Origin of the sequence: Nocardia sp. NPDC050697 (assembly GCF_040654395.1) — a bacterium.
Taxonomy (GTDB): domain Bacteria; phylum Actinomycetota; class Actinomycetes; order Mycobacteriales; family Mycobacteriaceae; genus Nocardia.
Genome location: NZ_JBFAHY010000002.1, coordinates 510,304 through 564,094, shown reverse-complemented (window position 1 = coordinate 564,094; position 53,791 = coordinate 510,304). Strand labels below are relative to the sequence as shown.

The 53,791-nt window shown below is 70.5% G+C and carries 64 protein-coding genes and 1 tRNA gene (2 of these 65 running past the window's edge); 16 read left to right on the top strand and 49 right to left on the bottom strand.

Annotated features, from left to right (window positions below; genetic code table 11):
- On the bottom strand, positions 1-504 hold the start of the coding sequence (locus tag AB0H71_RS10225) for a pyridoxal phosphate-dependent aminotransferase (protein WP_357017543.1). It extends 744 nt beyond the left edge of the window; only the first 504 of its 1,248 coding nucleotides appear in the window; it begins with the start codon at positions 502-504; the stop codon falls past the left edge of the window.
- A gap of 87 nt (positions 505-591) precedes the next feature.
- Positions 592-1,599: an XRE family transcriptional regulator gene (locus AB0H71_RS10220; protein ID WP_357017541.1), complete on the bottom strand. Its 1,008-nt coding sequence runs from the start codon at positions 1,597-1,599 to the stop codon at positions 592-594.
- Here AB0H71_RS10220 and AB0H71_RS10215 point away from each other — a divergent pair.
- The gene (locus AB0H71_RS10215; protein WP_357017538.1) at positions 1,585-1,989 is read left to right on the top strand and encodes a hypothetical protein; all 405 of its coding nucleotides are present in this window, start codon (positions 1,585-1,587) and stop codon (positions 1,987-1,989) included. The genes AB0H71_RS10220 and AB0H71_RS10215 overlap by 15 nt on opposite strands.
- A 189-nt stretch (positions 1,990-2,178) precedes the next feature.
- The gene (locus AB0H71_RS10210; RefSeq protein ID WP_357017536.1) at positions 2,179-2,637 is read left to right on the top strand and encodes a hypothetical protein; all 459 of its coding nucleotides are present in this window, start codon (positions 2,179-2,181) and stop codon (positions 2,635-2,637) included.
- Here AB0H71_RS10210 and dcd read toward each other — a convergent pair.
- Positions 2,634-3,209 carry a dCTP deaminase gene (dcd, locus tag AB0H71_RS10205; RefSeq protein WP_357017533.1) on the bottom strand — a complete coding sequence of 192 codons (576 nt, stop codon included), beginning with the start codon at positions 3,207-3,209 and terminating at the stop codon, positions 2,634-2,636. The two genes, AB0H71_RS10210 and dcd, sit on opposite strands and share 4 nt — an antisense overlap.
- Before the next feature lie 128 nt (positions 3,210-3,337).
- Between dcd and AB0H71_RS10200 the strand changes: the two genes are divergently transcribed.
- Together AB0H71_RS10200 and AB0H71_RS10195 are read left to right on the top strand one after the other, a co-directional pair.
- Positions 3,338-4,111, top strand: a complete 774-nt coding sequence (locus AB0H71_RS10200) for an SDR family oxidoreductase (protein WP_357017530.1) — start codon at positions 3,338-3,340, stop codon at positions 4,109-4,111.
- Positions 4,111-4,950 (top strand): deoxyribonuclease IV, encoded by an 840-nt coding sequence (locus AB0H71_RS10195; protein WP_357017527.1) that lies wholly within the window; start codon positions 4,111-4,113, stop codon positions 4,948-4,950. The genes AB0H71_RS10200 and AB0H71_RS10195 overlap by 1 nt, the downstream gene beginning before the upstream one ends.
- Here AB0H71_RS10195 and ribH read toward each other — a convergent pair.
- Genes ribH through AB0H71_RS10165 form a run of 6 tightly spaced genes read right to left on the bottom strand, consistent with a single transcriptional unit; the run spans position 4,913 to position 8,310 of the window.
- The gene (gene ribH, locus AB0H71_RS10190) at positions 4,913-5,392 is read right to left on the bottom strand and encodes a 6,7-dimethyl-8-ribityllumazine synthase (RefSeq protein ID WP_357017524.1); all 480 of its coding nucleotides are present in this window, start codon (positions 5,390-5,392) and stop codon (positions 4,913-4,915) included. The two genes, AB0H71_RS10195 and ribH, sit on opposite strands and share 38 nt — an antisense overlap.
- A 9-nt stretch (positions 5,393-5,401) precedes the next feature.
- Positions 5,402-6,178: a hypothetical protein gene (locus tag AB0H71_RS10185; RefSeq protein ID WP_357017521.1), complete on the bottom strand. Its 777-nt coding sequence runs from the start codon at positions 6,176-6,178 to the stop codon at positions 5,402-5,404.
- Positions 6,179-6,198: 20 nt separating this feature from the next.
- Positions 6,199-6,795 carry a hypothetical protein gene (locus tag AB0H71_RS10180; RefSeq protein WP_357017518.1) on the bottom strand — a complete coding sequence of 199 codons (597 nt, stop codon included), beginning with the start codon at positions 6,793-6,795 and terminating at the stop codon, positions 6,199-6,201.
- On the bottom strand, positions 6,792-7,256 hold the full coding sequence (locus AB0H71_RS10175) for a hypothetical protein (RefSeq protein WP_357017515.1): 465 nt from the start codon (positions 7,254-7,256) through the stop codon (positions 6,792-6,794). Before AB0H71_RS10175 ends, AB0H71_RS10180 begins: the two co-directional genes overlap by 4 nt.
- Positions 7,256-7,981, bottom strand: a complete 726-nt coding sequence (locus AB0H71_RS10170) for a hypothetical protein (protein WP_357017512.1) — start codon at positions 7,979-7,981, stop codon at positions 7,256-7,258. Before AB0H71_RS10170 ends, AB0H71_RS10175 begins: the two co-directional genes overlap by 1 nt.
- On the bottom strand, positions 7,981-8,310 hold the full coding sequence (locus tag AB0H71_RS10165) for a type VII secretion target (RefSeq protein WP_357017510.1): 330 nt from the start codon (positions 8,308-8,310) through the stop codon (positions 7,981-7,983). The genes AB0H71_RS10170 and AB0H71_RS10165 overlap by 1 nt, the downstream gene beginning before the upstream one ends.
- 125 nt (positions 8,311-8,435) lie before the next feature.
- On the opposite strand from AB0H71_RS10165, the gene AB0H71_RS10160 reads away from it, so the two are divergent.
- Positions 8,436-8,509: transfer RNA gene (locus AB0H71_RS10160), tRNA-Gly, on the top strand.
- 42 nt (positions 8,510-8,551) lie between these two features.
- On the opposite strand, the gene AB0H71_RS10155 is transcribed toward AB0H71_RS10160, so the two are convergent.
- The 3 genes from AB0H71_RS10155 to AB0H71_RS10145 all read right to left on the bottom strand — a co-directional run bounded on the left by AB0H71_RS10155 (position 8,552) and on the right by AB0H71_RS10145 (position 10,288).
- The gene (locus AB0H71_RS10155) at positions 8,552-9,238 is read right to left on the bottom strand and encodes a hypothetical protein (protein ID WP_357017507.1); all 687 of its coding nucleotides are present in this window, start codon (positions 9,236-9,238) and stop codon (positions 8,552-8,554) included.
- A 223-nt stretch (positions 9,239-9,461) separates the two neighbouring features.
- Entirely contained in the window at positions 9,462-9,881 is a 420-nt protein-coding gene (locus AB0H71_RS10150) for a nitroreductase family deazaflavin-dependent oxidoreductase (RefSeq protein WP_357017505.1), read from the bottom strand.
- A gap of 2 nt (positions 9,882-9,883) precedes the next feature.
- A complete protein-coding gene (locus tag AB0H71_RS10145) occupies positions 9,884-10,288 on the bottom strand; it encodes a VOC family protein (protein ID WP_357017502.1) in 405 nt (134 codons plus the stop codon).
- 108 nt (positions 10,289-10,396) lie between these two features.
- Between AB0H71_RS10145 and AB0H71_RS10140 the strand changes: the two genes are divergently transcribed.
- Positions 10,397-10,705: a hypothetical protein gene (locus AB0H71_RS10140; protein WP_357017499.1), complete on the top strand. Its 309-nt coding sequence runs from the start codon at positions 10,397-10,399 to the stop codon at positions 10,703-10,705.
- On the opposite strand, the gene AB0H71_RS10135 is transcribed toward AB0H71_RS10140, so the two are convergent.
- From AB0H71_RS10135 to AB0H71_RS10110, 6 genes are all read right to left on the bottom strand, one after another.
- Entirely contained in the window at positions 10,702-11,199 is a 498-nt protein-coding gene (locus tag AB0H71_RS10135; protein ID WP_357017496.1) for a flavin reductase family protein, read from the bottom strand. The genes AB0H71_RS10140 and AB0H71_RS10135 overlap by 4 nt on opposite strands.
- A complete protein-coding gene (locus tag AB0H71_RS10130) occupies positions 11,192-11,707 on the bottom strand; it encodes an NAD(P)H-dependent oxidoreductase (RefSeq protein WP_357017493.1) in 516 nt (171 codons plus the stop codon). The genes AB0H71_RS10135 and AB0H71_RS10130 overlap by 8 nt, the downstream gene beginning before the upstream one ends.
- Before the next feature lie 19 nt (positions 11,708-11,726).
- Positions 11,727-12,959 (bottom strand): SfnB family sulfur acquisition oxidoreductase, encoded by a 1,233-nt coding sequence (locus AB0H71_RS10125; protein ID WP_357017490.1) that lies wholly within the window; start codon positions 12,957-12,959, stop codon positions 11,727-11,729.
- Positions 12,959-14,071, bottom strand: coding sequence for a dimethylsulfone monooxygenase SfnG (sfnG, locus tag AB0H71_RS10120; protein WP_357017488.1), 1,113 nt, complete (start codon positions 14,069-14,071; stop codon positions 12,959-12,961). Before sfnG ends, AB0H71_RS10125 begins: the two co-directional genes overlap by 1 nt.
- 116 nt (positions 14,072-14,187) lie before the next feature.
- Entirely contained in the window at positions 14,188-15,570 is a 1,383-nt protein-coding gene (locus tag AB0H71_RS10115) for a styrene monooxygenase/indole monooxygenase family protein (protein ID WP_357017486.1), read from the bottom strand.
- Between the two features lie 64 nt (positions 15,571-15,634).
- Positions 15,635-15,805: a hypothetical protein gene (locus tag AB0H71_RS10110; RefSeq protein ID WP_357018539.1), complete on the bottom strand. Its 171-nt coding sequence runs from the start codon at positions 15,803-15,805 to the stop codon at positions 15,635-15,637.
- Here AB0H71_RS10110 and AB0H71_RS10105 point away from each other — a divergent pair.
- Positions 15,767-16,156, top strand: a complete 390-nt coding sequence (locus tag AB0H71_RS10105) for a GAF domain-containing protein (RefSeq protein ID WP_357018479.1) — start codon at positions 15,767-15,769, stop codon at positions 16,154-16,156. The genes AB0H71_RS10110 and AB0H71_RS10105 overlap by 39 nt on opposite strands.
- Here AB0H71_RS10105 and AB0H71_RS10100 read toward each other — a convergent pair.
- The 5 genes from AB0H71_RS10100 to AB0H71_RS10080 form a co-directional block, all read right to left on the bottom strand.
- Positions 16,146-17,570, bottom strand: coding sequence for an LLM class flavin-dependent oxidoreductase (locus AB0H71_RS10100; protein ID WP_357017483.1), 1,425 nt, complete (start codon positions 17,568-17,570; stop codon positions 16,146-16,148). The two genes, AB0H71_RS10105 and AB0H71_RS10100, sit on opposite strands and share 11 nt — an antisense overlap.
- Positions 17,567-18,775: an acyl-CoA dehydrogenase family protein gene (locus AB0H71_RS10095; protein WP_357017481.1), complete on the bottom strand. Its 1,209-nt coding sequence runs from the start codon at positions 18,773-18,775 to the stop codon at positions 17,567-17,569. The genes AB0H71_RS10100 and AB0H71_RS10095 overlap by 4 nt, the downstream gene beginning before the upstream one ends.
- A gap of 68 nt (positions 18,776-18,843) precedes the next feature.
- On the bottom strand, positions 18,844-19,170 hold the full coding sequence (locus tag AB0H71_RS10090) for a hypothetical protein (RefSeq protein ID WP_357017478.1): 327 nt from the start codon (positions 19,168-19,170) through the stop codon (positions 18,844-18,846).
- 75 nt (positions 19,171-19,245) lie between these two features.
- Positions 19,246-19,833, bottom strand: coding sequence for a TetR family transcriptional regulator (locus AB0H71_RS10085; RefSeq protein ID WP_357017476.1), 588 nt, complete (start codon positions 19,831-19,833; stop codon positions 19,246-19,248).
- Positions 19,830-20,672, bottom strand: coding sequence for an oxygenase MpaB family protein (locus AB0H71_RS10080; protein ID WP_357017473.1), 843 nt, complete (start codon positions 20,670-20,672; stop codon positions 19,830-19,832). The genes AB0H71_RS10085 and AB0H71_RS10080 overlap by 4 nt, the downstream gene beginning before the upstream one ends.
- Positions 20,673-20,725: 53 nt before the next feature.
- Here AB0H71_RS10080 and AB0H71_RS10075 point away from each other — a divergent pair, with 53 nt between their 5' ends.
- Positions 20,726-21,502 carry an alpha/beta hydrolase gene (locus AB0H71_RS10075; RefSeq protein ID WP_357017471.1) on the top strand — a complete coding sequence of 259 codons (777 nt, stop codon included), beginning with the start codon at positions 20,726-20,728 and terminating at the stop codon, positions 21,500-21,502.
- Here the strand turns inward: AB0H71_RS10075 and AB0H71_RS10070 are convergent, their stop codons facing one another.
- From AB0H71_RS10070 to AB0H71_RS10060, 3 genes are read right to left on the bottom strand one after another with little or no spacing between them, the layout of a single operon-like run.
- The gene (locus AB0H71_RS10070; RefSeq protein WP_357017468.1) at positions 21,503-22,141 is read right to left on the bottom strand and encodes a TetR/AcrR family transcriptional regulator; all 639 of its coding nucleotides are present in this window, start codon (positions 22,139-22,141) and stop codon (positions 21,503-21,505) included.
- Between the two features lie 3 nt (positions 22,142-22,144).
- The gene (locus tag AB0H71_RS10065) at positions 22,145-22,909 is read right to left on the bottom strand and encodes a crotonase/enoyl-CoA hydratase family protein (RefSeq protein WP_357017465.1); all 765 of its coding nucleotides are present in this window, start codon (positions 22,907-22,909) and stop codon (positions 22,145-22,147) included.
- The gene (locus AB0H71_RS10060; protein WP_357017462.1) at positions 22,906-24,432 is read right to left on the bottom strand and encodes an acetyl-CoA acetyltransferase; all 1,527 of its coding nucleotides are present in this window, start codon (positions 24,430-24,432) and stop codon (positions 22,906-22,908) included. The genes AB0H71_RS10065 and AB0H71_RS10060 overlap by 4 nt, the downstream gene beginning before the upstream one ends.
- A gap of 210 nt (positions 24,433-24,642) precedes the next feature.
- On the opposite strand from AB0H71_RS10060, the gene AB0H71_RS10055 reads away from it, so the two are divergent.
- Positions 24,643-25,749 (top strand): DUF4185 domain-containing protein, encoded by a 1,107-nt coding sequence (locus AB0H71_RS10055; protein WP_357017460.1) that lies wholly within the window; start codon positions 24,643-24,645, stop codon positions 25,747-25,749.
- A 22-nt stretch (positions 25,750-25,771) separates the two neighbouring features.
- The gene (locus AB0H71_RS10050; protein ID WP_357017458.1) at positions 25,772-26,443 is read left to right on the top strand and encodes a class I SAM-dependent methyltransferase; all 672 of its coding nucleotides are present in this window, start codon (positions 25,772-25,774) and stop codon (positions 26,441-26,443) included.
- A gap of 12 nt (positions 26,444-26,455) precedes the next feature.
- On the opposite strand, the gene AB0H71_RS10045 is transcribed toward AB0H71_RS10050, so the two are convergent.
- Entirely contained in the window at positions 26,456-27,055 is a 600-nt protein-coding gene (locus tag AB0H71_RS10045) for an alpha/beta family hydrolase (protein ID WP_357018476.1), read from the bottom strand.
- Positions 27,056-27,222: 167 nt separating this feature from the next.
- Here AB0H71_RS10045 and AB0H71_RS10040 point away from each other — a divergent pair, with 167 nt between their 5' ends.
- Both AB0H71_RS10040 and AB0H71_RS10035 read left to right on the top strand, forming a co-directional pair.
- Positions 27,223-29,055: an acyl-CoA dehydrogenase gene (locus AB0H71_RS10040; protein ID WP_357017455.1), complete on the top strand. Its 1,833-nt coding sequence runs from the start codon at positions 27,223-27,225 to the stop codon at positions 29,053-29,055.
- Positions 29,056-29,188: 133 nt separating this feature from the next.
- Entirely contained in the window at positions 29,189-30,286 is a 1,098-nt protein-coding gene (locus AB0H71_RS10035; protein WP_357017452.1) for a DUF4185 domain-containing protein, read from the top strand.
- Between the two features lie 57 nt (positions 30,287-30,343).
- On the opposite strand, the gene AB0H71_RS10030 is transcribed toward AB0H71_RS10035, so the two are convergent.
- Positions 30,344-30,538, bottom strand: coding sequence for a hypothetical protein (locus tag AB0H71_RS10030; RefSeq protein WP_357017450.1), 195 nt, complete (start codon positions 30,536-30,538; stop codon positions 30,344-30,346).
- 199 nt (positions 30,539-30,737) lie between these two features.
- Here AB0H71_RS10030 and AB0H71_RS10025 point away from each other — a divergent pair, with 199 nt between their 5' ends.
- From AB0H71_RS10025 to AB0H71_RS10015, 3 genes are read left to right on the top strand one after another with little or no spacing between them, the layout of a single operon-like run.
- Positions 30,738-31,400, top strand: coding sequence for a response regulator transcription factor (locus tag AB0H71_RS10025; RefSeq protein WP_357017447.1), 663 nt, complete (start codon positions 30,738-30,740; stop codon positions 31,398-31,400).
- A complete protein-coding gene (locus AB0H71_RS10020; RefSeq protein ID WP_357017444.1) occupies positions 31,367-32,542 on the top strand; it encodes an ATP-binding protein in 1,176 nt (391 codons plus the stop codon). The genes AB0H71_RS10025 and AB0H71_RS10020 overlap by 34 nt, the downstream gene beginning before the upstream one ends.
- Positions 32,539-33,576, top strand: coding sequence for a hypothetical protein (locus tag AB0H71_RS10015; RefSeq protein ID WP_357017441.1), 1,038 nt, complete (start codon positions 32,539-32,541; stop codon positions 33,574-33,576). Before AB0H71_RS10020 ends, AB0H71_RS10015 begins: the two co-directional genes overlap by 4 nt.
- A gap of 203 nt (positions 33,577-33,779) precedes the next feature.
- Here AB0H71_RS10015 and AB0H71_RS10010 read toward each other — a convergent pair whose 3' ends face one another.
- Positions 33,780-34,427 (bottom strand): GAD-like domain-containing protein, encoded by a 648-nt coding sequence (locus AB0H71_RS10010; RefSeq protein ID WP_357017438.1) that lies wholly within the window; start codon positions 34,425-34,427, stop codon positions 33,780-33,782.
- Between the two features lie 251 nt (positions 34,428-34,678).
- Entirely contained in the window at positions 34,679-35,215 is a 537-nt protein-coding gene (locus AB0H71_RS10005) for a hypothetical protein (protein WP_357017436.1), read from the bottom strand.
- Between the two features lie 775 nt (positions 35,216-35,990).
- Here AB0H71_RS10005 and AB0H71_RS10000 point away from each other — a divergent pair.
- Entirely contained in the window at positions 35,991-36,557 is a 567-nt protein-coding gene (locus AB0H71_RS10000) for a hypothetical protein (RefSeq protein ID WP_357017433.1), read from the top strand.
- A 147-nt stretch (positions 36,558-36,704) separates the two neighbouring features.
- Here the strand turns inward: AB0H71_RS10000 and AB0H71_RS09995 are convergent, their stop codons facing one another.
- The 19 genes from AB0H71_RS09995 to AB0H71_RS09905 form a co-directional block, all read right to left on the bottom strand.
- Positions 36,705-37,262, bottom strand: a complete 558-nt coding sequence (locus AB0H71_RS09995) for an SMI1/KNR4 family protein (RefSeq protein WP_357017431.1) — start codon at positions 37,260-37,262, stop codon at positions 36,705-36,707.
- On the bottom strand, positions 37,259-39,448 hold the full coding sequence (locus tag AB0H71_RS09990) for a hypothetical protein (protein ID WP_357017428.1): 2,190 nt from the start codon (positions 39,446-39,448) through the stop codon (positions 37,259-37,261). The genes AB0H71_RS09995 and AB0H71_RS09990 overlap by 4 nt, the downstream gene beginning before the upstream one ends.
- Before the next feature lie 656 nt (positions 39,449-40,104).
- Positions 40,105-40,404: a hypothetical protein gene (locus tag AB0H71_RS09985; RefSeq protein ID WP_357017426.1), complete on the bottom strand. Its 300-nt coding sequence runs from the start codon at positions 40,402-40,404 to the stop codon at positions 40,105-40,107.
- The gene (locus AB0H71_RS09980) at positions 40,401-40,613 is read right to left on the bottom strand and encodes a hypothetical protein (protein WP_357017423.1); all 213 of its coding nucleotides are present in this window, start codon (positions 40,611-40,613) and stop codon (positions 40,401-40,403) included. The genes AB0H71_RS09985 and AB0H71_RS09980 overlap by 4 nt, the downstream gene beginning before the upstream one ends.
- Positions 40,613-41,386 (bottom strand): N-acetylmuramoyl-L-alanine amidase, encoded by a 774-nt coding sequence (locus tag AB0H71_RS09975; protein ID WP_357017420.1) that lies wholly within the window; start codon positions 41,384-41,386, stop codon positions 40,613-40,615. The genes AB0H71_RS09980 and AB0H71_RS09975 overlap by 1 nt, the downstream gene beginning before the upstream one ends.
- Before the next feature lie 70 nt (positions 41,387-41,456).
- Entirely contained in the window at positions 41,457-41,885 is a 429-nt protein-coding gene (locus tag AB0H71_RS09970) for a hypothetical protein (protein WP_357017418.1), read from the bottom strand.
- Complete coding sequence (locus AB0H71_RS09965; RefSeq protein WP_357017415.1) at positions 41,885-42,175, bottom strand: hypothetical protein; 291 nt, start codon at positions 42,173-42,175, stop codon at positions 41,885-41,887. The genes AB0H71_RS09970 and AB0H71_RS09965 overlap by 1 nt, the downstream gene beginning before the upstream one ends.
- Positions 42,175-43,458: a hypothetical protein gene (locus AB0H71_RS09960; RefSeq protein ID WP_357017414.1), complete on the bottom strand. Its 1,284-nt coding sequence runs from the start codon at positions 43,456-43,458 to the stop codon at positions 42,175-42,177. The genes AB0H71_RS09965 and AB0H71_RS09960 overlap by 1 nt, the downstream gene beginning before the upstream one ends.
- A gap of 90 nt (positions 43,459-43,548) precedes the next feature.
- Positions 43,549-44,601, bottom strand: a complete 1,053-nt coding sequence (locus AB0H71_RS09955; protein ID WP_357017411.1) for a hypothetical protein — start codon at positions 44,599-44,601, stop codon at positions 43,549-43,551.
- Entirely contained in the window at positions 44,598-45,590 is a 993-nt protein-coding gene (locus tag AB0H71_RS09950; protein ID WP_357017409.1) for a hypothetical protein, read from the bottom strand. The genes AB0H71_RS09955 and AB0H71_RS09950 overlap by 4 nt, the downstream gene beginning before the upstream one ends.
- Positions 45,591-45,680: 90 nt before the next feature.
- The gene (locus AB0H71_RS09945) at positions 45,681-46,721 is read right to left on the bottom strand and encodes a hypothetical protein (RefSeq protein WP_357017406.1); all 1,041 of its coding nucleotides are present in this window, start codon (positions 46,719-46,721) and stop codon (positions 45,681-45,683) included.
- A 36-nt stretch (positions 46,722-46,757) separates the two neighbouring features.
- A complete protein-coding gene (locus tag AB0H71_RS09940) occupies positions 46,758-48,380 on the bottom strand; it encodes a phage tail protein (protein WP_357017403.1) in 1,623 nt (540 codons plus the stop codon).
- A complete protein-coding gene (locus tag AB0H71_RS09935) occupies positions 48,380-49,267 on the bottom strand; it encodes a phage tail protein (protein ID WP_357017400.1) in 888 nt (295 codons plus the stop codon). Before AB0H71_RS09935 ends, AB0H71_RS09940 begins: the two co-directional genes overlap by 1 nt.
- Positions 49,264-51,618 carry a hypothetical protein gene (locus AB0H71_RS09930; protein WP_357017398.1) on the bottom strand — a complete coding sequence of 785 codons (2,355 nt, stop codon included), beginning with the start codon at positions 51,616-51,618 and terminating at the stop codon, positions 49,264-49,266. The genes AB0H71_RS09935 and AB0H71_RS09930 overlap by 4 nt, the downstream gene beginning before the upstream one ends.
- Before the next feature lie 54 nt (positions 51,619-51,672).
- Positions 51,673-52,002, bottom strand: coding sequence for a DUF5361 domain-containing protein (locus tag AB0H71_RS09925; protein ID WP_357017396.1), 330 nt, complete (start codon positions 52,000-52,002; stop codon positions 51,673-51,675).
- 47 nt (positions 52,003-52,049) lie between these two features.
- Complete coding sequence (locus tag AB0H71_RS09920; RefSeq protein ID WP_357017393.1) at positions 52,050-52,340, bottom strand: hypothetical protein; 291 nt, start codon at positions 52,338-52,340, stop codon at positions 52,050-52,052.
- Between the two features lie 120 nt (positions 52,341-52,460).
- Entirely contained in the window at positions 52,461-53,048 is a 588-nt protein-coding gene (locus AB0H71_RS09915; RefSeq protein ID WP_357017390.1) for a hypothetical protein, read from the bottom strand.
- A gap of 126 nt (positions 53,049-53,174) precedes the next feature.
- Positions 53,175-53,612 (bottom strand): hypothetical protein, encoded by a 438-nt coding sequence (locus tag AB0H71_RS09910; protein ID WP_357017387.1) that lies wholly within the window; start codon positions 53,610-53,612, stop codon positions 53,175-53,177.
- Positions 53,605-53,791, bottom strand: partial view of a hypothetical protein gene (locus tag AB0H71_RS09905; protein ID WP_357017384.1) — the 3' portion only. Its footprint extends 422 nt past the window's final position; the window shows 187 of its 609 coding nt (coding positions 423-609); the start codon falls outside the window, past its right edge; it ends in the stop codon at positions 53,605-53,607. The genes AB0H71_RS09910 and AB0H71_RS09905 overlap by 8 nt, the downstream gene beginning before the upstream one ends.

Genomic DNA, 53,791 nt, shown 5'->3' with positions numbered 1-53,791 from the left:
ATCGGGCTGCCAGCCGTTCGCCTCGTCGCAGAGGTAGTGCACCGGGGTGCCGCCGGCCAGGCTGGTCATGGCGGTCCAGAGCGGGTAGTCCGGCGCGGGGATGAGCACCTCGTCGCCGTTGTCGAGCAGCGCCTGCATGGTGATGGTGATCAGCTCGGAGACGCCGTTGCCCAGGTAGACGTGGTCCACGTCGAGCTCGGGGAAGCCGGGGACCAGCTCGTACCTGGTGACGATGGCGCGGCGGGCGGGCAGTATCCCCTTCGACTCCGAGTACCCCTGCGCGTTCGGCAGCGCGGCGATGATGTCGCGCATGATCACGTCGGGGGCCTCGAAGCCGAACGGCGCCGGGTTGCCGATATTGAGCTTGAGGATGCGGTGCCCCTCGGCCTCCAGCCGTGCCGCCTGCGCGTTCACCGGTCCACGGATCTCGTAGACGACGTTCTGCAGCTTCGTGCTCTGCTCGAGCACACGGGGGGCGGGATGACTGGGGCTCACCCGCTCCATGGTGCCACCAACCGCAACCGGATATCCGGCCCGGCTACCCTCCGGTAGCGAAAGGGTCCAGTTTTCCCGGACCGGACTCCTCGCAGGTCAGCCCTGGCCCCCCGCGATGCCGCGGACCGCCGTGCTCGCGCAGAACTCCTCGATCCGCTCGTCCAGCTCACGGGCCCCGGCGGCATCCCGGAAGTGCGGCGCGGCGATCCGCCTGCGCACCCCGCCGAGCCGCTCCTGCAGCTGCTTGATCCGCTTGTCCTCGTCCAGCGCGAGGACCGGCACCAGCGCCTCGGCGGCGCCGTCCAGGCTGCCGTTCACCAGGTGCGCGGTGGCATTGTCGACCCGGGCCAGCGACTCGGCACCGTAGGAACGCTGGTGCGACGGCCCGCTGGCGTAGAGCTCGATGGCCTGCTCGGTGGCGGCCAGCGCCGGGTCGGCGCGGCCCAGGTCGATCAGGGTGGCGCCGGCGTAGTACTGCGCCTTGGCGGCGCCGAAGCCGAAGACCCCGCCGATCTCGTCGTGCAGCAGGTCGGCGGTGCCCGCCCCCGCCCTGGCGTCCTCGGCGGCGCGGATGCAGCGCTCGACATCGTCCGCGCTGCCGAGGCGGGACCAGATCCGCGCCTCGATATTCAGCAGCCGCACCCGCGCGGTCGGCGAGTCGGCGTACTCCAGGCCGCTGCGGGCCAGCTCGACGCCGCGCCGCGGCCGGTCCGACCAGTACTCGACGAGCGCGTGCATGCCGCGGGTCCAGGCCCGTAAGCCGTTGTGCTTGCTCAGCTCCCCGTAGGCGAAGGCGGCGCGTACCTGGTCGCCGGCGGCGTCGTAGTGCCCGAGGTCGGTGCTGGCATTGGCGAGCAGCCCGGAGAGGATGCCGGCCAGGAGATAGAGGTGGCTGGTGTCGGCGGGCTGCTGACGCCCCTCGAGTAGTCGGAAGACGCGGCGGCGCACCCGCATCATCTCCACCGCCATCGGCACCGGTGGCACGTGCACGTAGTCGTTCGCGATCCGCGACACATCCGCGTCCAGCTGTTCCAGCGTGGTCGCGCCCACATTCGTGCTCTCGGCCCGGCCCGCGTGTTCGCTGGCCTCATGGGCAGCAGCCATGATCAGATCCCTCTCCGAAACAGCAGTCAGCGCATCGCCTCTCAGTGCGCCCGCGTCTATCAGGGCGAGCAGATCGGCGTCGCTGGAGTACCCGATGCGCGCTCCGGCGCGAGCGCGCTGCTGGTTGTCGGGCTGCTGGGGATCGGGCTGCGGATCGGACGGACGGTCCTCCTGCGCATGCTCGATCAGCGCCGCGAAACGTGCCCGCACGACATCGTCGGACCTGGCGAGGGATGTATCCAGAGCGGCTTGATTGATCGGTCGTGGGCGGACCCGGGCGCCGCCCGCCTCCCACTTCGATACCAGGCGTTCGTGGACGCCGAGATGGGCGGCGAACTCCCGGATACTCATGCGCTTGGCATCGCGAAGGGCCCGGGCCTCTCTTCCTGACCAGTGCCGGACCACGATGTCATCCCTTCCCGCACGAACTCTCCCTCCCAGGGTACGGGCGGTTTGTGGGTGCGGCCACAAGGAATTCGCAATCGCTATCAGTGGCAGTGCGGGTGGGGCAGCGCAGGGGCAGCGATCCGCTGGCGCGGGTGCGCTGCCGGGGCCGGGCGAACCGCCCATCCTGGGTCCATGGCAGGCGAGGAGGCGGCCATGGGCATCGACCGACCGATCACCGTGGCCGAGTGGGTGACCCACTACCGCGAAGAGTACGGCCTACCGGTCGCCGAGCGCGGCGGGTACCTCATGCTGCCGATCACCGGGCGGATCGGGGTGGTGCACGTGCCCGCCATCCGCGCGCACCGGGTGCGCGCGGCGCTGGATCGGCACGGGTCGAGGGGTCCCGTGCTGGCCAGGCAGATTCGCTGGAGCTTCCTGGCCGAGCCGGATATCGCGCCGGGGCCGCGGGTGCTGGAGTCGCTCGGGCGCAACGATATCGGGCTGCCCGGGATCGGCAGCGCGGTCATGCTCCCCACCGGGCTCGGACGCTGGACCAGGGAGGGGTGTCACTGGGTGATCCCGCCGGAGCGCGACACCACGCTGCCCGCGCTCTCCACCGTGCTGCGCACCGCGCTGGCGGCGACGGCCTAGCCGGGCGGGAGCGAGAAGTTCAGGTAGGAGCGTGAGGGCGTCGGGCCGCGCTGGCCCTGGTACTTGGAGCCCGTGGTCGCGCTGCCGTACGGGTGCTCGGCCGGGCTGCTCAGCCGGAACAGGCAGAGCTGGCCGATCTTCATCCCCGGCCAGAGCGTGATCGGCAGGTTCGCCACATTGGAGAGCTCCAGCGTGATGTGCCCGCTGAACCCGGGGTCGATGAAGCCCGCCGTCGAGTGCGTGAGCAGCCCGAGCCTGCCCAGGCTGGACTTGCCCTCCAGCCGCCCGGCCAGGTCGTCCGGGAGCGAGCACACCTCCAGCGTGGAGCCGAGCACGAACTCCCCCGGGTGCAGCACGAAGGGCTCGCCCTCCGGCGGCTCGACCAGGCTGGTCAGCTCGTCCTGGCGCTTGGCCGGGTCGATGTGGGTGTAGCGGGAGTTGTCGAACACCCGGAACATCCCGTCCAGGCGGATGTCGATGCTCGACGGCTGGACGGCGTTCTCCAGCAGCGGCTCGACGCCGAGCCGCCCGGCGGCGATCTCGGCGCGCAGGTCACGATCGGAGAGCAGCACGGGGTGAGCGTATCGTCCGGCCGATCCGGCCGGCTCGCCCCGGGTGCGATGACGAGGCAGATATCCTCGCATCTATTCACCGGCGCGCCCGTCCTGCCGGTATCCGTCCGCGACCGGAGGTTGTGCCGATGACCGACTCGAACCCGTTCGACCTGAGCGGCCACGTCGCCGTGATCACCGGCGGCAACTCCGGGATCGGGCTCGGTTTCGGCCGTGGCCTGGCCCGCGCGGGCGCGACGGTCTGCGTGATCGGCCGCAATGTCGAGCGCAACGAGGCCGCCGCGGCCGAGCTGCGCGGCTTCGGCGGCGAGGTGCTCGCGCTGGCCTGCGATGTCGGCGAGGAGCAGCAGATCGTCGACGCCATCGGCCGGGCCGCCGCCGAGCTCGGCCGCATCGACTCCTGCTTCGTGAACGCGGGCGTTCCCCAGACCACCACCCCGTTCCTGGAGACCGGCCTCGCCGACTTCCGCGCGGTGACCTCGATCAACCTGGACGCCGCCTTCGTCACGCTGCGCGAGGCCGCCAAGGTGATCGTCGCCCAGGGCGACGGCGGCAGCCTGGTCGGCACCGCCAGCCTCGCCGCGCGGCAGGGGCCCGCGCGCGGGCAGTCGTACGCCGCTTCGAAGGCGGGGCTGATCGCCATGATGAACTCGATCGCCGTCGAGCTCTCCCGGCACGGCGTGCGGGCCAACTCGGTGCTCCCCGGGTGGGTGGAGACGCCGATGACCGAGGGGATCTTCGCCTGGGACCGGTTCCGCGAGCGGGTGCAGCCGCGGGTCCCCGTCGGCCGCTGGGGCACGACCCGGGACTTCGAGTCGGTGGCGGTGTACCTGGCCAGCCCCGCGAGTGCCTTCCACACCGCCGACACGCTGCTCATCGACGGCGGATACAGCGTCTTCTGATGGCTCCGATCGGCGCGGCCATCCGGGTGTCGGGTGGGCTGATGAAGACCGGGGTGCGGGAGACGCGGGAGATCGGGGCGGAGGTGGTGCAGTTCTTCTCCGGGAATCCGCGGGGGTGGAAGGCGCCTGCGCTCGATGTCGCGGACGCGACCGCCTTCCGCGACTACTGCGGGGCGGCCGGGGTCGCGGTGTACATCCACGCGCCGTACCTGTTGAACGTCGGCTCGCCGGATCCGGCCGTGCTGGCCAATTCCGTTGCCGCGCTGGCCGAGTGTTTGCGGCGGGCGGCTCTGGTCGGGGCGCTCGGGGTGATTCTGCACGCCGGATCGTCCATCACCCCCGACTTCCGGGACGAGGCGCTGCGGCGGCTGCCCGGCGTGCTCGGGCCGCTGCTCGATGCCGCGCCGCCGGGGCCGTCGCTGCTCATCGAGCCGACCGCGGGTGGTGGGGCCGCGCTCGCCTCCGACAGCGCCAGCACCGTCGAGTACTTCGCGGCTTTGAACGACTCCCGGGTCGGCTTGTGCCTCGACACCTGCCATCTGCACGCCGCCGGTGAGGATCTCTCCACGCCGTTCCGGCTCGGGAAGGTGCTGCGCGGGTTGGCCACCGCGGTCGGGCGGCTGGATCTGGTGCACGTCAACGACAGTCAGGATCCGCGCGGGTCGAAGCGGGATCGGCACGCGTCGCTCGGGACCGGGTTCCTCGGGACGGCGCCGCTGCCCGGGTTGTTCGGGTCGCCGGTGCTGCGGAAGGTTCCGATGCTGGTGGAGACGCCGGAGGCGGGGGCAGGGGTGGCGTTGCTCAAGGAGTTGCGGGCAGGGCGCGGCGCCACGCGATGAACTCGGCCGCCGCGGTGGCCGCCTCGATTCCCATGTTGAACTCGTCCGGTTGGGAGCGTTTTTCCAGGTCGGCCAGGTCGGTGATCGGGAGCACCTCGTTGATCACCGGTGTCAGGTGGTCGCGCGACACCTCCGCGAGGCCGCGGCCGCAGGCGTCGACGACCATATCGAAGTGGTGGGTGTCGCCCTTCAGCACCGCGCCGAGACAGATCACCGCATCCAGCGTCGGGTCGCTGCGGAGGAGCAGCGTGACCGCCAGCGGCATCTCCAGTGCGCCCGGGACGATGTGCGTCGCCGGTTCCGCGCAGCCCGCCGCACGCAAGGTCGCGCGACACGCGTCGGCCATGCGATGCACCTGCTCGCGGTACCACTTGGACTGCACCACGGCCACTCTCGCGCCGGTCACCGTGGGCAGCTCGGAGGTGTCGATGGCGATTCGCACGGCGTTACGTTATCCGCGCCAGACCTCGACACGCAGGTCACCGGGGTCGGAAGGGGCATCGGGGCGGGCAAGCACCCGAGCGCGAGCGCGACGGGCGGTGCTCACCATCGGGTGGAACCGCCGGAACACCTGAACCTCACCATCGTGGCTGCCGCGCCACGGACCGAGGTAGACGTGGTCGGAGCCGAACGCGTTACCGGTATCCAACCGGGCCACCCGCACCGCCCACGAGCGCGCTTCCGCGGGCGACGCGGGCGTCAGCACCACGGTCCCCGAGCCGCCGCGTACGACCCCTTCGTCCGGCACATAGGGGCTCGTCTCGGATGCCGGTGCCCGATCGAGTCCGTGGGTGTGCCAGCGCACGGTTCCGGCCGAATAGGTGAGCGGTAGCACCCTTTTGAGCTGCCGGTTCGCCCTGACGTCGAACGGTGTGCACCAGCCGGGTACCAGCAGAATGCGTTCGGCCGGATCGGCGTCGAAGGGGGTCGGAGTGAGGAACGGGCGATCGATCAGCACCACCGTGCCGGGTCTGGCCTGGTACGCCAGCCCCCACAGCAACCGGGCCAGCAGCCGGGCCCCGTGCTGATCGGACAGCACGTGCCACGTCTCGTGGAACCGGTTCGTACTGAACCGCGCCCTGGCACCGGGTCGCGGCGTGATCACCGTTAGCGCGGCACCGCCCACCCGCACCGCGTGGCGGTGCAGTTTCAGGCCGTCGCCGACGGCTCGGGCCGTGCCCGGACGCTGCTGCTTCATCGCGATCAGGAAGCCATACGGCGTGCTCACCCGACAACCGATTTTCGCGATCAGCGGCGGCGGGCGCGCTCGACCGCATCCGCGAAATCCGGATGCGCCGAGACGATCAGCTGATCGGCCTTCTCGTTCATCCACACATCCGCGAAGTACCCGGATCGGCCCCACCACAGCACCGCCGCCATCAGGGCGAGCGGCATGCAGCCGGGGATCACCGCGAACCCGAGTGGCACAAAGAACTGGTCGAGCTCGAAATGCACCGCTACCACGATTGCCGCGACCGTCAGCGGCACCAGTACCAGTGCCAGCAGCGCGCCCCAGCGGAACTTCCTGATCTCGGCCAGGCAGAACGCACATGCCGGGCACTCGAACCGCACCCGCGCCTCAGTCGGCGTTCCCGCCGGTCGCCGACCGAACGGCGACGCGTCCACCATGGTCTGCAGCATCCTCCGCACGGTCGGCAGCTCGGAGAGCGGACCGCTGGAATCCACGTGAAAAGCGCGTCTCTCGACCGCGGGCAGGCCGTGCTCGCTGCACAGCTCCGGCAGTGGTTCGGTCAGGATCAGTTCCATCGGCGCCGCCGACAGGATCGGAACCCAGTCGGGATTCACCTCGGTGTCGAAGACGACCCGCCTGCGCGAGGTGGTCACTCCAGCCAGCCCCGCTGCTGTCGGGCGCGAAAGTAGGCGTCGTCCTCGTCGTCCTCGTCCGGGGTGACCACACGCTCCCGATCGGGTTTGCGCGTACCGGGTACAACGAAGCCGGTGCCGGATGATGCCGCGCGTTCGGGCAGTGCCGGTGGCTGCGGCGCGCGCGGCTCCGACCGCAGCCGCGCCGCCTCGGCCGCACCCTGCTCGGCCAGCCGCTGCCGCTCCGCCGCCGGCATCTCCGCGAAACGCTGCATCGCGGCGGGTAGCGTCCGATCGAGGACCTGCTCGAACGCCGCGTTCCGCAGCAGGGCGCGAGCGCTCGCCTTTCCGTCGAGAACCTCCCGCAGCTGGTTCTTCAGCCGCGCGTCGGGCGTGTTCTCCATGAGCACCCGCAGCGCCCTGGACAGCTGCCTCGACGACCCCTTATCACCGCGCGCGAGGTCATGGATGGGCTCGTTCATCACGCGCCGGGGTGGTCGTAGCCGGAGCCGGGCATGGTCGGCAGGTCGGCGGACTCGACGACGGCGTACACCCCGAATCCGGTACCGGCGATGGCCTCGAGCGCGGCATAGCCACCGTTGAAGGTCTGTACCAGCTTGTTCCACTCGTTGATGACCTTCACCGTGGTCGCGGTAGCCGCGGCGACCAAGGCCGCTGTCGCGACGAGCCCGACGCCGGTGAGCCCGGCCGCCTGGGCAGCGGCCCACTCGATCACGGCGATAGCGGCCCAATCGAAGACGGCCTGCAGTGCATTCGCCATGGCCGTCGACAGGTGGTACGCCGACGAGGCGAAATGATCGATCTCGGCTGCCATCTCGCGCAGCGGATCGACCTGGGCGGCGATGGCGGCCGCGAAGCCCGAGAAATAGGTCTCGGCGCTCGCCGCCGCGTTCCCGTCCCACGTCGCGTCGACGTTCTTCGCGGCCCCCTCGACCGATTCGGCAAACCTCGCGCTGTCGGCGGCCAGGTTCTCTACCGCCTTGCCCGCCTTCTGCAGCGCCTCCCAATCGCCGGAGACCTTGGTGACGAACCACTTCAGCGGATCGGTCCCGATGACGTTCTCGCACCACTTTCCCACCCAGTAACCCGGGGAGATGGCATTCGAGGTGATGAGGAACTCGAAGCTGTCGCCGAGTGGATCGGTGGGCGACGGCTCGGTCAGGAACTCCGACGGTGTCCCGGTCATCAGTTGCCTCCGACCGGGTAGGCGCGATCCAGCTCGGCAGCCTGCGTGAGTTCGGTGGTGCGGTACATCTGCGCCACCTTCGCCAGCTCGGTGGCCGCGGCTTCGGTCCGCGCGCCCAACGTTGCGTAGCTCTCCCGCAGCTTGTCGTGAGCCTCGGCGACAGCGCTCAGCCCGGTGCGGATGAGCCCGCCGTCGCCCCAGACCGTGTTGTCCAGCACCAGCCAGTTCTCGAGGTACCGGGCCACCTCCGCATTGCCATCGGCAAGAACCCGCAGCTTCGCGGCGAAGGCCGCCACCTCGTCCGGCTGTACCCGCAGCGGCTCCGACATCTTTCCCCCTTCGACGCGCCCCCTCGGCAATCCGCACTGTGGCACGGACTGCGCGCCCTGCGCAACCAAAGATTTGCGTCGCCTGGTGCCCGATCTGCTACGCTGGCGGTCGCGCTCCAGCGCATGCCGATGTAGTTCAATGGTAGAACTTCTGCTTCCCAAGCAGATGGCGCGGGTTCGATTCCCGTCATCGGCTCCACCACGAAGGCCAGGGTATATGCCCTGGCCTTCGTGCTTTCCGCTAGTAGCGAGCGCGCGCCGATGGGCGGCCAGGTGCGGCGCGGCCGAGAACCGTCAGGCCGAGGCGGCGGAGTTCGGCCACCGCGACCTCCGGCCGGTCGCGGACCGCGGCTGCGGTCCGGCGGCGGCGCCACTCCTCGCGGCCGTGCGCGACCTTCGATTCCCAGCCTTCGCGGGAAGCAACGCGGCAGTCGCGGATCAAGAACTCGATGAAGTCCTCTACACACGGGCGGAAGCGGTCGCCGCCGGTCGGGATATGGATGGATTGGATCTCGGCCGGAGTCGGGTGACCCGTCCGGGCGAGGAAGTGGGTGAACAGGCCGCTTTCGGCGTGCACGTGGGTGTGCGAACAGGGGACCGTGGGGGCGTCCCGCACGTACTCGAGACGGGTGATCGGCTTCTTCCCTCGCACGTCCAGCAACTGGAAGCTGGATTTGTGCACGGCAAGATATCGCTTCTCCCGGTCGAGGGTGATCTCGAAGTTCAGCCTGACCCTGCCGATCGCGGGATCGCCGGCCTGCGCGTGCAGCGTCTGTTCGTAGCTGAAGGCGAACCGGCCACCCCGCGGTGACACCTCGACAACCAGTTGCTCCGCCGTCGGCTCGCCCTCCAGGCACATCAGTACCCGGGTGGAGACGTCGAGAGCGAAGTTCCTGACCTGATCCTCGAAGCCGGTCGGGGCGCTCACTCCTCGCCGAGCAGGAAGTCGATCGACTTGAGCTCGGTCCAGGCGGCGAGCTCCTCCGGGATGAGCATGTACTGCGCCGCGAGGTCGGTGATCTCCGGCAGGGTGAGGCCGACGCGGGCCAGGACGGCGGCCCGGCGGCGGTGGAGTTCCTCGGTGGTGGCGTGTTCGATGGTGACGGTCAGGAGTGATCCCCCTTCACTGCTGACGGCTTCTCGGCCTCCGATTATGCCCGAGCCGCGAGGCGGACCAGGGGATACTGGCGGTCCGACTTCTTCTGGTACTTCGCGTACCGCGGCTGCGCCTCGACGATCCGCGCCCACGCCTGCTCCCGATCGGCACCGTCGAGCCGGGTGGCGGTGACGGGGGTGGCGGGTGAGCCGTGCAGCTCGACGGCGACCTGTGAAGGGTTCGCGCGCAGGTTGGCGTACCAATCGGGGTTGCGGTCGCCGCCGCCGGAGGCGATGACGAGCCGATCGGAACCGTCGGCGAACCAGCTGAGCGGGGTCTCCCGCGGGGCACCGGACTTGCGGCCGACGGTGTGCAGGATCAGCACCTCCATCCCCATCATCGACCCGCCCTTGCGGCGGATGCGGGTGGCGGTGCGGGCGTTCATCTTGCGCTGGAACCAGAGGGAGAGGGACATGGTCAGCCCTTCTGGTTGATGCGGACGAGGTTGCCGGCGGGGTCGCGGAAGGCGCAGTCGCGGACGCCCCACGGCTGGTCGGTGGGCTCCTGGACGACGTCGGCCCCCGCGGCCTGAACGCGGTCGAAGACGGCGGCGAGGTCGGGGGTGGCGAGGTGGATGCGGGCGTAGCTGCCCTTCTCCATCATGGCGGTGATGGTGCTGCGCTCGGCGGCGGCGAGGTCGGGGTCGCCGTCGACGGGGTACAGGACGATGGAGGTGGCGCCGGGCGGGGCGACGGTGATCCAGCGCATGGCGCCGGAGCCGACGTCGTTGCGGACCTCGAAGCCGAGTGCGTCGCGGTAGAAGGTGAGCGAGGCGTCGGGGTCGGTGTGCGGGAGGAAGGTCTGGTCGATGCTGAGTTCCATGCGAACAACGCTAGGAGCGCGGCCCCCACCTGCGCTTCTCGATTCCTGATCGGTTCCGGCAGGCTCGAGATTCGTGTGAAAACCGTTCGACCGCTTACTATTCCGCCCATGAGGAAAATCGCGATGCTGGTGGGGACGGCCGCGGCCGCGGCGCTGACCGTGGCGGGGGCCGGGAACGCCGCGGCGGACCCGGTGATCGACGCCTACGTGCAGGCGGCAACGGCGGCCTGCGAGGAGCAGGGCTACACCTACGACGCGCAGCAGGCGGCGGCCGGGTACCGGCCCGCCACCGTGCAGTGCGTCAACCGGAAGGCGCTGGCGCTCGTGTTCGTCCCGATCGCCGACGGCACCCCGTGCACCGTCCTCGACGGCATCAACCCGCGTGAGGGCCTCGCCACCGGGGGCGTGTGCCGCTAACCGGCGAGCAGCCGCCGGAACTTGCTGCCCTGGAAGACCAGGGGCTCGATATCGGCGCGGGTGGCGATGCGGTGGATCCGCAGGATGACCACGCTGTGGTCGCCCGCGGGCACCTCGGCCTCCGGCACCCCTTCGATCCAGGCCGAGGCACCGTCGATGAACACCGACTCGCCGGTGCCCCGATGCAGCTCGGAGCCGTGGAACCGGTCGCCGTCGCGCGTCCCGAGGGCGCGCGCGGCCGCCTGCTGGTCGGTGCCGAGCAGGCTCAGCCCGAGGTGCCCGGCCTTGGCCAGCAGCGGCCAGGTGGAGCTGGAGTTCTGCACGCAGAAGGAGACCAGCGGCGGGTCCAGCGAGACCGGGACGAAGGTGCTCACGGCGAGGCCGTACGGCGTGCCGTCGATCTCGGCGGCCACCGCGACCACCCCGCTGGGGAAGTTCGAGAAAGCGCGGCGCAGGCCGGAGCCGTCGGCGGGGAATTCGAAGAGGTCATGCATGATTCGTCACTCCCGTACCAAGGATGAGCGCGTCGACCACCGGCCGCCAGCGCTCGGTATACGCGGTCAGGACTCCGTCCTCGGCGAAGGTGCGGTCGGCGAGGTAGAGCCCGGGTAGCGCGGTGGTCGCGCCGATCTCGGTCAGGACCGGCTTGAGCAGCAGGTCGGGGGCGAGCGCGTGGGCGGGCCCGGCGCCGAGCATGAGGGGGACCGCGACCACCCCGGCCAGGCCGGTGCCGCCGTCGAACTGCTCCAGGAAGAGCTTGAGCAGCCCGGTGTAGGTGGCCTTGAAGGTCGGGCTGGCGAAGATCACCAGGTCGGAGGCGGCTACCCGCTCCTTGGCGGCGGTGACCGCGGGATCGCCCCAGCCGAGCAACCCCGCGCCGAACTCGACCAGGTCGACCACGGCGGGCTCCGCGCCCGGCCGCAGCCCCTCGGCCAGCAGGGTCGCGGCGGTCAGGGTGCGCGAGGCCGGCTTGGGGTTGCCGGCCACGACGGTGACTGTCATGTCCTCTCCTTCCGCACGTTCAGATGACGCCGTGCAGCGGTGGCGGCGTGCCCTGCAGCAGGGCACGGCCGATGTGCTGATACTTCCACCGCACGGGGTCGTGCAGGGTGTGCGTGCGCGCATTGCGCCAGAAGTGGTCGAGGTCGGTGCCGACGCCCGCGCTGCGGGTGCCGCCCACCTCGAAGACGGCGGCGGCGACCTCGTTGGCGGCGCGATCCGTGAGCACCTTGGCGGCGGCGACGGCCAGCGAGGCGTGCCCGGACGCCTCGGCGTCGGTGCTGCCGGGCGCGGGGGTGTGGCCGGTGGCCCGGTCCACGGCGGCGCCGGCGGCGGCCAGCGCCGACTCGGCGGCGACCACCTCGACGCCGAGCTCGCCGAAGCGCTGGATGAGCAGCGGGTCGTCGGCGGCCTTCGCCACCCCGGCCTCGAACCACGGGCGGCTGGCGGTGCGGACGAAGCGGGCCGCGGCCTCCAGCGAGCCGCGCGCGATACCCGCGTCGATGGCGGCGTGCAGCAGCTGGGCGAAGGCGCCGTAGCCGGTGGGGGCATTGACCGCGTCGGCCCGCGCGACCACCTGGTCGACGCCCACCGCGACGCCGTCGAACTCGACGGTGCCGCTGCCGGTGGTGCGCTGGCCGAGCGCGTCCCAGTCGTCCAGGATGTGCACGCCTGGGGTATTCGCGGGCAGGAGGGCGACGTACTCGCCGTCCGGCAGCCCGGTGCTGCCCGCCGGGTCGTCGAGCCGGGTGAGCACGGCGAGGATGTCGGCGAAGAGCGAGCCGGTGCAGTAGAACTTGGTGCCGTCCACCCGGAAGCCGCCCGGCGCGGGGCGCAGCGTCGTACAGATCCGCGCGCTGGTGCTGCTGCTCCGCTCGGCCTGCGCATTGGCGAGCTTGGCGCCCTCCAGCACCGCGCCCAGGTAGCGGATGCGCTGCTGCGGGGAGCCGGCCAGCTTGAGCAGGTTCACGTAGACGAAGTGGCTGTGCGGGATCTGCGCGATATTCGGGTCCGCGGTGGCGAGCACCCGCACCACCTCGGCGACCGCGCTCGGCGGCAGGTCGGCGCCGCCCAGCTCGGCGGGGACGGTGACGGCGAGCAGCCCGCTGGCCGCCAGCCGATCGATCTCGGCGTGCGGCAGGGTGCGCTCCCGGTCGCGGCCCGCCGCTCCGGGCCCGAACTCCGCCGCCAGCTCGGCGGCGACCGCGAACGCCCACTCCGCCGAGCCGATCCGATCGGCGGCGACCGCGGTCATCAGCTCACCGCCACCGGCTGCTCGGCGGCCTCCAGCTCGCGCACCAGCGGAAGCACCTTCGCGCCGAAGTACTCGATCTCCTCCTGGAAGTGCAGGAACCCGCCGAGGATCAGGTCGACGCCGAGCTTCTTGTAGGCGACGATGCGCTCCGCGACCTGCTCCGGCGTGCCGATGAGCTGGGTGCGGAAGCCGTCGTTGTACTGGACCAGGTCCTCGAAGGTGGAGTCGGCCCACATGCCCTTGCGGTCGCCGGTCGAGGCGCCCGCCTGCTGCACGGCGTCGCGGAAGCCATCGACGGCGGGCTTGTTCGCCTTGGCGATGATCTCGCGCAGCGTCTCGCGGGCCTCCTTCTCGGTGTCGCGGGCGATGATGAAGCCGTTGAGGCCGAAGTTCACCTCGCGGTCGCGCTCGCGGGCGTGCCCGCGCACATCGGTGAGCTGCTCGGTGACGCCGTCGAAGTCCTTGCCGTTGGAGAAGTACCAGTCGGCGTAGTAGCCGCCGTTGCGGCGGGCCGCGCTGGAGTTGCCGCCCTGGAAGAGCTCCGGGTTCGGGCGCTCGGGGGTGTTCAGCGGCTTGGGCTTGAGGGTGAAATCGCGGATGCGGTAGAAGTCGCCGCCGTAGTTCACCTCGTCCTCGGTCCAGATCTTGCGGATCACCTCGAGGAACTCGCCGCTGCGGCGGTACCGCTCGTCGTGCTCCAGCCACGGCTCGCCGAGCGCCTTGAACTCGCCGGCGAACCAGCCGGAGACCACATTGATGGCGAAGCGGCCGTTGGAGAGGTGGTCGGCGGTGGCGCCGAACTTGGCCAGCACCGCCGGGTGCCAGAGCCCCGGGTGCACCGCGGCGATCACCTTGAGCCGCTCGGTGGCGCCGAGCAGCGCCAGGCTGAACGAGGTGGATTCGTGCTGGAACTCGGCGCCGTAGGAGGCGGTGTAGCGCACCTGGGAGAGGGCGTAGTCGAAGCCGTTGTTCTCGGCGGTCTGCGCGAGCTTCTTGTTGTACTCGAAATCCCAGCTGGTGCGCTGTTCGATATCGCTGGTGACCAGCCCCCCGCTGACATTGGGCACCCAGTAGGCGAACCGGATCTGTTCGGCGATCTTCTCGGTGGTCATATGTGTGCTCCTCGCGTCGGCCGTGCCCGGCCGGGGTCGTCCTCCATGTCAGCACCGGCGACCGGATCGGCCGAGGTTTTGAATCCCCGCGATCCGATCGCCGGTGGGTCGTACCGTCAGGCCGGGACGGTGTCGGCCTGGTACTCCGAGCGCGCGAAGCGGCCCGCGGGGGCGAACTTCGCGAGCAGTTCGCCCGCGTCCTCCCCGGTGATCCTGGAGATATAGGCGACGGCATCGTCGGCGGACTCGATCTCGGCGAACGGCTGCGGCCGGTGCAGCAGCCCGACCAGCGCCGAGGCGAACTTCGGGTGCACCGCGGCGGCGGCGAAGAAGGCATTGCCGATCTCGCCGAACTCCGGGTCGCTGAGGAAGAGCCGGGTCACCTTGGCGGCGGCCTCGGCGCGGTAGGCCAGGAACTCCGCGTACCGCGCGCCCAGCCAGGCGGCGTCGAACGGCCCGTCGTGCACGGCGGCCGCGGCGACCAGCCGCTGCGCCTGCACCAGCCCGCCCTGCGCGCCCTGCCCGGCCACCGGGTCGTGCGCCACCGCGGTGTCGCCGAGCGCGCCGACGGCGTGGCCGCTCGCGGTGTACCCGACACCCTCGCGCACCACCGGGCGGACCGCGCCCTTCAGCCAGGAGTGCGGGTCCTCGGAGAGGTGCCGGGTGGCGAGCACCTCGGGCAGGTCCCACTCGAGGTAGTCGCGGTAGAGCTGCTGCACGATCTGGTGCCCGGACTCGGCGGAGTCGGCGGCGGCGAAGCGCTGCTCCCAGTCGCTGCCCGGCCGCGCCCAGCCGATGAAGGCCCAGGTCCAGCCGACGTCCTTGTGCAGGTACGGCCCCCACCAGGCCTCGCCCTGGTCGGCGACGATGGAGAACAGGCTGTGCGCGCCGCCGGCCGGGCTGCGGTGCGCGAAGACGTCGCGCCCGGCGCCGAGCCCGCCGACGGTGAGCGCGAGCAGCCTGCGCTGCGGCTCGTCGTAGACGGTGCGGGCGCTGTCCACCGGGAAGAGGTCGACGAGCCCGGCCTTGCCGGTGGCGACCAGGGTGAGGTCGTGCTTCGCCGCGATGCCGTCCAGCGTCTCCGGGGTCACCGCCTCGACCACGAAGGTGCCACCCCTGCGCCGGAATTCGGTGAGCCGCTCGTCGGCCTTGAGCCGGGTGTCCACCGCCACGCCGACGTAGCCGTCGAAGGTGCCGTCGAAGGCGATGAGCTCGGGGCGCTCCGGGCCGGGGCCGGCGATGCGCACGCTGAGCCCGGTGTGCCGGGGCGCGCGGCCGGTGTAGCTGTCCAGCCCGAGCGCGGATTCGGCCTGCTGCACCTCGCCGAACTCCAGCGCGGTGCCGGTGGCCGGGACGTCGTCGCGCAGCGCGCGCTGATCCCGGTCGCTGTAGAGAGTCACGTCGAACCCGGCGTCGAGCAGGCCGAGTGCCGCCGTGACACCGGTCTGCCCGGCGCCGACGATCGCCGCGCTGCGGGTGTTGGAGGTAGTCGATGTCATACCCGAATGGTGCGGGCGCCGCGGACGGCACTGGAGTATTGCGATCAGAGAGAATGGATTCCGGCTATTGCCCGGCGGTAGCTTTACCATCGGCGGTATGTCGTTCGAAATCACCGAACTCCGCGGCGACCGGGCCGAACAGTACCGTCAGCTGCGGGAACAGGCGGAATCGCTGCTCGCCGGGGAAACCGACCGGGTGGCCAATTCCGCGAATCTCGCGGCCTTGATATTCCACGCCCTTCCGGATTTGAATTGGGCGGGTTTCTATTTCACCCGGGGCGGAGAATTGGTCGTCGGACCATTTCAGGGGAAGCCAGCGTGCGTGCGGATCGCGTGGGGTCGCGGGGTCTGCGGGACCGCGGCGGCGACCGGGGAGACGCAGGTGGTGCCGGATGTGCACGCCTTCCCCGGGCACATCGCCTGCGACGCCGACAGCCGCTCCGAGATCGTGATCCCGCTGCGCCGCGGGGGCGCGGTGATCGGCGTGCTGGATCTGGACAGCCCGAAGCCCGGCCGGTTCGACGAGGTCGATCGGGCCGGGCTGGAGGGGCTGGCGGCGGTCTTCGTCGCCGCGCTCAGCGACTGAGCGTGCCCTGGCGGACCTCGGCGTCGGGCAGGGCGGTCGAATTCGGGCCGCCGAGGCGGTAGCTCGCGCCGCGGTGCTCGTCCGGCAGCCGATCGCCCCTGCCGAACAGCGCGTTCCGCAGCGTCCCCGGCACGTATTCGTCGGGGTACGCGCCGCGGGCGACCAGCTCGGGCACCACGTGCTCGATGATGTCGGCGAAGGTGCCCGGCGTGACGGCGTACGCGAGGTTGAAGCCGTCCAGGTCGGTCTCCTCGACCCACTCCTGCAGCCGGTCCGCCACGGTGCCGCCGCTGCCGACGAAGACCGGGCCCATGCCGCCGATCCCGGCCCAGCGGCCGATATCCCGGACGGTCCACTCCCGGCCGTCGTCGTCGAACTCCTGGAAGGCGGCGACGGCCGAGCGGATGGCATTGCTCTGCACGTCGCCGATGGGGTCGTCCAGGTCGTAGCGGGAGAGGTCGATCCCCATCCAGCCGGACATGAAGACCAGCCCGCCCTCGATGCTCGCGTAGGAGAGGTACTCCTCGTGCTTGGCCCGCGCCGCCTCGTCGGTGGCGGCGGTGACGATGGTGGCCAGTGCGTAGATCCGGGCCGCGTGGCGATCCCGGCCCGCCGCCTCGAGTGCGTCCCTGATATTCGAGACCACCTGGGTGAGCACCCGTTTCGAGGGCGCGGCGACGAAGATGGCCTCCGCGTTCTCGGCGGCGAAGCGGGTGCCGCGCGGGGAGGCGCCCGCCTGGTAGATCACCGGGGTGCGCTGCGGGGACGGCTCGGAGAGGTGGATGCCGGGCACGGTGAAGTGCCTGCCGCGGTGGCCGATGTGGTGCACCTTGGCCGGGTCGACGTAGATGCCGCGCTCGGCGTCGCGCAGCACGGCGCCGTCCTCCCAGGAGCCCTCCCAGAGTTTGTAGAGCACCTCCAGGTACTCGTCCGCCTGGTCGTAGCGCTCGTCGTGGTCGAGCTGGTCGTCGGCGCCCAGATTGCGCGCCGCCGACGGCAGGTACCCGGTGACGACATTCCAGCCGATCCGGCCGTTGGTCAGGTGGTCCAGGGTGGAGAGTCTGCGGGCGAAGGGGAAGGGGTGCTCGAAGCCGGTGCCGGTGGTGATGCCGAAGCCGAGGTGCTCTGTCACCGCCGCCATCGCCGTGACCAGCAGCAGCGGATCGGCCACCGGCACCTGGGCGCCCTGGCGCAGGGCAGCTACGTCGTCCCCGCCGTACACGTCGTAGATGCCGAGCACATCGGCGATGAAGAGGCCGTCGAAGCGCCCGCGTTCCAGCAGCCGCGCCAGCTCGGTCCAGTAGGACAGCTCCTTGTACCGGTGCGACTGGTCGTCCGGGTGCCGCCACAGCCCGGGGGACTGGTGCGCCACGCAGTTCATGTCGAAGGCGTTGAAGCGGATGCGCCTGGTCATGACGGCTTCCGCTCGCCCGCGCTCCAGGCGAAGGGCAGCTCGGCGCCGTTCAGCAGGTGGTCGCCGATGGCGCGGGCCTTCTGGATGGCCGGGTTGTGCACCGAGATGGTGCGGGCATTGCGCCAGTGCCGGTCCAGCCGGAGCTTCTCCGAGGTGATCGAGGCGCCGCCGACCTCGAAGAGCAGCGAGGTGGCGGGCAGCACGGTCTCGATGACGCCGATCTGGGCCTGGGCGGCGGCGAGCTCGACGGCCACCAGGTCGCGCTCGTCGGTGGCGCCCGCCGCGAGCGTGCGGTCGAGTTCGTCGGCGACGGCGAGCACGGTGGCGCGGGCGGTGAAGGCGGCGGCGGAGAGCTTGCCGATCACCTGCTGCACCAGCGGGTCGTGGCGCGGCAGGTCGCCGGCCGAGTGGGTGTAGCCGCGGGTGCGGCGGGCGACCCACGCGCGGGTGTCGGCCTCGGCCCGCGCGGCGATCCCGGCCAGCACCGCGAGCTGGAAGAGCTGCAGGTAGCCGGTGGAGTAGGTGGCGCCGGGGTTGCCGTAGCCGGGGCCGAGGATCCGGTCCTCCGGGACGACGACCCCGGTGAACTCGGTGGTGCCGCTGGCGGTGAGCCGCTGCCCGAAGCCGTCCCAGTCGTCGTGCTGCCGGACGCCATCGGCATCGGCGTCGACCAGGATGCCGAGCCGCTCGCCGTCCCGGTCGGCGGCGACCAGGATGTGGTCGGCGTAGAGCGAGCCGGTGCTGTAGTACTTGGTGCCGTCCAGCACCCAGTCGTCACCGCGCTTGGTGAGCCGGGTCCGGTAGCGGTCCACCGCGCCGACACCCGGCTCGGTGATGGCATTGCCGACCAGCGTGCCCGCGCCGATCTTGCGCAGCCACTCGTCCCGCACCGGCCCGGCCTCGGCGAGCAGCTGGTCCTCGACGAAGACGAAGTGCACCCGCAGCGCCTGCGGCAGGTTCGACTCCGCCGCGGCCAAGTCGATGAGCAGCCGGAACAGCTGCCGCACGCTCGCGCCGTAGCCACCGGACTCCACCGGCGCCCGCAGCGCGCCGAAGCGGGCGGCGCGCAGCTGGGCCACCTCGTCGTAGGCGAGCCTGCGGTCCACTTCGCGCTCGACCGCGCCATCGGCGATCCGCGCGAAGATCGGCTGGAAGATCCGGTCGAGTTCGGCGTCTGTCGTCTGCTGCGACTGGGTGGAGGTCATGGAGCCAACGATGACCGAGCCCGGCCGCGGCCTCACCCATTGCGTTCAGGCGGATCGGAATCCGCTTTTCAGCGCGCTCCGGCGACGCACTCGGTGCCGATCTTGCCCCGCGCCTCGCGCGACTTGGCGGCGTCGTCGGCGCTCATCCCCATGTTCTCCGGGTCGGACTGCACGGCGGCCTGGTCGTCGCTGATCAGCGTGCGCAGCCCGTCCTGCGAGATTCCGGTGTCGACGAAGACCTTGGCCGCGCAGTCGGCCAGCGCCGCATCCTTGAGCCCCTTGTCCTGCAGCGACTTCGAGAGATCGGCCGCGGTCAGCTGCGGTTCGTCCGAAGAGCCGCAGCCCGCGAGTACCGGCAGCGCGATCAAAGCCGCGACGATCAGGGTTTTCCGCACCCGAATCCTTCCCTCTGCGTATGCATCCGCTGCGGATCATGCCGCACCCGGCGGGCTCCGCACCAGCCCCAGGGGTCACCGGGTGAGCGGCCCCAGGTAGCGGGTGGCGAAGGCGCGCAGCGCGGCCTCGTCGCGCAGGTCGAACCAGCCCTCCGGGGTGAGCACGACGGACTGCGCCAGCCGCAGCGCGATCTCCGCGGCGGCGTCGGCGTCGAAGCCGGGGCGCAGCGCGCGGCACTGGGCGGCCAGGAATTCCCGGCAGGCCCGCAGGATGGGCGCGCCCTCGGTGGTGAGGTGCGGCAGGAAGGTCTCCGGCTCGCTGCGCAGCAGCCTGCCGATCAGCGGGTCGGTGCGGACCAGCAGCACCGCGCGCACGAACCCCTCGACCAGCCGCTCGCCGACGGTGGGGCGGTTCGCGACCTCGGTGGCGATCTCGGTCAGCACGTGCAGGATCCAGCGCTGCAGCGCGGCGGCGATGAGCTCGTTCTTGGTGCCGAAGCGGCGGTAGACGGTGGTGCGGTTGACCTTCGCGCGGCGCCGGATGTCCTCCACCGAGACCCGGCGCAGCCCGTAGTCGCCGAGCTCGGCCAGCGCCGCCTCCAGGATGCGCACGGTCACCGGGTCCTGCCCGGTGCCCGGCTCCTCCAGCAGCGCGGTGCTCACGCCGCCCCGCGCTCCCTGGCGATCCCGGCCAGTGCCCGCGGCTGGTAGCGCACCCGCTCCGGCAGCAGCGGCCAGATCCGGCGCACCAGCTGCACCAGCGCGGTGAAGCGCGCCCGCTCCAGCGGGCCCCACGGCAGCCCGAGCCGCTCGCGCACCGCGGGCGGCATGGTGCCCGCGGCGACCACCCGGTACTCGCGCATGAAGCGCTTGCCGAAGAGTTTCCAGAGGAGGTCGGGAATGAAGGGGATCTGCATCTCGGCGGGGTCGTCGAGCTGGGCCACCACCCAGGCCGCCGCCTCGGTGACCTCGAGCTGCTCGGCGCAGACCCGGTCGAAGTAGGCGCGGAAGCCTGCCCAGTCGGCGGGCATCGGGCGCTCGCTGACGCCGTAGAGCCGGTACCACTGCTTGCCCTCGGCGTAGAAGCGCTGCTTCTCCGCCTCGCTCAGAGGGTGGTCGAAGATGTCCGCGGTCATCATGGCGGCCCACAGGAAGGTGGCGTGCGCCCAGTGGTACACCTCGGGATCGAGCGCGTGGTAGCGCCTGCCGTTGTGGTCGACGCCCTTGATGTCGCGGTGGTAGTCGCGCACCTTCGCGGCGGTGGCCAGCGCCTCGGGGCCGTCGTAGACGACGCCCGCGATCTGCGGCACCGAGCGGAAGATGCGCTCCCACGGCTCGGTGAAGAAGTTCGAGTGCTGGGTCACCCCCGCGCCGAGCCCGGGCAGCATGAGCTGCATGATCCCGGCGGCCGGAGCCAGGAGGTAGGTGCGCCAGTCGCCGAAGTACCGCCACGTCAGCGAATCGGGGCCGAGCGGCACCGTAACCTGCTCTACGGAAGACATAGAGCAACAGTAATTGACCATTTGTTGCCCGGCAATGGGCTAGGGTTCCAGCCATGGTGAAGCTGAACCAGCACCGCACCGGCTCCGGCGAACCGCTCGTGCTCGTGCACGGCATCGGCAGCCGGTGGCAGGTGTGGGAGCCGCTCTTCGACCGGCTGGCGGGATCGTTCGAGGTCATCGCGGTGGATCTGCCCGGATTCGGCGGCAGCGCGCCGCTGCCGCACACGACCGTCGAGACGCTCACCGACGCGCTCGCCGAGTTCATCGCCGCCGAGGGGCTGGAGCGGCCGCACCTGGCCGGGAACTCCATGGGCGGGCTGATCACCCTGAAAGTCGCCGCGCGCGGCCTGGCCCGCTCGGTGACGGCCTTCTCCCCCATCGGCTTCTGGGGCACCGCGGGCCGGGTCTGGTGCCAGCAGTCGCTGGGCCGGGCGCGCGGCCTCGGCCGGGCCATCGAGCCGAAACTGCCCGCGCTGCTCGGCAACCCGGCCGGGCGCACCGCCTTCCTGGAGCTGGTCTTCGGCAAGCCGTGGCAGGTCACGCCGGAGGTCGCGCTCGCCACCGTGCAGGGCGCCATGAACGCGCCCGGCTTCCCCGAGGCGCTCGATTCGTTCCGCGACGCGCGGCTGCACGAACTCGGCGCGCTCGCCGACATCCCGGTGACGGTGGCCTGGGGCAATCGGGACATCCTGCTCACCTACGCCACCCAGAGCCGGAGGGCGCGGCGGCTGCTGCCGAACGCCAGGCACATCACCCTGCCGGGCAGCGGGCACACGCCGTTCTACGACGACCCGGCCGGGTGCGCCCGGGTCCTGCTCGACCAGCGCTGATCAGCCGCGGCGCGGGGCCAGCGACGCCGGGTCGGCGGTGCCGAGCAGCACCCGAACGGCGGTGTCCCAGCGGCGCTGGATCTTCCGGTTGCCCGCGACGTCACCGGTGAGCATGGCCCGCATGGCGAGCCCGGTGATGATCTCGATGGTGAACTCGGTGATGATCGGCACCCGGCTGTCGTCCGGGAACTCGCTGCGGAACGCCTCGCGCACCCGGCTCTGCATCTGCTCGAAGAGCCGCACCTCCAGCGGCAGGAACTCGGCGCGCAGCTCCGGATCGGTGCGCGCCGCCACCCACATCTCCAGCGCCGCCAGGAATTCCGGGCCGGAGAGCATGCGCGCGGTCATGTCGACCGCACGGGCCAGCCGGTCCTCGCCCTCGGGCAGCGCGTCGAACTCGGTCTCCAGCTGGGCGATCCGGCGCAGCGCGACGTGCTCCACCGCACCGGCGAGCAGGTCGGCCCTGGTCGGGAAGTGGTGCTGCAGGGTGCCGCGCGGCACCTCGGCCCGCTTCTGCACCTCCAGCGTCGTCGTGCCCGCGTAGCCGACCTCGACCAGGCTGGCCACGGTCGCGTCCAGCAGCCGCGCCCGCATGCGGGTGCGGCGCTGCTCCTGCGTCTCGCGGACCCGGCCCGGCACCGATCAGCGTCCCTGCCAGACCGGGTCGCGCTTCTGCGCGAAGGCGATCGCGCCCTCGGCGGCATCCTTGGAGATCAGCGCGGGCAGCGCGATCTCGCCCTGCTTGGCGAAGGCCTCGGCGCTCGACCAGTCCGGGGACTCGTCGATGATCCGCTTGCTCGCCGCCACCGAGAGCGGCGCCGCCGCCACGATCTCGGCCGCCAGCTCCAGCGCGACCTCGAGCGCGGTGCCCGGCTCGACCACCCGGTTCACCAGCCCCAGGTCGTAGAGGCGCTGCGCCGCGATCTGGCCGCCGGTGAGCGCGAGCTCGGCGACGATCGGGCGCGGCAGCCGCTGGGTCAGCCGGAGCACGCCGCCCGCCGCGGCCACCAGCCCCCGCTTGACCTCGGGAATCCCGAAGCGCGCGGTGCTGGAGGCGACGATCAGGTCACCGGCGAGCGCCAGCTCGAAACCACCGGCGAGCGCGTACCCCTCGACCGCCGAGATCATCGGCTTGCCCGGCGGCTTCGCGGTGATGCCGAGCGGGCCCCGCTTCTGGGTGATCGGCATCTCGCCCTTCGAGGCGGCGATCAGGTCCATGCCCGCGCTGAAGGTGTTCTCCGCGCCGGTGAGGACCAGCACGCGCGCGGTGTCGTCGGCCTCGAACTCGTCCACCGCGGCCTCGATGGCCCTCGCGGTCGCCAGGTCGATGGCATTGCGCGCCTTCGGGCGGTTCACGGTGAGCAGCGTGATCGAGTCCCGCTGCTCCACCAGGAGCGAATCGGTCACAGCGCAGTCCTTTCGGTGAGCGGGGCGAACCGGTCGGCGGCCGTGATCTCGACGGCCGCGCCGAGCGGGTCGCCGTCGGTGCAGGCCGCGATGGTCTCCGCGTCCGAGGCCCGCACCAGTATGCGGGCACCCGCCGGATTCAGGGCGCTGATCACCACGGCTTCCGGCTCGTCGGCGCCATCCCGGCCCTTTCGATACGCGACGGTGTACGACTCCACGGTGGCCGGGCCGGTGTAGCCGGGCGCGGTGGCCCGGCGCGCGGCGGGCACCTCCGGCTCCTCGGCCCGGAAGCGCCCGGCAGGCGGGCGGGCGGAGAGCACCGCGGCGCCGTGCTTGGTGAGGTACCAGCCGAGCGCGGTGGCCAGCCCGAAATCACCCGGGTGCGCGCGCAGCACCTGGACCAGCGCGGCCAGCGAGTGCGTCGTGTAGTTGTTGCCGGGGCCGCCGGCGAAGGTCAGCCCGCCGGTCAGGGTGAGCGGGCGGGCCGGGTCGTCCAGCGGCAGCCCGAGCGCCTCGGCCGCCACCTGCACCGCGATCGGGAAACAGGAGTACAGGTCGATGTGCGCGACCTCGTCGATGCCGACGCCCGCGGCGCGCAGCGCGGCGCCGCCGGCCGCGGCGATGGCGGGCGAGGCGGCCAGGTCGGCGCGCTCGGAGACGAACCACTCGTCGGTGGCGGTGGCGGCGCCGTGCAGGAAGACCCAGCGGTCGTGCGGCACGCCCGCCGCGTCGGCCGCGGCCGCGCTGCAGACGATCAGCCCCGCGCCCTGGTTGACCGTCAGGTTGGCGGTGAGCAGCTTCGGGTACGGCGTCGCGACCAGGCGGTTCGACGGGTCCGGGGTGATCAGCTCGGCGACGGTGCGGCGCTCCGGCTGCCAGGCGAAGGGGTTCTCGGCGGCGACCGCGGAGAAGCGGGACCAGAGCGCGCCGATCCGCTCCAGGTGCGCCTCCTCGGTCAATCCGAGGCGGGCCCGGAGCGCGGTCTCCATGAGCGCGTAGAAGTACACCGGGCCCCAGAGCCCGGCGGCGTTCTCCAGCTCCGAGTTCGGGCCGCGATCGGTGCCGACGACCTCGTCCGGCACCGCGCCCGCCGGCTCGTCCGGCCAGCTCGGGGTGATGCCGGTGCGCGCCGCGGTGATCCCGGCGGCCACCGCCTCGGCCCCGGTGAGCAGCGCGATCTCGGCCTTCCCCTCGGCGATGGCCTGCGCCACCCGGCCGAGCAGCTTGATCGGGGCGTCGCCGCCGAAGCGCACCGACTGCAGGGTGCGGGCCGGGGCGGCGCCGAGCTCGGCGGCGGCCAGCGCGCCCAGGTCCTCGTACGGCTTGCTCACCGGCGAGACCGCCGCGACCAGGTCGGCCGCGCGCAGCAGCCGGTCGCCGGTGCCGCTGTCCGCGCCGGCCCGGCGCAGCGCCTCGGCGGCGAGTTCGGCGGGGCCGGGCAGCCCCGGCTCCTTGCCGCGGTGCACCACCTGTCCGGCTCCGACCAGGACCGGGGTTCGTGGATCCACTCCGGCTGGCAGCATCGTTCCTCCGCTCGTCGCCAGTTACCGTCAACATTGACGGTAACTGGCGTGCGGCGGAATCGCCAGAAAACGACGGTGGCAAGCCCTGGATTTTCCGGGCAGCGCTGTTAGCATTCGTTCGATTTGCCAGACAGTCGGGGTGTGGCGCATCGCACGAACGGCGGGGGTGTGCGGCACGGGTCCCCGGCACGACGCCGGAGGCTCCCCACCGTGCAGAAGACCGCGAGCTTGCTGCTGTCCGCCCTCACCGGGCTCTCCGCCCTGCTCCTCACCACGGCGACACCGGCGGCGGCGAACCCGAACGCCATCAACCCGATCCCGGTGCTGAACGGCAGCACCGGGCTGCCGCACCTGAACGGCCGCGCCCGCGCCGTCTTCCAGGTCACCGGCATGGCGAGCCCGAACAACACCCAGACCTACAACGTGCTCGGCACCGACCTCGGCATCATGTGGGACAACGGCAACGGCGAGATGCTCACCGCCTTCGGCGACACCGCCGGGCTCGGCTTCCCCAACCTGCTCGCGGGCAGCGTGTGGGCCTGGCGCAGCAATATCCTGCTGCGCAGCGACACCAGGGACCCCGCGAACGGCATCTACTTCGACAGCGTCGTGCGTGACGTATTCGGCCAGGCGCGGGATCTGATCCCCAGCCCCAAGGTGCCGTTCCTGGAGATCAGCCGCATTCCCACCGCGGGCATCTCGGTCGGCGGGGTGCAGTTCATGAGCCTCATGTCGATCAAGACCTGGGACGCCGCCGGCCAGTGGACCACCAACTTCTCCGGCCTCGCCGCCTCCGCGGACAATGGCGAGACCTGGGCCGAGCTGCCCGCCACCAAGCGCCCGAACGAGGGCGGCAACGCCAACTTCCAGATGAACGCCTTCGTCGGCCGCGGCGAGTGGGTGTACGAGTACGGCACCCGCTCCGGCCGCAACAACGCCGCCTACGTGGCCAGGGTGAAGGGCGCCGACATCGGCAACCTGGCCGAGTACGAGTACTGGGACGGCGGCGGTTGGCGCAAGGACGACGTCAACGCCGCGGCCCCGATCATGGGCGGCGTCGGCGAGCTCTCGGTGCTCTACAACGAGTACCTGGGCCAGTACGTCTCGCTGACCACCGACCCGTTCAACTCGGTGGTGCTGCGCCGCTCGCCCGCGCCGGAGGGGCCGTGGAGCGCGCCGGAGGTCATCATCGACACCCGTGAGCTGCCGTCGGCGTACGCGCCGTCGATCTTCCCCTACCAGACCGGGCGCGACCTGTACTTCATGACGACCGTGCACAGCCAGTACAACGTGGTGCTCATGCGCACCACGCTCTGACCCGCTTCCTAGACTGGGCGGCATGGATGCCGCCGCATGGGACGAGCGCTACGCCAGCACCGAGCTCGTCTGGGGCGCCCCGCCGAACAGCACCGTGGTCCAGCACATCCACGGCCTGGAGCGGGCGCCGGAGCTGGTCGCCGACCCGGACGGCACCGTGCCGGAGCTGCCGCGCGCGCTCGACCTGGCCTGCGGCGAGGGGCGCAACGCGCTCTGGCTGGCCACGCACGGCTGGCAGGTGCACGCGGTGGACTGGTCGCAGGTGGCGGTGGACAAGGGGCGCACCGTCGCCACCCGGCTCTCCCGCTCGGTGCGCACCAGGATCACCTGGGAGTGCGCCGATCTCACCGACCCGGCGGTGCTCACCGGGCGGTACGAGCTGGTGCTCATGGTCTTCCTGCACCTGCCGCCGGAGGAGCGGCGCGCGCTGGTGCGCCGGGCCGCCGAGGTGCTGACGCCCGGTGGCACGCTGCTGGTGCTCGGGCACGACACGACCAATATCAGCGATGGGTACGGCGGGCCGCGGGATCCGTCCATCCTGTTCACCCCGGACGACATTCGTGCCGATCTGGGCCCGCTGTCGGCGCAGATCCGGATCGCGGTCGCGGAGCGGGTGCTCCGGCCTACGGAGGAGCGCGACGCCATCGACGCGCTCGTGGTCGCGAGAAAAAGGGAAAATTCTCCCGGGGACTGACGAACGGCGCGATCAGCGCGCCGACCAGCGGCGCAGCCAGGGCTCGACGACCTTCTCGATCTCGTCGAACCCGCGCCGGAACGAGTGCGGCTGCCCCGCGATCACGTGCAGCTCCGCGACATCACCGGCCTCCGGGACGCCGAACGGGTCACTACCCCCATTGATCACCACCACCTCGGCCGCGGCCGCCGCCAGCAGCTCCGCGCGCCGGGAACGCTCCGGCTTCCCCGGCGGATGCAGCGGGAACGACAGCGCGAGCACCCCGCGCGCCCCGGCCGCCGTCGCGGTCCGGCAGGCCACCCTGGCTCCGTTGCTGCGCCCGCCCTGCACCAGCGGCACCGGCCCGTAGCGCTCGCGCAGCGCGGCGACGAGCTCCAGCCACGCCGCATCCTGCTTCTCCGCCGGCCCCGGCGCCCGCGCCCCGCGCACCCGGTACGGCTGCACAACCCGCGCCACCGCCGCCCCGCACCGAACTGCCAGGTCACGCACGGTGAGCAGATCCCTGGCGTCGACCCCGCCCCCGGCGCCGTGGGTCAAAACCACCAGCAGCGACGGCCCGAGAACGTCGTCGATCTCGACCTCGGCGGGCCCCGCACTGGTGTCGATGCGCACAGTCAACCGTAACGACTCGATGTTCCTCGCGTCACATCGACCCGTTCGACTTTGCTACCTCATTACCGGCCGGTAATATGAAGAGTAAGTTACCCGCGAGTAGCTGCATCTTGGGCGGGAACGGCAGACAACCGACCGCACCAACTCAACGGAGAGTGAGTACCGACATGGGTCACTACAAGAGCAACGTCCGCGACCTGGAGTTCAACCTCTTCGAGGTACTGGGCCTGGAATCGCTGCTGGAGACCGGCGCGTGGGGCGATCTGGACGCCGACACCGTGCGGGAGATGCTCAACGAGGTGCGCAGGCTCGCCGAGGGCCCGCTGGGCGAGTCCTTCGCCGAGACCGACCGCCACCCCCCGACCTTCGACCCCGAGACCCACACCGTGCACCTGCCGGAGCCCTTCAAGAAGAGCTACCGCGCCATGCAGGACGGCGGCTGGGACCGGCTCGGCGTACCGGAGGAGCTCGGCGGCCTGCCGATGCCGCGCGCCGCGTACTGGGCCTTCGCCGAGCTCATCCTGGGTGCGCAGCCCGCCGCCTTCATGTACGCCGCCGGCTCCGGCTTCTCGCAGATCTTCCACGACAACGGCACCGACGAGCAGAAGCAGTGGGCCAAGCTCATCGCCGAGCAGGGCTGGGGCGCCACCATGGTGCTGACCGAGCCCGATGCCGGCTCCGACGTGGGCGCCGGCCGCACCAAGGCGATCAAGCAGGAGGACGGCTCCTGGCACATCGAGGGTGTCAAGCGCTTCATCACCAACGGCGACTCCGACGACCTCTTCCCGAACATCATGCACCTGGTGCTGGCCCGCCCCGAGGGCGCCGGCCCCGGCACCAAGGGGCTCTCCCTCTTCTTCGTGCCCAAGTTCCACTTCGACCCGCAGACCGGCGAGCGCGGCGAGCGCAACGGCGTCTTCGTGACCGGGCTGGAGCACAAGATGGGGCTCAAGGCCTCTTCCACCTGCGAGGTGACCTTCGGCGGGCACGGCGTCCCGGCCACCGGCTGGCTGGTCGGCGAGGTGCACAACGGCATCGCGCAGATGTTCAACGTCATCGAGCACGCCCGGATGATGGTCGGCACCAAGGCCATCGCCACCCTCTCCACCGGTTACCTGAACGCGCTGGACTACGCCAAGCAGCGCGTGCAGGGCGCCGACCTGACCAAGATGGCCGACAAGGCCGCGCCGCGCGTCACCATCACCCACCACCCCGACGTGCGCCGCAGCCTGATGACCCAGAAGGCCTACGCCGAGGGGCTGCGCGCGGTCTACCTCTACACCGCCGCGCACCAGGACGCCGCGCTCGCCGAGCGGGTCTCCGGCGCGGACGCCGATCTCGCGGCCCGGGTCAACGACCTGCTGCTGCCGATCGTCAAGGGCGTCGGCTCCGAGCGGGCCTACCAGTACCTGACCGATTCGCTGCAGACCCTCGGCGGCTCCGGCTTCCTGCAGGACTACCCGATCGAGCAGTACATCCGGGACGCCAAGATCGACTCCCTGTACGAGGGCACGACGGCCATCCAGGCGCAGGATTTCTTCTTCCGCAAGATCGCCCGTGACCGCGGCGTCGCGCTCGGCCACGTGGCCGGGCAGGTGCAGAAGTTCATCGACTCGGAGGCGGGCAACGGCCGGCTCAAGGGCGAGCGCAAGCTGCTCGCCACCGCGCTGGAGGACGTGCAGGCCATGGCCGCCACCCTCACCGGGCACCTGATGGCCGCCCAGGAGGACTCGGCCGAGCTGTACAAGGTCGGCCTCGGCTCGGTGCGCTTCCTGCTCGCCGTCGGCGACCTGCTCATCGGCTGGCAGCTGCTGCGCCACGCCGAGCTGGCGATCGCCGCGCTGGACAGCGGGGCGGGCAAGGACGAGGCGTTCTACACCGGCAAGGTCGCCGTGGCGCAGTTCTTCGCGCGCAACGTGCTGCCGGAGCTCACCGCCACCCGCGCCGTGCTGGCCACCCTGGACAACGAGATCATGGAGCTCGACGAAGCGGCCTTCTGATTCGTCCCGCTCGCTCGGCAACGGCCCGGTTCCCACCGGGCCGTTGTCGTTTCCGGGTGCGCCCCCTTCCGAATCCGGGGACAGCAGGCAGAATGGGCCACGCCGACCCGGCTACGCAGAAGGGACCGCCTGGATGAAACGCTCGCTGTCAGCCCTGGTCACGGCCGGTGCGCTGGCCCTGACGGTCGTCGTCACCGGCGGTGCGCCGGCCGGCGCCGACCCGAACAACGTCAACCCCATCCCCGGCATGAACGGCCAGCCGCGCGGCCTGCCGAAGCTGCCCGGGCGGACCGAGGCGGTCTTCCAGGTCACCGGCATGGACAGCCCGAACCGCACCGAGCAGTACAACATGCTCGGCACCGACCTCGGCGTCATGTGGGACGGCGACGGCACGCTCTTCACCGCCTTCGGCGACAGCGCCGGGCTCGGCTTCCCGAACCTGCTCGCGGGCAGCATGTGGGCCTGGACCAGCAACGCCCTCGTCCGCTCCGGCAACCACGACCCGGCGAACGGGCTGCGCTTCGACAGCTTCGTGCCGAATCCGCTGCCGAGTCCCAAGATCCCCGGCATCGAGATCAGCCTGATCCCGACCGCGGGCGTCTCGGTCGGCGGCGACCAGTACCTCAGCATGATGTCGGTGCGGGCCTGGGGCGACCACGGGAAGTGGGACACCAACTTCGCCACCCTCGCCGTCTCGCACGACCACGGCCAGACCTGGCAGCAGCTCACCACCACCCGCCGCGCGAACGTCGACGGCCACGAGCGCTTCCAGCAGAACGCCTTCCTGAAGCGGGACGGCTTCGTCTACCGCTACGGCACGCCCGGCGGCCGGAACAACCCCGGCTTCGTCTCCCGGGTGCGCGAGCCGGAGATCGCGAATATCGACGCGTACGAGTACTGGGACGGCAAGGAGTGGAAACTCAACGATCCGCTCGCCTCCGCGCCCGTCGTCGGCGGCGTCGCCGAACTCTCGGTGAACTGGAGCGGCTACCTCGGCAAGTACGTCATGACCACCACCGACGCCACCAACTCGGTGGTCGCGCGCACCGCCGACGCCCCGGAGGGGCCGTGGAGCGAGCCGCGCGTGCTGATCGACACCCGCGACCTGCCCAGCGCCTACGCCCCGATGATCTGGCCCTACCAGACCGGCGACGACCTGTACTACCTGCTCACCGTGCACAACCAGTACAACGTGCTGCTCATGCGCACTCCGCTGGACGTTCTGCGCTGAACGCACGAGATCGCCCCGCCGCGGGGAGCTCCGCGGCGGGGCGATCGGCGTCGTGGATCAGCCGATGCCGCTGTCCGCGCCGCCGCCGGTGGAGGAGCCGGTGCCGAGCAGGCCGAGCAGCGCGGTCAGCAGCACCGTAAGGCTGTCACCCTGGCTGGGCGGCGGCGTGGAGGGGGTGGCGGAGGCCAGCCCGGCGCCGAACATCAGCCCGGTGGCGGCCAGCACGGTGACAGCGGCGGCACGTACCTTCATGGAGCGATCCCATCTTCCGATCTGAAACGGCGTCATTTCGCCGTCCGTCCGGACTGTCTACCAGAGATGGCGGGCCGACAGACCGGTTTGCCGAGATGTGAATCAGCTTTCCTTCTCTTCCCGAGCGCGCCGTACGACTGCCGAGTTCTCCGGCAGCCCCCTAAGATCGGGGCCCATTAGGGGATCGAAGGGGAAAAGTTTGTCGGTCGATGAACGGATACCGGTGCGGATCGGTGTCGTCGAGGATCACGCCGTCATGGTGGCCGGGCTGCGGATCATCCTCGCCCCGCACCCGGAGCTGCGCATCGAGGCCGCCGCGGAGACCGTGAAAGAGCTGCTCACCCAGCGGGTTCCGCTCGATCTGGTCATTCTCGACCTGCGGCTGAACGACGGCTCCGCGCCCGGCGACAATGTGAACCGGCTGCGCGCGGCCGGGCTGCGCACCCTGGTCTACACCTCCGGCGAGGACCCCTACCTCATGCGCGCGGCGGCCAGGGCAGGCGTCGGCGGCATGGTGCTGAAATCCGAGCCGCCGGAGCGGGTGGTCGAGGCGGTGCGCGCCGCCGCCCGCGAGGACGGCGAGCTCGGCACCGAGCTGGCGCTCGCCATCGACGGCGACGAGGATTTCGCCGTCGACCTGCCGCCGCAGCTGCGCCAGGTGCTCGAGCTCTACGCCTCCGGCGAGACCGCGGCCAGGGTCGCGCACCTCATGGATATCGCCGAGGACACCGTCACCGAGTACCTCAAGCGCATCCGCCGCAAGTACGAGGCCGCGGGGCGCCCCTCCGGCAACCGCGCGGAACTGCTGAAACGAGCCGTGGAGGACGGATGGCTACCGATCCCGCGCCGCCGGGGGAGATGAGCACCGAGCTGCGCATGAAGCGGCTCTTCGCCCGCTTCGTCGCCTTCGGCTACCTGGCGTATTTCCTGGTGCTGGCCTCGGATATCGCGGACACCGCGCGGGCGACCGCAGCGTGGTGGCTGCCGTTGGCCGTGGTGTCGGTCTTCGCCCCCGCGCTCGGCCTGGTGGTGGCGGCGGCCCCCGAGCGGCCGGAACGGCTCGGGCTCGCGGTCTCGGCCGCCGCCGCCGGTTTCCTGCTCGCCGTCGCCACCTGGCCGCTGGCCTGGGACGGGCGCGAGATCGATATCGACCACGGCGTCTGGCTCTCCACCATCCCCGGACTGCCCGCGCTCGCCGTCGCCATCGTCTGGCCGCCGCTGCCGACCATCGCGCTGCTCGCCACCGCCACCGTCGGCGCCCAGCTGGTGAACGCCGTCCTCCGGGTCGACCCGCCGAACCCCGTCGTCGAGATCCCCTGGTCCTTCTCCTTCACCCTGCTCTACACCTGCGCCGCGCTCATGGCGCTGCGCACCGCCCGCCTGCTCGACCGCACCCGCTCGTCCGCCGAGGCCACCGCCGCCACCGCCTCCGCGCGCGAGGCGCAGCAGGTCGAGCGGGCGCGGATCGACGGGCTGACCCACGACTGGGTGATGAGCGCGCTGCTCGCCGTCGCGCGGACACCCGATGATCCCGGGGTGGTGCGGCAGGCCGAGGAGGCTGTCCGGCAGGTCGAGCAGTTGCGCTCGGGTGGTCTCAGCGACGCCCCCTTCGACGCGGAAGCCGCTGCCGCGCATCTGCGTTCAGCCGCGGCGGCGGTGGATGCGCAGCTCGGTATCGAGCTGGAGGTGGCGTCGGAGACGTCGTACCCGGCCGAGGTGGTGCGGGCCATGGGGGCCGCGCTGGCCGAGGCGTTGCGGAACAGCCTGCGGCACGCGGGGTCCGATGCGGATCGGGCCGTCGCGCTGCGGGTGGAACCGCGGTCGCTCACCGCCGTGGTGACCGATGACGGGCGCGGGTTCGATCCCGCCGCCGTCCCGCCGGAGCGGCTCGGGGTGAGCGTCGGGATTCAGGGCCGCATGCGGCAGCTGCCCGGTGGGGCCGCCGCGGTGACCTCCGCGCCCGGCGCCGGGACCAGCATCCGGCTCACCTGGCGGGCGGCATGAACCGCGGCGACGCCTGGACCCTGCTCGGCGCCCGCACCTGGGTGGCCTGGGTGCTGACCGGCTTCTACCTGCTGGCCACGGTGGCGCAGCCGCTCGCCTCGTGGGGTACCTACACCGCGTGCTGGCCCGTCGTCGGCGCCGTCCTGCTCTTCGTCCTGGCCGGGGTCGTCCTGATCGCCACCCCCGGTGACCCGCTGCCACTCTGGGCCACCGTCGTGATCGTGGTCGCCTGCCCCGCGGCCTGCGCGCTGCAGTTCAGCGCCTTCTCGCTGCCGCTGCAGACGCCGCACCAGCTGTGGCCGGTCGGGGCCTCCATCGTGCCGTACACCTTTCTCTGCGTGCGCCGCCGGATTGTGGCCGGGTGGATCGGCGGGGTTTCGCTCACCCTCGTCTGCCTGGGGTGGACCACGCTGACCGGGCAGTCGGCGGGTACGGCCATCTCCATCTCGGTGCTGAATGCCGGGCCGCTCATGATGAGCACGCTTTTCGCGGTCACCGTCGTTCCCGCCGCGGACACGATCTATCGGCTGCGGGCCGAGAACACGCGGCGGGCGGCCGACGATGCCGCTGCCGGCGCGGCGCTTGCGGTTCGGGATGCGCGGTTGCGGCGGTTGGACCGGCTGGTTCGTCCGGCGCTCGACCGGATCGCGGCCGGGCCGCCGTTCCGCGAAGCGGAGATCGCCGAATTCCTGGTGCTGGAGGCTCACCTGCGGGACACGCTGCGGGCGCCGGGGCTGGTGGGGGCGGAGCTGGATGCCGCCGTCCGGGCAGCTCGGGAGCGTGGGGTGCGGGTGCGGTTGACCGATGACGGCGGGCTCTCCGGCACCGATCCCGCTGTCCGGGAACGGATTCACCGGCGCATCGCCGAGGAGCTGAACACCGTCACCGAGGGTGTGGTGACGGTGCGGATCCTGCCGCCGGGGAGGCGGCGGACCGTCACCATGGTCAGCTCGGCGGCCGCGGCGGTGCGGCGGCTCGATCTCGGCCGAGATGGAATTGCCACCCAGCCCGCCGACAGCGGGCCACCTATCTGACCACCAATGTTTCAGACCGAAGCCGGGCTTTCACAATGGTGCGCGACCATCTCTACCCACAATCGCATGCAGCGCAGATGCCGGCGTCACCGCTCTCTCCTCCGCTTGCTCCCGGATCTCGGAGATGATCGACCGAAACAGGTCCCCGACATTCATCGAGTCGCGCCACCTTTCCGTCGGTCCACTGCGCGCCGAGTTCCGGCCTACAGGTAGGGGTTGCTTCCCATGAGCGCCCGCGGCGTGAGCTCGCTCAAGATCTGCAGGTGCACCTCCGCATCGACGATCTCGACGTTCTCCGGCAGCATGGCGCCGCCCAGCGCCGACGCCGGTACGAATCCGTACATGGTGTCGACGTCGACCGGCCCCAGCCGTTTCAGCACGCGCTTGAACAGTGGACGATCGTCGTCACCGTCCGGATCCAGCACATCCGTCAGCGGTGCGGTGAAGTACGTGATGATCTGCAGATCCCGCTCGAAGCTGTCGACCATGCCCTGTGATTTGTCGACCGGGAAGATCATCCCCGAGTAGGGAACGACAGTCAGGCTCAATCCGGTGCGCTCGCCCCAGAGAACCAGCCTTCCGAAAGCCGTCCTGGACACGGCGACCCATCGAGTCTCCTCGAACGGCAAGGTCAGGTCGGGAGTCCATTCGTCGACGGTCGGCTGCCACACGACGGGATCGCAGATCCAGAACAGCCCTTTGCGAAATCCCGAGAATCCCAGCTCACGCCAGACCTCGAGGAGAAAATCAGGGACAACGCCGGCGAACATTTCGAAACGCTCGGGTGGCGCCGCATGGAAGGACGTGGGCCGACCCCACTGCTCGGTAATTCGATCTACAGAGAACGGCATTCTAGCTCAGACCCCATTCAATATTGAGTAAGTGATCACCAAAACCTCGACTGACCAGATCTTCGGCATATTTCCTCAAGTCCTCTGCGCGACGCCCCTTCCATTGGCGTTTGAAGTCGACTCGATGCGGAAGCCCGACGTGCGGGCTGCTGCCGATTCCCATCCGAACGGGACCGCTGTAGAGCGGGCACGGGCGGCCGCGAACGCGTGCACCCGCTCGCCAGGTTTCGGCGCGGCCGCGGGTTCACATATCACGGCAAACGATTCCACAACGACATCCACGGCGCTATCGCATCGTCGATTTCCACCGCGAATGGGGCAAGCCTTTTCAGTACGGACAGTTCATTCTTGAGGAGACGCAGGTCGAGAATCCGGGCTCTGGGAAGGTCTCGCCAATGGCTGGCATCGGAATCGACCGAGTCGTATCGACCGGACCACCGCTGCGTGAATTTCCGCAGCACATCTCGGCAATCCAACAGAGAACTGTCCGATCGCGCTCCGTGTCGTTCCACCATCTCCGCACGCAACCGCACACCGTTCAGATACTGCCGCCTCTGCTCGGATTCCGAATCAGCCCGCCGCTCCATCCGGTTTCTTACAGCGACAGCCACCCGAGCCCAGGCCAGATCTACCGCACGAGTACCCGCCATCGCTTCTGCTCCAGCAACTTCTGCCAGACCTTCCCAGTTGAACGACGACAGCGGCCGATCGACGTCGAGCACCCACGTCTCGATCTCGGCCGGTGACATGGATATGACCGAATCGAAGAGTTCGGTTACATGTTCCATAACTCAGCCCTCCACGTCACTCGAAGAATATAATCCCAAACCGCTGGGATGCTTCACGCTTCTCCCGCGGCCAGCACGAAGCCCTCTCGAACTCGATACTCCTTAACGCCAGGTCTCGGCAGCTCGTCCCGGGCGGACAGAAGATGGTGCCGGGTGAGGGCGAAGACTACGTGAGTGTGTCGCAGATTCGAACGACCGTGGCCCCGCACCTTGGACAAGGTGCGGGGCCACGGTAAAATCCGAGGATTTTCGGTTAGTTCCAGATCGAGGCGCCGCTGTTGCGCTGCACCAATCTTCACCTAGCGCGACCTGCGCTGTCAACTACTTTCTGCTCATTCCGAGCAAGAATCCGGGGTAGTTATGTCCCATCGGTTGCCCCGAAGCGTGTCGAAGTCACGGCGCTACAGCGCGATTCGCACGCGGTCTGTTGCTGCCGGTTACTTCCGAGTGGTATCTGATCGTGCGCGACAAACGGCGGGGCATCCTGCTCTGCGAGGATCAAATCACAATCCCTCCCTTAATCCCCGAGCCGCCTCGGACGGTGGCCGGTTCTCGACTCGAGAATAGCTTCAGAAGTTGCGAGTTGATCTAAGCTCGCACTGCTCCACACCTGTGCCGCGCTCATGGCGCTGCGCACCGCGCGGCTGCTGGACCGCACCCGCTCGTCGGCGGAGGTAACCGCGGCGACCCGATCCGCGTGTGAGGCGCAGCAGGTCGAGCAGTTGCGCTCCGGGGGCTCAGCGACGCTCCCTCGACGCTGAATGCCGGGCGGCTCATGATGAGCACGCTCTTCGCCGTCACCGTCGTCCCTGCTGCGGACACAATCTATCGGCTGGGGGCCGCAGATACCCGGCGCGCGGCCGATGACGCCGCCGCCGGTGTGGCGCTGGCGGTTCGGGATGCGCGGTTGCGGCGATTGGATCGGCTGGTTTGTCCGGCGTTGGATCGGATTGCCGCCGGACCGCCGTTTCTCGATTCGGAGGTTGCCGAGTTTCTATTGCTGGAGGCGCATTTACGGGACACGGTGCGGGCCGCCGGGGTTGGTGGGGGCGGAGTTGGATGCCGCTGTGCGGGCGGCACGGGAGCGGGGATTCGGGTGCGATTGCACGACGACGGCGGGTTGACCGGGACGGATCCGGTTGTGCGGGAGCGGATTCACAGGCGGATCGTCGACGAGTCGGACACCGTCACCGAGGGTGTGGTGACAGTGCGGATTCTGCCGCCGGGGCGGCGGCGGGCCGTCACCCTGGTGAGCTCGAGAGCCGACGCCGTGCGTCGACTGGATCTCGGCCGCGATGGAATCGCCACCCAGCTGGCCGACAGCGCGCAGGTCACCGAATAGCTCGGCCGCTCGAACTCGCACACCCGTTTGAGCGAATCCTGGAGATGAACATTTCTACGGCCGAGATACCGGTCCATTGGCGAGGCCGCTCCGCGGCGTAGCCGGAAGATGTTCCGACTACGCCCCCCTCCGACGGACCAGCAACGGTCATTCACGGTTATTGGCACCTTCATAGGCCTCGTTCATCATCTGCTCGTGCTCGGCGACCACTACACGGAACATGGACTCGAAGTCATCCAGAACGTCTACAACCTCTCCACCTGATACCCAGATAACCTTCCCGCCCATGGTCGATATGTCTCTCTTGACCATGAGAAAAATATGCTCGCTGCCTTCACCTGCCGCAATGGGGATCACATCGGCGCTACCGAGACCCAGCTCAGCCAGAAGACCCTCTGCCGCGAGATCGGCCAGGTCGAGTTCAGCGACTCGCCCGATACCGTCGGCGCCGCCGAGTTCCGGGGTCCCGAAAAGATCCGTTATCCAGTAGAAATAGGGCCAGCCATTCGCATGGAGAAGGAACTCTCTGTACTGATCGGGGAATTCGGAATCGATAGCCGATTCGATAGCCGATATCTCCGATTCCAGTGCCGCAACTCGAGGGATAGTGTACTCGTCCATGAAATCGGGATCTATCTCATCGATTTTACCTTTCAGCATTATCAGATACCCGATATAGCTACGCCAATCGATAGTCTCGCTCACGGTATCCCCTCGATCTCGAACATCGTAGGATGATATCCTATTGGATATTTGCCGGACTGCGAACCGAGTACGTTGTTGATGCGGCGAGTATGTCTTCCCCAAGCAGGGGGAGTTGGCACCCCGAGCCAGGTGGAGTCCGGCAGGTGCGCGGCGACGTCTGCTCCGTAGGGGTTTCCCGCGGCAGCGGCTCGCCGCCTTTCAGCGCGTGTGATGCTGTTTTTCACGCTTTCGAACGTTCTCGTTGTGGCAACCCTGCCCACCGGTGACAAAGCACCGCTTGCGAGCGCCGCGTTGGCGTGATCCCGGTATTCGATTGCCTGCGCGATCTCGGCCGGGGTCGCGTTGGCGGGAAGGCGAAATCGTACAGGTCCGGACCCGACCCCGAGTCTGGCCATCTGAGTACCGTGGGTCACCGATGTCGATGCGGACGGCGAGCCGGTAGCCGATCGCGACCTCGGAGGCGAAGCACGACGAGGGCGCCCGCCGGCTGCGCTCGCAGGCCTCGACGTGTTGAATCGGGCACTGACGACCACGTCGGCCCCGGCGCCGGCCGGCGCATATGACGCCATCGCCTGCTGAACCGTTGCGCTGACCCTGTCGGCGAAACCACCCCACCAGCGGATCTCCGCCACGCCCGCGTCACGGGCTCTGCCCGCCCACGCCGTGAGCTTGTTCGCCCCGCCGGTTCGCAGCCCGGAAGAAAGGCCCTGCATCGCCGAGTTCTTGGCATTCGACGTCGTGAGTCCGGCCGAGCGACCGGTAAGGAAGTCCCGCGCTCGCGCAATTCCGCCGACCGTCTGGGACATCCGTGACGTGGCGACGGCTCGGGCAGCTCCATCGACAGCCCCCGTGCCCTTTCCCGTCTTTCCCGCGCCACCCAAGCCCTTGCTCGGAAGCAGGAAGGTCCCGACACCGAAGGCGGCTTGCCCCAGTGTGTAGGCGGAGTGGTCGCTGTAACCGGACCAGTCGGTGCCGATAACCAGCTTGGATTGTTCGTTGTAGGCGTTGCCGATTGCCAGGCGGGCATTGTCGAAGGCACCACCCCAGTTCTGGTTGCCGAGCGAGGCGGCGCCGAGTTCCCAGACGGTAATGCCCAGGGCGGTTGCTCCCGCGGCACCGATGTTCCACAGTTGCTCGCCGAGGCCTTGGAGGGCCTCTTCGCGGGTCATGAGGTGTGGGTTCTTCCCGAAGACACGGCCGATGTCGTTGATGGAGTTGGTGATCCCCGACAGGGCACCGATGCCGTAGACCATGCCGACTGCGCTGTCGGCGGCGCCCATCCCGAACTGTTCCCACAGCGGTGGTGCCGGGCGCTTATTCCGTCCGATCTCGTTGCCGTCGCGGTCGAGGTGGATCCTGGTTGAATCGTTGAGCTGTACCGTCGTCCAGCCCGAAGGCGAGGTGGTCGAGCGCCACCATTGGCCGGGTTTGCCGCGGAACTCCGTGGTGAGGCCGGTGTGGTCGAGACGCAAGTGGCGCGTCCCGTCGCCGTCGGGTTCGGTGCGCATCATGATGGAGCGGCCCTGGCTGTCGGTGGTGACCGTCCAGTCGCGATCATCGATTTCGGTGGCTCTGCGCCAGCCGTTGCCCGCGCTGTCGACCATGCCGGTGAACCTGCTGTCCACGCCACCGAAACCATCGGGTGCAGCGGTGACTTCGATCGAGTTGCCGTAGTTGTCGACGTGCAGGTTGTTGTAGAGACCCGCCGCGTTGCGGGAGCCGATATCGGTGGCTTGGCGTTGGCCGTCGTCGCCGTAGGTCACGGTGCGGACCCGGGTGAGATCGGGTGATGTCTCGAACTCCGAGGTCGGTCGACCACTCGTGGACGTACCGGGGGCGAAGTGCTGGCCGTAGCCCACTATGTCGGGTGCGCCCGACTCGAAGTAGGAGGCACTGCCTGTCGCGTCGTTCTGCCACCTCTTGTATCTGCCGGTGGCATCGATGGTGACGATCCGCGCCCGGGAGATCTCGTTGCCCGCGGCGTCCCTGACCACCGCGTCGACGGAGTCGCCGTTGTTGCCCTCGAGGATCGTGTACTGCACGGTGAGGTCTTGGTCGCGCTGCTCGAACCAGGGCACACCTGCTTCTCGGCCGACGGTGGATGGCATGGGCAGCGGGTCGCGGTTCGGGCCTTTGGCTGCCAGCAGCGGATCACGCTCGGGTTCGGGGGCAGCGGGTGTCGTCACGCCTGGCTGCGCCGGAGACTTCCCCGGCGGCGGCGGCGGCGGCGGTGACGTGGACGGGGTCGTAACTCCCGGCTGGACCGGCGACTTGGCCGGTGGCGCCGGAGTAGACGGGGTCGTGACTCCCGGCTGCACGGGGGATTTCGAGGGCGGCGCCGGTGTGGACGGAGTCGTCACCCCCGGCTGCACGGGCTTGGGAGGCGGTGCGATTGCAGGCGCATTCGATTTCGGACTACCACCGCCGCCGCCCAGCTCAGCTTCTGGGCCGACATGGGGTACGGCGATCGGCTGCAGAACGAGGGGCGGTGTGTTGTTCTGGATCATCTCCCGGCTCGCGGCGATCCGCTCGAGTGCGCTGGCCACTGACCGCGGGGTCATGTTGTAGAACTCGTGCACCCGCGATGGTGCACTGGCTCGCACGTTGTCCGATTCGCCTATGGCTGTCTGCACCGGAGTGGCCGCACGAATCCAGGCGGCGCGGTCGTGAATCCAGGAGTCCGGGGTCACGCGGCTCGTAGTCGTGGTCATGGATCACCTCGGGTGTCGGAGCGGGCGCTGCGGGGCACGCGAAAGGGCCCCTCCGCCTGACCTCTCGGGGTCGTGACGGAAGGGCCCGGTGCCGAGATCATCTGCCCCATTCAGTGGTGGGCTAGAACAGTTCAGAGTTCGTCGCGCAGCGATTCGGGAATGTCGTAGCGCGCAGCGGGCGGTTCCTGCCCCGGCACGTGCACGCGCAGGAACCCGCGGAGCTGGTCGATGTGCTGCTGCAGCGCCCGGATCAACCGCAGCGCGTCCCGGAAGCGCAACTTGTCATCGACTGCCTGCGCCTCGAGGACCTCCACGCGGGAGCGGAGTTTGGTGACTTCACGCGCCTGCCAGGCGGTGACGGCGCCGATCACGGTGGCAGCGGCGGCGCCGAGGGCCTGGACGAGCTCCGGGCTCAGCCAGCTCTGCGTCATTCATCGCCCGCCGCGGGGCGGGCGATCGGGGTGACCGCGGGCCGGATGAGGATGCCGGCGAGCACGGGGGTGAGCAGGCCGTAGAGCGCGAGGAGTGCGTCGATCCAGCCGGTGTCGATCTGCCGGCCGGCGAGGAAGGCGATGACGCCGGTGAGGGCGACGAGGACCGAGCGGATCAGGGCGGGCTCGGGGAGCTTGCTGCGGAACATCAGATCTTTCCTTCCTTCGCCTCGAGCAGCCGGTCGACCTTGAGCTCGAGTGCCTTGAGACGCTGCTCGCTGCGGTAGTCCGCGGCGTCGGAGTTGAGGACGTAACCGGCGAGCGTGTCCCGGTAGTCGGAGTCCGCGATGCGGGACTGGAAGCCGTACGTGAGCTCGAAGTGCACGCGGCGCAGCTTGTCCAGCAGTTCGCGCTGTTCGAGGTCGGAAAGCGCCATCAGCGCGCCCCCTTTCAGTCGTTCCGCGACGTCGCCGCGGAAACGGTCCATATCCATGCCGCCGGGATCCCATTTGCCCTGCTTGGCGCCGGCCCACTCCTTGTGGCCGAGCACCCGGTCGGCGCCGTGGCCGAGCCGGCGCAGGATGGCGGCGCAGCAGCCCACGTACGCGTCGTACTGGACCGGGGACCAGCCCTCGGTGCCGTTGTTGGCGGCCTCGATGCCGATCGTGTGGAAGTTGGCGTCGTCCTCGGGGAGGCCGGGCCAGCGGCCGCGGCCCGCGTGCCAGGCGATGCCGGCGGCGATGACCGTGACGGTGCCGTCGCGGGCGAGGTGCAGCTGGGAGAGCGGCCCCGCCAGCTGCGGGAAGCCGAAGGCGATCTCGGCGGGCGGAGTGTTCGAGCCGCCGGTGTGGTGGGCGATGATGCCCCAGATCGACCGGAAGTCGCCGTGGCCGCGTTCCCGCCAGCCGGGGAATTCGACGACGCGCAGCCCTTCGTCGCGCAGAGCGTCGGCGAGCCACCCGGGGTCACCTGTCCAGGCCATAGTCCCGTGCCTTTCCGGGCGGACGCACCGCACGCCGTGGCGTGCGGTGCGTGCCCACTCGGACCCGCGCTCAGGCGAGGTCGAAGTAGAGGTAGGTGTTGACACCGCTGACCACGGTCGCGGTGAAGGTCTCCGGCTGGGTCATCCGCAGCCACAGGCGGTCTCCGGCGGCCAGGGTCAGCGGGGTGTCGGTGAAAACGACGGTCGTCTGGTCGGAATCGACGCTCTTGGCGACGGTGTCGTTGAGCATCAGCTGAAAACGCCGTACACCCAGGAACGGCAGCGAACCGGTGATGTTCACCCCGCAGCGCGCGGTCACGGCGCCCGCGCCGCCGGCGACCAGTTCGTTGTTGGTGATTACCGTGGCCGCATACCCGCTGCGCGGCGTCCAGTTGATCACCTTCAGATCGGTGGAACTCGCCGGAACCGCCTGATCACCGTTCTTGTTCATGCCCATCGGGCTCAACCCGCCGGTGCCGGACACGACGATCAGCGGCATCAGAGCACCTCCGGCCCGGACTCCGCGACCCGTACGGTCAGCACGTCGCCGACGTTCATCGTGACCTCGGAGGCGACGGTCAGGGTGCCGACTTCGCCGTCGGCGAGCATGCCGACGGCGACGACCGTCTCCCCGTCGAGGAGCTCCAGCTGTGGATCGGACGGCGGCTCGTAGGTGCCGGGATATCCCGACTCCGGCGTGGCCCACGGCGGAATTCCGCCGGGCTCGGGCGGCGGCGCTCCCGGATCTGTCGGGAAGACGATCACCGGGCCGCCGATGCGCACCGCCATCAGAGCGTCACCCCCTTGAGGCTCGCCTGCAGCCCGCGACCGGCCGGGCTGTCGGCGGCGGTGATGTGCACGGTCAGCCGGTCGCCGGCCGCGAGGTTCCAGTCACCGGTGACCGTGGTGTCGGTGGCGTGCGCGGCGGCCGCGATCGTGGCGCTGCTGCCGGTGAGCGCGGTTCCGTTGCGGCGCAGTTCGACCACGAGGTTGCCGGTGCCCGCCGTCTCGCCGCGGTAGGTCACCGCGCTGATCTTCACGGCGCGCTCAAGCCGGAGCCCCTCCGGCAGGGCGGTGCCCGCCCCGGCGGCGCGGGTGCCGGTGTGCGCCTTGACGGCGATGTCGTAGGCCTGCCCGGCCGCGGTCGGGGTGCGCGCGTCGGAGAGCCGCGGATCGGTGGTCGCGGCGACGGCGAGGGCGGTGCGGGCAGCGGCGGCGTCGGCGGCGGTGAGGACCGAGCGCCCGACCGCGGACGAGTCCGAGATCTGGTTCGCCGGGTGGGTGTGCGTGGTGGGGGTGCGGGCATTGGTCAACCGCGGGTCGTCTCCGGCCACCGCGGTGGTCGCGGTGGCGCCGATCGCGGGCGGGAAGGTGGCGGGCTTGCCGGTGATCCCGGACCATACCGTCGTACCGGCGGGACCGCGGATGATCACACCCTGGCCGCTGGGCGGCCACCCGCCGGAGGCGTGGAAGACGTAGAGCAGGCCGTCGGCCTGCACGACGTACTGCGCGCCCTCGCCCGGCGCAGCGGGCAGCTGCGCGTAGGTGGCGACCTGGCCGTCGATCTGGATCCCCGCACCCGGCGGCCCGGTGACGACCGCGTTACCCGCCGAGGAGGGCACCGGGGCGGCGAGGGTCAGGTCGACCAAGCCGGTGGAGTCGCTGTCGGGATCCTCGGCGTCGGGCCCGGCGACGTACTCCGGCACCTCGAAGCTGAACGAGCGGAGCGGCACGCCGTCGCCGTCGTAGGACAGGTCGAAGGAGACCCGCCAGGTCCACCCGGCGGGGTTGGTGCCGGAGCCGGGCGCGACCAGCCGGACCCCGCGCTTGCCGCGCCAGGTGAGGTACCCGAACTCGTCGAGCTGACACTCGTAGTGCTTGGGCAGCTGCACGTAGGTGGCCGGGCTCGGGAGTGCCTGCGGCACCAGCACGGTCGGCGCGTCGGCGGCGAAGGTGACGGTGCCGGTGAGCGGCGGGAACTCGGGGTGGTCGCCGAGATCGGGGCCGTCGATGACATTGGCGAGGAAGCGCCCGACGACCTTGCCGTATTTCAGAGGGGGCAGATCAGCCATGGATCGATGCCTTTCGAACATCGGGCAGCGCGAGGCGTGCCGCAGAGGAATGCCGGCGTGCGCGACGCCGGCATGAGGAGGGGAAGCGGCTCAGAGTGGCTGCGCCTGCACTGCCAAATGGGAGTAGTTCGATCGCACGCTGTAGGTGCCGCTGCCCGCCACCCGCCGCGCCACCACGTAGAGCGTCACGGTCTGGTTGGCCGGGATCACCGCGGTCGTGCTGCCCGGCTGCACCGGGTACTCGAAGCCGGAGGCGATCAGCAGGTAGGCGTACGAGCTCAGGACGTACCCGCGGCCGTAGCCCACCAGGACACCGCTCTCGGCGCCGCCGACGCGCACCTCGACATCGCAGCGCGTGCCGTTCTGCGCGGTGATCACCGCCGCCCCCTCGACCAGCGGGCGCCACGGCGACGGCTGTGCCGGGATGGTGATCGCGGCGAGGACCTGCGAGTCGGCGTTGATATTGGCCGAGTCCACGAACTGCTTCTGGCCGATGATCCAGGGCCCGCCGAGCCTCGGGCTGGGCGCGGGGCGGAACTTCTGCGCGGTCGCATCCCAGCGCAGCACGTAGTCCGCGCCGAGGGGATGCTCGTCATCGATCAGAACGTCCGCCGAATCCTGGATCGGGCCCGCCGCGCCGGGGTCACCCGCGTCGCCGGCAACGCCGCGCGGGAAGGTGATCTCCAAGTGTTGGTTCGGCGCAGTGCCGGTGATCTGCGCGGCCGCGGCCGAACCCGGCGCGCCTGCCACCGCGGAGCCGGTGAGCGGGTTCGGCGGACCCCGGTGTCCCTGCCGCCCGAAGGCGTCCTCGAATGCGATGAACTCGAGGCCGGTCCAGTAGTAGATGGCGCCGATATTCACCACGCGCCATGCCTTGCGGGCGTCGGCGGTCGTGAGCCCGAGCGCGGTGAGCGCGGCGACATCGGCGATGTCGCCCTGCCACTGCCACGGCCATGCCGCCGCGCCCTCCGGACCGGCAGGGCCCGCCGGGCCCTCGCGCAGTTCGATCAGGACCTCGCGGTCGACGAGCTCCACCGGGTTCACCGTGTACGGCAGTCCGACCGAGTCGGCGACGCCGCGCATGGTGACCATGACATCGTCGTCGAAGACGAGCTGCCCGTCGGACGGGTCCTCGGTACTCACAACGCCCCCACGGGTCGAGCGGTGCACACGATCTGGGCGCGTGCGCTGGAATAGTCGTACGAGGCGGTGCCCGCATTGCGGCGCAGCACTACGAACAGGGTCGCCGTCTGACCCGCGGGCACCACCGCGGTCGAGCCGGTCGGGGTCATCGCGCTCGTGCCGAAGAACGGCTGGAACCGGTTGTAGCTGTCCACACCGGCGACCATGCCGGAGCCGAGCGCGACGATCTGCCCGGACGCGGAACCGAGCCGGACCTCGGCGTCCACCCTTGTCGTCAGCTGGTTGGATGCCTCCGTCGTACCGACAACGACACCGCCGGTGACCATCGGACGCCATGCGACGTCCTGTGCGGGCACGGTCAGCTGGGCCACGGTCAGGGCGGCCGCCGAGACGTTCGACTGCGCTGCCGCGAAGCCCGCGCCGCCGTCCCACGCCTGGTTCTCCAGGATGGTCCACGGTCCGCGCAGCCCGGGGTACGGGGTCGGCGTCCACTTGCCCGCGGTGTCGTTCCAGGTGGGCACGGCACCGGCGACGTGGGTGCCGTCGGCGTAATCGGGGGCGCTACGCAGCGGCCCCGGGCCGCCGGGCAGCCCCTTGCTGCCCTTGCCGCCACGGGGGACGGTCAGGTTCAGGGTGAGCGCGGGCGGTGTGCCGTTTACCGTCACCTGCAGGTCGGACCCGACCGCACCGGTGTCGACGGTGCCGAGGGTCAGGGTGCAGACGGCACCGTCCGGGCCGATGGCGCCGAACGCCTCGGCGAAGGTGTCGAAGCCGGAACCGTTCCAGTAGACCAGGGAATCGGTGGCGAGCACCCGCCATGCCTTGCCCGCGTTGGCGGGCGTCAGCCGGGTGGCCAGCGCGGTGAGCGCGGCCTGGTCGGCGATGTCGCCCTCCCAGCGGAAGGGGGCAGCGGCCGCGCCCGCTGGCCCCTGGGGGCCGGGCGAGCCGATCATCAGCTCGAGCGAGCCGTCGGCCGGCGTGCCCTGCATCGCCTGCGCGACGCCGGGCGTTCCTATTCCCTCATCGATACCGCGGAGCGCGGTCGCTGCGAAATACTCTCCTAGGGTGGACATCTCACCTCATCCGATGGGTCGGGCGAACACGACGAGCGAGGCCTGTGTGTTCTTGAATCCGATCGAGCCGCTGCCGGTCCCGGTGCGCTCGGCCGAGACGACCAGGTTGGCCGGCTCCCCCGCCGGCACGATCGCGAACTCCGAGGTCGGCGACATGGCCCTGGTGGTGCCGCCGTCGCGGTAGCAGGGCACGACCGGCATGTACAACCAGCCGCCTGACCCCGCGGGCGAGGTCGCCACGATCTGCCCCTGCGCGTGGTGCAGCCGTACCACGATCTCGGCGGCATTGCCGGTGTCGCCCGCGGCGTAGTAGTAGCCGTGGCCGTACACCACGGGCCGCCAGTCGAAGGGCTGCGCCGGAATCGTGAAGGTGCCCGCGGTGATCCGACTCGCCGCCTCGACCGTCTCGGCCGGGAAATCGGGCTGGTACCAGGACCACGGCCCGCTGCCGAGCGGAGCGGGTACCGACCGGAACTTCCGGCTCGCCCGGTGATACGCGAAGACGTCGCCACGCTGCGGGGGGTAGGACGGGTCGAAATCCGGCGCCGAGAGGATGGCCCCGGAGGCGCCGGGCGGCCCCTTCGGGCCGCGCTCGCCGGCGGGAATGGTGACCCGCAACGACTGCTCGGCGCCCGTGCCGGTGAAGACCGCGGCGGGCACGGTCAGGCTCTCGTGCCGCTCGGTGACGACCTCGGTGATGGTATTCGCGGGTGCGGGCGGGCCCTCCGGGCCGACCGCGTCCGGTGAGTGCTGCCAACCGTTCCCGGTCCACACGTCCATCCCGTTGTCGTCCAGCCGGTGCCACCACCTGCCCCGGTCCTCGGCGCCGAGGCCGGTGGGGCGAACCGACGCATCGGCGAGCACACCCTCCTTGCGGAAGGTGGTGCGCGGCCTGCCGCCGGGGCCGGGATCGCCGGCCTGGCCTTCGGGCAGCGGCAGGCCGGCGGCGTCGCCGACCGGCGCGGCCTCGGCGGTCAGGATCGGCAGGCCATCGATGTCGACCTCGCGGCGCACGGTCATGTGGGCGGTGAATGTTCTGTCCGCCATGGGTTCTCCTGTTCGTGAGGTTCGGGGTCCGCGGACTCAGAAGATGAGCAGGTCCAGATCGGCGCCGACGTCGGTGGCCAGATCCTTGATCGCCGCGGCGACCCGGCCGAGGCGCTGCCATGCCTTGACCGTGGAGTCCTCTTCGTCGGAGCCGTCGCCGACAACGATCTGCCAGGTGGCCGAGGTCTCCCGGTCGTCGACGAAGGTCAGTTCGGTGACGTGGTCGGTGAAGATCTGGTCGCCGAGCACGAAGCCGATCTGGTCGCCGAGGCCGAAGTCCCGGCCGAGGATGTAGGGGGCGTTGTCCTGCACCGTGACCCGCTTGCTCGTGTAGCCGCGGGTCAGGTGCAACCCCTGCAACCCGGCGACCAGGCCGTCCAGGGTGAAGGCCTTGTCGCTGCCGGTGATGTAGAGCTCGCGGAAGGCGTACGGCCCCGCGCGCTCGACCCGGCGCATGTCGCGGTAGACCATCCAGGCGAGGAAGACGTCGTCGAGCTGGCCGCGGTACAGCCAGTCCAGCCCGATCAGCCCGAGCAGGCTCTTGATCGCGATCTCGATCCCGGCGTTGACCCAGCCGGGCGAGCGCCCGCCGATGATGACGTCGGTCGCGGTGGGTTTGTGCAGCGCGATCTCGGATGGCCCGATCCCGGAGTACTCGCCCTCGAAGTACCAGACCCACGGAAAGTTACGGAACGTGCCGAGGCTGCCGTACTGCCCGTAGATCGCCTCGTACTCGGTGGTCGATTCGAAGCGCGGGTAACGGACCGGGGTGGTGCCGTCGTCGAGGAACTCCTCGATCCAGGAGGCGATGCCGGTCAGCAGCGAACCGGCGGGGCCGCCGGTGACGCCGGACTTGTCGGCCGTCTCCAGCACCACGGTCGGCCGCTCCAGGAAGAACCACTCCGGTGCGGGCTGTTCGTCCTCGCCGGGGAGGAAGAACCGCGCGGTGAGGTCGACTTCCGAGTCCTCCAGAATCGGCCCGAACAGCTTGTCGGCCATGTCGAACCGAGCCGACGCGGCGTTCCAGCGGCTGGTGTCGGTGAGCGGATCGACCGGAACGACGGCGATCGGGAAGAGGCTGTTGCCGACACCGGCCCAGTCCGGGTCGTCGGCGGTCGCGGGCGGGGCCCAGCCGGGCGCCTGCAGCCGCATGAGGTTGGTGGTGAGGTAGGTGGTGATCAGGCTGCGGGCCGGGCCGAAGAGGATGTGGTGCCGGGGGAACTGCGCGAGGATCGGTGCGAACGGGCTGGCCCAGCAGCAGATCGTCGCGACGTGGTTCCAACAGTGGATCGCCTCGACGTCGACGGTTTCCACGCCGTGCTCGTCCCGCACGATGGAGGCCTTGGTGATGTAGCCGTCCCAGCGAAATCCCCTGGTGTTGACGGTGATCGGGATGGTGGCGTCTTCACCGTCGGGGTTGTTGAACAGGTGGTCGAAGTGCACCATGTCGCGCGGGCAGATCATCTTGAGGCCGCCGGCGGCATTGCGCGGATAGGTGAACTCGAGCGACAGGTAACTGTGCTCCTCGCCCACCTCGCGCAGGAATTTGTCCCAGTAGCGCACCAGCACGCCGGGGTCGCGCCACTCCTCCTGCTCGGTCTTGTGCAGCGCGTCCATCCGGCGCGACTCGGCGCGCGGATCCCAGGTCGGGGTGCTCATCAGAACGGCCTGGAGGATCGGGGCGTGACCGAGACGATCAGGCTCGACTCGGTGCCGCCGCCCTCGACCCGGACGGTGATGTCGGTGGCGCTCCACGGCGGCAGCTCGGCGAGCCAGCGCCTGCCCGCCAGCTGACCCCACACATTGGTGATCGCGGTGCCGCCGTACAGCCGGGCGGTGCGGTGCCGCGGGTGGGTGTCGATCCGGAGCGTCTGGTTCGCGCCGAGCACCGGGGTCTGCACCATGCGCAGCAGGTCACCGCCGACCGGGTCGAGGATCGACCAGCGTCCAGGGCCGTTCATCGTGTAGCGCGGCCAGGCCGGCTGGTCGGCGGCGTTGCGCGCGCGCACGACGCCCTCGCCGAGACCGCTCGTGTTCGTCCAGACCGAGGTTTCGTCGAAGTGCCGCTCCAGCGGGTCCATGGCGACCGCTGACATCTTGTAGACGGCGAAGGCATTGCGGGCCGGGTCCACGTCGCCGACGTGCTCGGGGGCCGCGTCGAGCTGCGCCTGCTGGAATCGCCAGCCCTGGTGCCTGGTGTAGTGGCCGACCGTGACCGGCTTGTCGGTGGACCAGCCGCGGAACCAGGCGTCGTGCACGGCGTGGAAGTCGCGCACCGGGTGCGCCGAGCGGTGCAGCCCGGCGCCGGAGACGAGGACCAGGAAGTCCCACTCCTTCTTCGAGCGCACCGAGCGCAGGAAGGTCGCGCCGTCCTGCCGCGCACCCTCGGACACCAGGAGCTGGGTCGGGGCGAACATGTAGCCGGACTGCGCCGAGAGCCGCACCCCCTCGCGCCCGGCATTCGCGCCGGAGAGGTGCCAGACCTTGCCGTTGACGTCCCACACGACCACCTTGGTGTCGTGCGTGTTCAAGAGTTGGTGGGTCATCGTCCGAGCCCTCCTCCGCGTTGCTGTGCCAGCGTGCGGCGTCGACGGACCCGCTCCACCGCGATGGCGGCGCTCTTGGGGTCCATGCCGTTGAAGTTGTAGATATCGCCGCGCGCGGTCCGCCCGCCCGGGCCTTTCGCCAGGTCGACCAGGCCGAAGCCGCTGCCTGCCACCTCTTTCGCGGTGTCGGCGGTGTAACCGATGACCCGCTCCACGGGTTCGATCACCGCGGCGGCGCCCATCTGGCCGATGGCCGAGCCGAGCATTCCGCCGACGGCGGTGCCGATGCCGGGCGCCACCGCGCTGCCGATCGCGGCGCCGAGCTGTCCGCCGACGCCCGACGCGGCGCCGGTGAGGCCGCCCTTCACCGCACCGAGCAACCCGCCCTGGGCGAAACCGCCGATCGCGCCGCCGAGGACGTCCGCGGTGAGTGACTCCTGGTCGACTACGAAGGGGCTGCCCGCCCCCGGTCCGCCCGGCATACCGAATGCCTTCCCCAGCTCGCCGTAGAGACTCGCACCCAGATCGCCGCCCAGGTTCGCCTCCAGCTCGCCCGCCCATCGGCCGGTCGGGTCGAGAACCGGGGCGAGCGCGGCGGCGAGGCTGCCGAGCCAGGCGCCCGCGGCACCGCCGAGCTGCGATCCGAGCACGGCGGGGCCGCCGGCGGCGCCGAGCGCCGGGGCGAGCGCCTCGCCGAGGCTGCTTCCCATCCTGGCACCGGTGACCAGGCCGAGCCCGGCGAGATCGCCCGATTGCGCCTTGTACTCGGTTCCGGCGAGGGCCAGCGGGCTCGCACCCTGCTGCCCGTTCGCCGGGGTGCCGCGGTGCGCCGGATTACCGCCGCCCGACGGCCCGCCGTAGACGGCGGAGAGCAGGTCCTCGAGCGGGATTCCGCCACTGACGCCCTCCGGATCCTGGATGACCCGGAGGCCGGAGTACCCGCCCGCGCCGCCCCCGCCGACAATCGAGTTCGGCGGGGTTCCGGCGGGGGTGAGGGCGAGCGAGCTCGAGCCCGGATCGTCGGGGGCGCCCGTGTTGTCGCCGGGGCCGGACGCGGTTCCCAGCTCGGCTGTCTGCGCCCCGCCGGGGAGCTCGCCCCGCAGCGTCATCGTCGCGGAGAGGCTGCCGCCGAACTCCGAACCGACCAACCGGCCCAGCTCCGCGCCGATCTGCGGCGCCAGCGCGCCGGCCGGGCCGAGCGCGGGTGCGATGGCAGCGCCGAGCACCGCCCCGACCTCGCCGCCGGCCTCGGTGGCGGCGTCGACCATGCCGGTCCCGAGCGCATCGGAGAGCTCCCCCATGGGGTCGAGCCCGGCCTGCAGCCCGGGAGTTGCGCCGAACAGCCGGGCCAGCGTGCCGCTCCCGCCGGACCCGCCGAGAATGCCGACGGGATTCACCCGCAGCGACGCCATCAGCGGGTTCGACGCGGACGGGCTGTCCACCCCCCGGGTCGCGGCCGCCGACGGCGTTCCGGTACCGCCCTGGCGCCCGAACAGGGAGCGCAACAACCCGCCCGGCCCGAGCGCGGGGGCCACCGCGGCGCCGAGCGCGGCGCCGGCCCGGCCGCCCGCGTTCAGTGCCGCGTTCGCGATGCCGTCCATGGCGTCGGCGGCGAGGCCGAAGAGCCCGAGCGCGTTCCAGCGCGAATCCGGGTCCGCCGTCCCGCGCGGGGCGACGAGCAGGTTTCGCCAGTTCCGATCATCGGCGAGCGGCGAGCCGACCGGCCCGCCCGCCGCGAAGCCGGGCAGCATGCCCGCCAGGAACGCCGGCGACGGTACCCAACCCGCGTTGATTGCCTCGAGCAGCGGCAGGACATGCGAGGTCGCCGCGGCGTTGATCACGAACTCGCCGTCGGAGAGGCGGGCGAGGACGGCGTCGTCCCGCGGGCCGCCGGGGCCCGTGATCCGCCCACCGTTCGCGAGCCCGATCGCCTCGCCATCCGGCTCGTGCTCGTGCCGACGACCCCCGCGGCGGCGGGAACGTGCCGGATTTCGAAAGGTCGTCTTCGAGGTCACCGAGACGACCCTGGTCTCGGTGTCACCCTCGCCGTCGGCATCGGCGGTCATCCACTCGCCGAACAGCTTCGGCACCTGACCGAAGGCCGCGGCGAAGGCATCCGCGACGGCATCGAGGCTCACCGATTCGCCGACGATGCCGTTGGATCGCCCGGAGTCGACGAGCAGGGCCCCCCGGCCGGGCAGCGTGATGGTCGAGGTGCCCTCGGTCTGTCCGCCCTCCCAGACGGCGCCGCTCGGAAGGGTGACCCGCCTGCCCGGCTTCGGCTGCCCGCTCGTCGTCATGGCGAGAATGTCCGGCAGCGCCATGACCGGCGGCCGTGCACCGGAGCTCATTTGTTTCTCCACAATTCACATCCACTTTCTCGGTCGCGCCGGCCACCGGTCGGATCACCCGGACCAGTTGAGGAATCCGTTCATCTGATCGATGCCGACAGCCGTGCCGACCCGCTCGCGGTTGTCCTGCACGCCGGGGCGCCGGATCGGCTGCGGCCGGCCGCGGCCGTGCTGCGCATCGTCGGATTTCGCCCAGACCAGCCAGCGAAGTGAGTCGGCGACGTCGGCGAGCAGGTGCTCGGTCAGCTGCCAGCGGTGCTGGTCCGGATGCGTGGCGCGGAACAGCGCCGAACCGACCGGCAGCCCCTGCACGACCACCTTGAGGTCGCGCCAGCTGAGGTCGTCGGTGCCGAGTTGCCGCAGCCGCAGCCCCAGGGTGATCAAATCGAATTCGAGTGCCTCGCTCCGCTCCTCGATGAGGGCGTCGAGGCTCAGGATTCCCCCAGGTTCACCCCCGAGTGGGTGCGCCAGGCGTCGAGCAGGACGTGGTAGTCGTCCGGCTCCATGTCGTCGATCACGGCGAGCACGTCCGCGGGCAGCACCAGCTCGAGCAGCGTGTACATGGCGTCGACGTCGCCGAGCCGGCGGATGCGCCGGATCAGCCCCGGCTTCAGGTACGACAGCGAGGGCAGCCGCACCTCGGTACCGTTCACCCGGTGGACGAACTCGTCCTTGACCGTGACCGGCTTGGCGATCGTGACGGGAGCTTGGGGGGAAGTCATGATGTCGCAGACCCTTCGGAACAAGAGAGGAAAAAGTGCGCAGGCGAGCGGGCCGAGGGGCCCAGCGGCGGCGGGCGGGCCTGCGCATAGGTGTTGACCCGCCGCCACTGGGGGCTTGTGTCAGGCGCTCAGCACGCCGTCATCGAGGTAGCGGTACGCCTTGACGCCCGCGGCGTCCTTGAACGCCTCGACGGTGATGGTGAAGCCGGCGAGTTCGGTGGAAACGAACTTCTTCTCGGTGACCTGCGAGATCTTGGCGTTCGGCAGAACGATCCGCAGCTTCTTGCTCTCGTTCTTGATGTCGAAGATCCAGGCGCGGTGCGGCAGCACGGCGCCGGTCTCCTGGATGGTGTAGAGGCTGCCGGTGCTCGAGGTGGCCGCGGTCGCGGTGATGTTCTCCGCGCCGAAGACCTCGCGCAGGACGTCCTGGTCCCACACCGCGTACAGGGTCAGGCCGAAGCGCACGGAGTGCTCGGTCTGGAGCTGGGCGATGATGTCGGCGTTCCAGTCCTTGACCGACTCGACCTTGCGCTCACCCTGCGACTCGATGCCGTCCTCGGAGACGTAACCGAGGGCCTTGAACGCGGCGTTGGGGCTGGTGGCGGCGCCGATGGGCAGCGTGGTGCCCGTCGGGGCGACCAGAACACCGCCGGTCACGGCGATGTTCGGGGTGCCGGCGCCGATCAGCTTGCTGGAGGGCAGAGCCATGGTTGTTTCTCCCTTGGGATTTGCGCAGGCCCTCGGGACGGGTATTCAGTTGTCGGCTCCGCTCGCGGGGAGCCGGGCGAGGACTGCGCCTCGCACGTTCGACCGGCAGCCGGGCTGCCGGAGGTCTTAGTCCGCGACCGTGCCGCGGACGACGAGGTCCGTCGTGATCACGTAGCGCGGGGCGGCGGTGACGGGGTCGGTTGTGTGCTCCAGCCCGACGTCCTCGAGGTGGTCGCACCACACGGTGCCGATGTACCCCGGCGCCGCGCTGCTCAGGATCGAGCGCACGGTGCTCGCGAGCTCCGCCGCCGCACCCGAGGAGTCCCCGCACTCCAGGATGATCCGGGGCCGATCGAGGATCAGGTGGGCGCCGCGGAAGCCGTCCCGGTCCTCCCGATCCATCCGGCCCTTGCGGTCGTCCCTGGAGATCCGGACCAGCCGCGCCGGTGCGGGATCGGGAACAACGGTGACCACCTCGGCGGTATCGGATACGGCGGCGAGCCGGTTCGCCAGGTAGCTCACCAGGGTCGCCTCGATATCGGTGAACACGATTCGTTCACTCATCGCGTTCGTCTCCTTTCTCGCGCCGGCGGGCTTCCTCGATCCGGACGCGCAGCGCGTCGACGAGCCCCGCATAGGCGTCGCTTCTGGTCGGCGCCTCGACGGCGAGGCCGCGCGGGTGCGTCGCCACCCAGGTGCCGTCGTCCTGGTGCCTGACCTCGATCTGCTCGAAGTCGTAGAAC

Coding starts and splice junctions, on each gene's coding strand:
- AB0H71_RS10050 (WP_357017458.1), top strand. CDS start 25,772: ATGGATGCCGCCGCATGGGACGAGCGCTACGCCAGCACCGAGCTCGTC.
- AB0H71_RS09945 (WP_357017406.1), bottom strand. CDS start 46,721: ATGGCGGACAGAACATTCACCGCCCACATGACCGTGCGCCGCGAGGTC.
- AB0H71_RS09935 (WP_357017400.1), bottom strand. CDS start 49,267: ATGACCCACCAACTCTTGAACACGCACGACACCAAGGTGGTCGTGTGG.
- AB0H71_RS10135 (WP_357017496.1), bottom strand. CDS start 11,199: ATGCATGACCTCTTCGAATTCCCCGCCGACGGCTCCGGCCTGCGCCGC.
- AB0H71_RS09970 (WP_357017418.1), bottom strand. CDS start 41,885: ATGCCGCTGATCGTCGTGTCCGGCACCGGCGGGTTGAGCCCGATGGGC.
- AB0H71_RS09940 (WP_357017403.1), bottom strand. CDS start 48,380: ATGAGCACCCCGACCTGGGATCCGCGCGCCGAGTCGCGCCGGATGGAC.
- AB0H71_RS10125 (WP_357017490.1), bottom strand. CDS start 12,959: ATGACCGCGGTCGCCGCCGATCGGATCGGCTCGGCGGAGTGGGCGTTC.
- AB0H71_RS10010 (WP_357017438.1), bottom strand. CDS start 34,427: ATGCCGTTCTCTGTAGATCGAATTACCGAGCAGTGGGGTCGGCCCACG.
- AB0H71_RS09950 (WP_357017409.1), bottom strand. CDS start 45,590: ATGCAGGGCACGCCGGCCGACGGCTCGCTCGAGCTGATGATCGGCTCG.
- AB0H71_RS10150 (WP_357017505.1), bottom strand. CDS start 9,881: ATGTCCCTCTCCCTCTGGTTCCAGCGCAAGATGAACGCCCGCACCGCC.
- AB0H71_RS10165 (WP_357017510.1), bottom strand. CDS start 8,310: ATGTCGGAGCCGCTGCGGGTACAGCCGGACGAGGTGGCGGCCTTCGCC.
- AB0H71_RS10020 (WP_357017444.1), top strand. CDS start 31,367: ATGGCTACCGATCCCGCGCCGCCGGGGGAGATGAGCACCGAGCTGCGC.
- AB0H71_RS10095 (WP_357017481.1), bottom strand. CDS start 18,775: ATGACCTCCACCCAGTCGCAGCAGACGACAGACGCCGAACTCGACCGG.
- AB0H71_RS10170 (WP_357017512.1), bottom strand. CDS start 7,981: ATGACCGGGACACCGTCGGAGTTCCTGACCGAGCCGTCGCCCACCGAT.
- AB0H71_RS09965 (WP_357017415.1), bottom strand. CDS start 42,175: ATGGCGGTGCGCATCGGCGGCCCGGTGATCGTCTTCCCGACAGATCCG.
- AB0H71_RS10000 (WP_357017433.1), top strand. CDS start 35,991: ATGATGAGCACGCTCTTCGCCGTCACCGTCGTCCCTGCTGCGGACACA.
- AB0H71_RS09980 (WP_357017423.1), bottom strand. CDS start 40,613: ATGTTCCGCAGCAAGCTCCCCGAGCCCGCCCTGATCCGCTCGGTCCTC.
- AB0H71_RS09915 (WP_357017390.1), bottom strand. CDS start 53,048: ATGGCTCTGCCCTCCAGCAAGCTGATCGGCGCCGGCACCCCGAACATC.
- AB0H71_RS10195 (WP_357017527.1), top strand. CDS start 4,111: ATGGCTCCGATCGGCGCGGCCATCCGGGTGTCGGGTGGGCTGATGAAG.
- AB0H71_RS10075 (WP_357017471.1), top strand. CDS start 20,726: ATGGTGAAGCTGAACCAGCACCGCACCGGCTCCGGCGAACCGCTCGTG.
- AB0H71_RS10060 (WP_357017462.1), bottom strand. CDS start 24,432: ATGCTGCCAGCCGGAGTGGATCCACGAACCCCGGTCCTGGTCGGAGCC.
- AB0H71_RS10175 (WP_357017515.1), bottom strand. CDS start 7,256: ATGAACGAGCCCATCCATGACCTCGCGCGCGGTGATAAGGGGTCGTCG.
- sfnG (WP_357017488.1), bottom strand. CDS start 14,071: ATGACCACCGAGAAGATCGCCGAACAGATCCGGTTCGCCTACTGGGTG.
- AB0H71_RS10015 (WP_357017441.1), top strand. CDS start 32,539: ATGAACCGCGGCGACGCCTGGACCCTGCTCGGCGCCCGCACCTGGGTG.
- AB0H71_RS10080 (WP_357017473.1), bottom strand. CDS start 20,672: ATGTCTTCCGTAGAGCAGGTTACGGTGCCGCTCGGCCCCGATTCGCTG.
- AB0H71_RS10215 (WP_357017538.1), top strand. CDS start 1,585: ATGGGCAGCAGCCATGATCAGATCCCTCTCCGAAACAGCAGTCAGCGC.
- AB0H71_RS10115 (WP_357017486.1), bottom strand. CDS start 15,570: ATGACATCGACTACCTCCAACACCCGCAGCGCGGCGATCGTCGGCGCC.
- AB0H71_RS10035 (WP_357017452.1), top strand. CDS start 29,189: ATGAAACGCTCGCTGTCAGCCCTGGTCACGGCCGGTGCGCTGGCCCTG.
- AB0H71_RS10100 (WP_357017483.1), bottom strand. CDS start 17,570: ATGACCAGGCGCATCCGCTTCAACGCCTTCGACATGAACTGCGTGGCG.
- AB0H71_RS09985 (WP_357017426.1), bottom strand. CDS start 40,404: ATGACGCAGAGCTGGCTGAGCCCGGAGCTCGTCCAGGCCCTCGGCGCC.
- AB0H71_RS10040 (WP_357017455.1), top strand. CDS start 27,223: ATGGGTCACTACAAGAGCAACGTCCGCGACCTGGAGTTCAACCTCTTC.
- AB0H71_RS10220 (WP_357017541.1), bottom strand. CDS start 1,599: ATGGCTGCTGCCCATGAGGCCAGCGAACACGCGGGCCGGGCCGAGAGC.
- AB0H71_RS09960 (WP_357017414.1), bottom strand. CDS start 43,458: ATGGCTGATCTGCCCCCTCTGAAATACGGCAAGGTCGTCGGGCGCTTC.
- AB0H71_RS10145 (WP_357017502.1), bottom strand. CDS start 10,288: ATGGAACTCAGCATCGACCAGACCTTCCTCCCGCACACCGACCCCGAC.
- AB0H71_RS10130 (WP_357017493.1), bottom strand. CDS start 11,707: ATGACAGTCACCGTCGTGGCCGGCAACCCCAAGCCGGCCTCGCGCACC.
- AB0H71_RS10030 (WP_357017450.1), bottom strand. CDS start 30,538: ATGAAGGTACGTGCCGCCGCTGTCACCGTGCTGGCCGCCACCGGGCTG.
- AB0H71_RS09910 (WP_357017387.1), bottom strand. CDS start 53,612: ATGAGTGAACGAATCGTGTTCACCGATATCGAGGCGACCCTGGTGAGC.
- AB0H71_RS10140 (WP_357017499.1), top strand. CDS start 10,397: ATGAGGAAAATCGCGATGCTGGTGGGGACGGCCGCGGCCGCGGCGCTG.
- AB0H71_RS10210 (WP_357017536.1), top strand. CDS start 2,179: ATGGCAGGCGAGGAGGCGGCCATGGGCATCGACCGACCGATCACCGTG.
- AB0H71_RS09930 (WP_357017398.1), bottom strand. CDS start 51,618: ATGAGCTCCGGTGCACGGCCGCCGGTCATGGCGCTGCCGGACATTCTC.
- AB0H71_RS09920 (WP_357017393.1), bottom strand. CDS start 52,340: ATGACTTCCCCCCAAGCTCCCGTCACGATCGCCAAGCCGGTCACGGTC.
- AB0H71_RS09975 (WP_357017420.1), bottom strand. CDS start 41,386: ATGGCCTGGACAGGTGACCCCGGGTGGCTCGCCGACGCTCTGCGCGAC.
- AB0H71_RS10005 (WP_357017436.1), bottom strand. CDS start 35,215: ATGGAACATGTAACCGAACTCTTCGATTCGGTCATATCCATGTCACCG.
- AB0H71_RS10200 (WP_357017530.1), top strand. CDS start 3,338: ATGACCGACTCGAACCCGTTCGACCTGAGCGGCCACGTCGCCGTGATC.